A 48170-nucleotide genomic window follows, 5' to 3' on the forward strand; every position below is an offset into this window, starting at 1 on the left:
AGGCTGCCCTCGATGCGCGCGAGTTTGTCCAGGCACGCGACGCTCTGAAGCCTTTGCTGGCTGACCGTCCCACTGTTCGGACCTGCCTACTCATGGCGCGCATCGAGGAGGCTGAGCATGGCGCCGGTACCGGCCGCGCGCGCGAATGGCTCGCCCGTGCCGCCCATGCGCCCCGGGATCCGCTCTGGATTGCCGACGGCTTCGCCTCAGAAACCTGGGCGCCGATCTCACCTGTGAGTGGCCGTCTCGACGCCTTCGAGTGGCGCGAGCCGCCGAACATCCTCGCTGCTCCCTCGGAGGAGACGCAGACGAGCGCGACTGTCGCATCCGACCCTGTCGCGATCGAAGCGCCGGAGGTCCCGACCGCATCCGCGGTGCCGGCCTCAGCGATCCCGGCATCCGTGGGGGCTGCCAATCCGGTGGTTCTCCCGGTTCCCGGCACCGGACAGGAGCGACCGGCCGATCGAAAAGCCCGGCAGATTGCCTGAGCGCACGGGCTTCAATTCACGGCACACGCGGCGCTACAATGTGTGGATCATGACACAATGCACGATTGTGCGTGAGTTTCGGTGCTACAGGTATATGAGGGTCGAGGGCCTTATTTGCCTGTGGCTGACGAGCCAGCAATCGTGATTGACGCCGAACAGTCAGACAGCGCTGCTAGAACCGCTTCCGGTCGTTTCGCGATCGGGAGTGGTCCTGCCCCTCTCACTCGGTGCATCGTCATGTGCCGAGCCGGCGCTGCTTTCGTCGGAATGCGCTCAAGACCGGCCGCGCGGCCAGCGGCCTTATGCTGTCGGCTGAGCAAGGTTCAAGGCGTGTCCGGAGCGAACCACCGCATGTTTCGCGCGGTACCCCCGCGGGCCGCATGATGCCGTTGGAAGACGAAACGGAAGCGCGCCGGCAGATCGGTGCTTTGCCCTATCGACGCCTGCGTGGCGGTGACTACGCTGTGCTGCTCGTCACATCGCGCGAGAGCCGACGATGGGTCATTCCCAAGGGGTGGCCGATGAAAGGGCGAAAGCCCCACGAAGCGGCCGAGCGCGAGGCATACGAGGAGGCCGGACTCGTCGGCCATATCGGCAAGCGCCCTCTCGGCTTCTATCTCTACGAGAAGCGCCTGAAGAACCGCGACTCGGTGCTGTGCCAAGTCAAGGTCTTTCCGCTTGAGGTGCGCAAGCAGCTCGATCGCTGGCCCGAACAGCACGAGCGTGAATTCCGTTGGTTCGCCCCCCCGGAGGCCGCCGATGCGGTGTCCGAGCCGGGACTCGCCGCAATCATCCGAGCCTCGCTCAAGCGCGACGGCGAGCCTCGGCTCTGATCGTGCCCACGCCCGCGATTTGAGATCCGGTGGGCGGAAATCCGCGCCGGGGTGATTGCCAAGCCCGCCTCGATCCTTTAATGCCCCACTCGTCGACAGCGAGCGCCCCCAGGGCAAGCTCCTCGACCCTTTTGCTGCGGTAGCTCAGTGGTAGAGCACTTCATTGGTAATGAAGAGGTCGAGAGTTCAATCCTCTCTCGCAGCACCATTCTTCTCAAAATTCTAGCTTGCAAGATCTTGGACCGGCTCACTTTTAGTATGAGTCGACATTGATAGCTCAAGATTTGCGTGGCGCTGTTCGAGCATCAGTTTCCATCATGGCGATACGCGGGCCGGTCGGAGCGCGGCACCCCTGACCGGCGATCAGTTCTGCTGGCCCGGAGCCGACCTTATCCGCATTTGCCGTAGCCTCGCCGGGGGTCTCGCGGGTTCAGGAAGTGTCGCTTGATCCGCCGAATGTCGAAGCGCTCGGCTCCACGCTGCGGTTGCTCGGCCTGAGGGATTCCATGTTCGGAGTGGCCGCGAGCCGTCGGCATGAATGTGCGGTCGCAACCAGCAGGTAGTGCACAGAAAATTTGCAACGTTTTTGACCGATGCCGGGAATTGCGCAGGCTTGATGCCGTTCCATGCTTTCCTCGGCCCGACTGCGAGGCATCAGCCATTGAGTTCACCGCTCGCCAAGGCTGCGCTGCAGCCGGGAAGGAGGGGTGAGATGCTCCAATTGCTTCAATGGCTGCTGTTTGGTCACGTCCACAAATGGAAAACCGTCCGTGATGTTCCACTGACCGAGCTCGACGACCGAGGGCGCGAGGTGGTGACCGGGCGCCGTTACGTACAGCAATGCGAATATTGTGGCAAAGTCATCAAACGGGATTTCAATTAGCGTCGCTTATTCTGGTCGCTCGATTTGATTGGAATGTCGATTGGACGCGGCCGAGCACCGATCTGACCGAGATAGGCGCGTTTCACCTCCATGGACTGATACACGGGAGACGAGAATGAACGTTCATTGACATGAGAATGAATGTTTATTACGCTAGGGCATCGAGTGGAGTCAGGCGATGCATGCACCGGTCGGTTCGGGATTTCCGGCGTGGGCTACGAGCTTCGTTCGAGACCTCGGCGCCATGTGCACGCCGACGAACATCCTTCTGGGTTCGACCCTCGCGTACGGTTGGCTCGCTTTAGGTACTTGGACGGGTTCCGGTCCATGCGCCTGGCAGACCCATCATGCGAAGGAACATCGCTCCTTGACCGTGGCGGAGTCGTGAGCGCGGCTGGGGGGCATGGGGTGGAGGGGCGGCGCGAGCACATCCTGGATGCCGCGGAGGCCTGCTTCGTGCGCAATGGGTTCCACCGCAGCACGATGCAGGATCTCGCGCGGGAAGCCGGCATGAGTCCGGGCAACATCTACCGGTATTTCGAGTCGAAGGAGGCGGTGGTGCGGGGCCTCGCCGAGCGCGACCGCGCGCGCGGCAGGGTGCTCGTCGCCGAGCTGCAGGGCGCGCGCGATCCCCGCGGCGCCCTTCTGCGGATCCTCGCGCGCTACTTCACCGAGCTGTCGCGCGAGGCCGCGGTGCTGCGCATCGACCTGTGGTCCGAGGCGACGCGCAATCCCGACATCGCCGCGCTGGTCGAGCAGGGCGAGGCCGAGGCCCGGACCTGGCTGACCGAGACCTTCGCGGCGCTGGCGGACGCGCCGGATTGCGATGCCGCCGCGCTCTACGAGCGGGTCGGCCCGCTGATGAAGGGCATCCTGGTGAGCCGGGCGCTGCTGCCCGGCTACGAGCCCGCCACCGCCATCGCCCACCTTCTCGCGCAGATCGAGGCCGCCCTCGCCGGCAGCCGCCCGGTCGGCGCCATCCCGGAGACCGGCCGATGAGCCGCCACCCCCGAATCGTCCGACCGGTCCTCCTCGCCCTCGGCCTCGGCCTGACGGGCGCTGCGGCCGCCGAGGTCACGCCGGCGCCGGGCCCCCGGCCGCCGACGGTCAGCGTGATCGAGGCGGCGCGCCGCGAGATCGTGGAATCCGTGGTCGTCACCGGCACCCTGGTGCCGCGCGACGAGATCCTGGTCGGCCCCGAGATCGAGGGCTACCGGGTCACCGAGGTGCTGGCCGAGGAAGGCCTGCGCGTTGAGCGCGGCCAGGTGCTCGCCCGCCTCTCCCGCGACCTGATCGATCGCCAGATCGCGCAGCAGGATGCCGTCGTCGAGAAGGCGGCCGCGTCCGTCCCGCAGGCGCAGAGCAACATCGAGCAGGCCGAGGCCGCCGAGACGGAGACGCGGCTCGCCTATGAGCGGGCCCGCCAACTGCTGCAGACCGGCAACGCCACCGCCGCGGTCATGGAGACCCGGACGGCCGCGCTGCGGCAGGCCGAGGGCAAGCTGGCCTTCGCCCGCAACGGGCTGGCCATGACCAGGGCGGAGCTCGCCCAGGCCCGGGCCGTACGGGACGAGCTGTCCCTGCGCCTCGCGCGGACCGAGATCCGCGCCCCCGAGGCGGGCATCGTCAGCCGCCGCACCGCCCGCGTCGGCATCACCGCCTCGGCCTCGGCCGAGCCCCTGTTCCGCCTGATCGCCCGCGGCGAGATCGAGCTGGAGGGCGAGGTGGTCGAGACCAAGCTGCCTCTGCTGCGCGAGGGCGCCCCGGCCTGGATCGAGATCGCGCCGGGCGAGCGCGTCGCCGGCAGCGTTCGTGCGGTCTATCCGGAGGTCGACAAGGCGACCCGCCTCGGCAAGGTCCGGGTGCGCCTCGATCCCGATCCGCGCCTGCGCATCGGCACCTTCGCCCGCGGCGCGGTCGAGCTGGCGCGCAGCCGCGGCGTCACGGTGCCCCAGGCGGCGGTCTCCTATGGCGGCCCGAAGCGCGCGAGCGTCCTCGTCGTCGCGCAGGACGTGGTCGAGGCCCGCGCGGTCCGCACCGGCCTGAGCGACGAGGACGACATCGAGATCCGCGACGGCCTCGCCCCGGGCGAGCAGATCGTGGCGAAGGCCGGCAGCTTCCTGCGGGACGGCGACCGCGTCCGCCCCGTCGCCGCCGCCCCCGGCGCAGCCGCTCCCGCCGTGGCGGCGAGCCCCGCGCGCAACGACACAGCCGAAGCCGGGGTCCCCTGAGCCCCGGAACCTTCCCCGACCCGGCAGCGAGCCGGGGGAGCCCGCAAAACCATCGACCGAGGGCCGTGACTGAGGTCGCAGCGCGACCGGCCGCCGCCCCGATCCCACACGGGTCGTCCAATGCGCCTGAATGTCTCCGCCTGGGCGATCCGCAAGCCCATTCCGTCGCTCGTCCTCTTCCTCGTCCTGGTGGTGCTCGGCCTCGTCAGCTTCCGCGGGCTCGCCGTCACGCGGATGCCGAATGTCGACGTGCCGATCGTCTCGGTGACGATCACCCAGTCCGGCGCGGCGCCGGCCGAACTGCAGACCCAGGTCACGAAATGGGTCGAGGATTCGATCGCGGGCGTGCGCGGGGTGAAGCACATCACCTCGGCGATCACCGAGGGCTCGTCCGTCACCACCGTCGAGTTCCGGCTCGAGGTGAACACCGACCGCGCCGTCAACGACGTGAAGGACGCGGTCTCGAAGATCCGCATCAACCTGCCGCGCACCATCGACGAGCCGGTGATCCAGCGCGTCGAGATCGCCGGCCTGCCGATTCTCGTCTACGGCGTCACGGCCCCCGCGATGACGCCGGCCGACCTGTCCTGGTTCGTCGAGGACAACGTGGCGCGCACGCTCCAGGGGGTGAAGGGCGTCGGCGGCGTCGAGCGCCTGGGCGGCGTCGCCCGCGAGATCCGGGTGACGCTCCAGCCCGATCGCCTGCTGGCGCTCGGCATCACGGCGGCGGACGTGAACCGGCAATTGCGCCTCACCTCCGCCGACATGGCCGGCGGGCGCGGCGAGGTCGGCGGCCGCGAGCAGTCGATCCGCGCGCTGGCGGCCTCGCGCTCCGTGCGCGACCTCAAGGCGACCTCGATCGTGCTCCCGGGCGGCCGCAAGGTGCGCCTCGACGACCTCGCGCTGGTCGAGGACGGCGTCGAGGAGGCGCGCACCTTCGCCCGCTTCAACGGGGAGCCGGTGGTCGCCTTCGCGGTCTCGCGCGGCTCCGGCGCGAGCGATGCCGAGGTCGCGGCGGGCGTCGAGAAGAAGATCGCCGAGTTCCAGGCGAGCTACCCCGACATCCGCTTCGAGAAGATCGATTCCTCCGTCTCCGCGACGCTGGGCTCCTACGATTCGGCCATGCACACGCTGATCGAAGGCGCCCTTCTTGCCGTCGTGGTGGTGCTGCTGTTCCTGCGCGACTGGCGCGCCACGCTGATCGCCGCGGTGGCGCTGCCGCTCTCCGTCTTCCCGACCTTCTGGGCGATGGACGCGCTCGGATTCACCCTGAACGGCATCAGCCTGCTCGCGATCACCCTGGTGACGGGGATCCTGGTGGACGACGCGATCGTCGAGATCGAGAACATCGTCCGCCACATGCGGCTCGGCAAATCGCCCTACCGGGCGGCGCTCGAAGGCGCCGACGAGATCGGCCTCGCCGTCATCGCCATCACCGCGACCCTGATCGCGGTCTTCGCACCCGTCTCCTTCATGGGCGGCATCGCCGGCCGCTACTTCATCCAGTTCGGCCTGACCATCGCGGTGTCGGTCTTCATGTCGCTGCTGGTGGCGCGCCTGATCACGCCGCTCCTGGCCGCCTACTTCCTGCGCGATCATGGCCATCACGCGGAGCGCGAGGGCCCGGTGATGCGCGCCTATACCCGTCTCGTCGGCTGGTCGGTGCGGCACCGGTTCGGCACGCTGGCGGTCGGCCTCGCGCTGTTTGCCGGCTCCCTGGTCTCGACCGGCCTGCTGCCCTCGGGCTTCATCCCGAAGCAGGACAATGCCCGCACCCTGTTCATGGTGGAGCTGGCGCCCGGCGCGCGGCTCGACGACACGATCGCGGTGTCCGACCGGCTGGCGGAGAGGATCCGCGCTTTGCCGGAGGTGACCTCGGTCTTCGTGGATGGCGGCCGCCAGGTCGGCGGCAAGAAGGAGACGCGGCTCGCCACCTTCGTCATCAACCTCGTGCCCAAGAACCGGCGCGAGAAGCGGCAATGGACCCTCGAATCCGAGATCGCGCGGCTGCTCGCGGACGAGCCGGACATCCGCTCGTGGTCGCTGCGCGACAGCGGCCAGCGCGACCTCGCCCTGGTGGTGAGCGGGCCCGACGTCGATGTCGTCACCGAGATCGCCGCCCGGCTCCAGCGCGACATGGCCGCGATCCCGCACCTCGTCTCGGTGATGTCGACGGCCCCCCTCGACCGCACGGAGGTGCGCATCCGTCCGCGGGAGGGTGCGGCGGCCGATCTCGGGGTCTCCACCGACACCATCGCGGAGACGGTCCGGGTCGGCACGATCGGCGACATCGGCCTGAACCTCGCCAAGTTCAACGCGAAGGACCGGCAGGTGCCGATCCGGGTGATGCTGCCGACGAGCGCCCGCGGTGCGGGGGCACGGCTGGAAAACCTGAAGGTGCCGGCCAAGAACGGCGCGGCGGTGCCGCTCGCCGCGGTGGCCGAGATCGAGCTCGACAAGGGCCCCGGCGCCATCGACCGCTACGACCGGGCCGTGCGCGTAGCGATCGAGGCGAATATGGAGGGCTCGGACGCGCTGGGCTCGCTGATCGCCCAGGCGCTCGCGACCCCCACCGCGAAGAGCCTGCCTCCCGGCGTCACCATCAAGCAGACCGGCGATGCCGAGATCATGCAGGAGGTCTTCTCCGGCTTCCTGATGGCGATGGGGGCCGGCATCATGATGGTCTACGCGGTGCTGGTGCTGCTGTTCGGCTCGTTCCTGCAGCCGCTCACCATCCTGTTCTCGCTGCCGCTCTCGATCGGCGGGGCCATCCTCGGCCTGCTGATCTGCCAGATGCCGATCTCGATGCCCGTGGTCATCGGTATCCTCATGCTGATGGGTCTCGTCACGAAGAACGCGATCATGCTGGTCGATTTCGCCGTCGAGGAGATGCGCGCCGGGATCGATCCCGTCACGGCGATCGTCGATGCCGGCCGCAAGCGGGCGCGGCCGATCGTGATGACGACCATCGCCATGGCCGCCGGCATGGTGCCCTCCGCGCTCGCGCTCGGCGTCGGCGGCGAGTTCCGGGCGCCGATGGCGGTCGCGGTCATCGCCGGCCTCATCGTCTCCACCCTGCTCTCGCTCGTCTTCGTGCCGGCCGTCTTCCTGCTGATCGAGGCCCTGTCGCGCCGGCTCGGGCGTCTGCTCGGCCGCTTCGTCGGCCAGCGCGACGAGCCGGAGGCCCCCCTGCCCCACCGGACGGCCGGCCACGCCGCCTGACCCGGCACGCCCCGATCGCGGGCCCTCCCTAGGCCCGTGATACGCCGGCCGGCCCGCGAATCCCCCCTCTCGCGGGTCGGCCGGTCGTTCGACGTTCGACCGCCCGGGCGTGTGATACGGAGTCCGCTTCGATCAAGCGGGGCCGGTATCGGACGCCCAGAGATGCATCACCGCGTAGGCCCGCCACGGCCGCCAGAGGCCGGAGCGCGCCTCCAGAACGCGCGCGGTCGGACGGCCCGCCGCGTCCTCCAGCGCCCGGAGCAAGCCGATATCGCCGGTGGGCATCGCGTCGGGCTCGCGCAGAGCCCGCATGGCGATGTACTGCGCCGTCCAGTCGCCGATGCCGCGCAGGCGCTTCAGCCGGGACACCGAGGCTTCGAGCCCCGCCCCCGGGGCGAACAGGTCCGGCTCCGCGAGCGCCGCCGCGGCCAGAGCCCGAATCGCCGCGCCCCGGGCCCGCGGCATGTAGAGGGCCAGCGCCACATCGGCCTCGACCAGGACCTCCGGGCCCGGGAAGCTGTGGGTGAGGCCGGATTCCGGCGCGGCATCGGCGAGCGGCGTGCCGAAGGCGGCGACGAGGCGGCCCGCCAGCCGCGTCGCGGCGGCCACGGAGACCTGCTGGCCGAGGATCGCACGGACGCCGAGCTCGAACCCATCCCAGGCGCCGGGGACGCGCAGACCGGGCCGCGCGGCGACGAGGCCGGCCATGAAGGGATCGGCCGAGAGCGCGGCTTCGATCGCGGCCGGGTCGGCGGCGAGATCGAACAGGGCGGAGACCCGCGCGCCGAGATCGATCGCCGGGCTTGGCGGCCCGCCGACCGCGGGGGACGAGCACGCCTCCAGCCGAACCACGAGGGCAGCGCCGCTGCCCGGCTCCACCGAGAGGATTCCGACATCCCGGCCGGCGCGGATGGTGCGAGCGTAGCGGCCGCCTCTGACCGATTCGACGCCCGGTATCGCCCGGGCCGCGAGGTAGGCACAGAGCCAGGCCCAATCGAGAGGCGGCGTGTAGGCGAGGTGGAGCGTGGTCATCCGGTCCGGATGCATCCCGAATCCGGCCGCCGCATGGACGGCCTGCAAGACAGTCTGTGTGACAAGAGAGGCTAGGTTCTGCGCAGCGAAATCGCCAGCATCGCGCAGATCTCGGTGACCGAATGCTGTCTCCGGTCCGAAGCCTGCTCGGATTTCACCTTCGGCCGACCACGATCCTGCCCCATAAAAGCCGGACCGGACCGCAGATTGGCGACCCTACGCGGCGGGCCAGAAGGGCTTCGCGCCGGAATCCGGTTCGATCCAGCACCGGACCTCGCGCGCGACATCCTCGGATACCCGCCTCCGAGCAGGGATCCGGGCGCAGCTCATGGGACATCGTCCACCTCACTTGGCCTCCCGAGCCGAACGCGGCGGCCTCGGCCTGCGCTCCGCGAGCCTGCGCCACCTGCCCCTCACCGTCGCGCTCGCCGCGCTCCTCAGCCTCGCGCCGGCCGGCCGCGAGGCGCCGATCCTCGACGTGCCGCAGACGCTGGCCGAGGCGAGCCAGGCACCGAACGAGGCGGCGGCCGCCGCAGCGCCCGCGATCGCCGAGGCCACCGAGGCGGTGCCTGCGCCGGTCGAGGAGACGGCCGCCCTGGCGGAGCCCGAGAGCACGGAGTTCTGGGCGCCGCCCCGCCTCGGTTGGGAACCCCCCGCGCGGGTCGGTGCCGCCCCGGCGGGGTTCGGGCTGCTCTTCGCCTTCGCGATCGAGGACCCTCCGATCCTCGGCGCCGCCCCGCCGGACGAGGGCCCGCGCGTCGCTCAGGTCGTGCCGCTGCCCGTGCCGCGCCCGAGCGAGTTCCGCCGGCTCGACCCCGCCCTCAATCTGCGGCGGGCCGAGCGGCAGGCCCTGCGTCGGCAGGCCGCCGCGGCGCCGCCGAGCCCGGCCCAGGTCGAGGACACCCGCAACTTCTTCGAGAAGCTGTTCGGCGTCGAGAAGCCGGCGACGCCCGCCCTCGCCTACGCGGCGCTCGATACCTCCGCGGCGGACGCCGCCGCGCGGCGCCGCGTCGTGCCCCCGCCCGCGCCCGTCATCGATTCGGCCACCGCCGTCTACGACATCAGCGCCCGCAGCGTGGTTCTGCCGAACGGCGAGCGCCTGGAGGCGCATTCCGGCCTCGGCGAGCACATGGACGATCCGCGCTTCGTCCATGTCCGCATGCGCGGGGCGACGCCGCCCGGCACCTACGATCTGACCGAGCGCGAGGCGCTGTTCCACGGGGTGCGGGCGATCCGCCTGACGCCGGTCGGCGGCAGCGACGCGGTGCACGGCCGCGTCGGCCTGCTGGCCCATACCTACATGCTCGGCCCGAACGGTGCCTCGAACGGCTGCGTGTCGTTCCGCGACTACGAGCGCTTCCTGCAATCCTACCTGCGCGGCGAGATCCGCCGCCTCGTGGTCGTGGCGGGCGCCAAGCAGAGCGCCGCGCCGCTGCTCGCCCTGCGCTAGGGCGCGCGCCGACCGGATCCGGCTCTAGAGCATTTTCCATGATCCTTGGATCACGGAAAATGCTCTATCTGTTTGATTGTGCTGCATTTTCTTTCGCGGAACCGGCGACCACTTCCGCGGAAAATGCTCTAGGGCGCGACCCGAGCCAGGCGTCGCAGGATGGCCTCGCGGTGGCCGCGCGCCTGCATCAGGCGGTCCTCCAGCATCCGCAGCATGCCGACGGCGAGGCTGGTGTCCTGGCCGCAGGCGCTGGTGCGCGCCACGATCAGCGTCTGCGCCGCGATGCGCCGCTCCTCCTCGTCGACATGGCGGTCGGCGAGGGCGAGGTGAGCCCGTTCCTGCGTGAGATCCATCATGGCTGAAGACACCTTGACGCCAGTCCCGTGACTGTGTGTCCATTTCCCTTAGACAGCAACGGGCCTCTGTGCCGCGCAATCAGAATTGATAACAGCCGCGCCGACGGTTCCGTCCGGCGCGCCGTTTGCAGATCCTAGAGCAGCATCCGATCATGTTGGATCATATGCGTCGTAGCCTGCGGCGGCGAGATACCGGCGGCATTCGGCTGGCGTGAAGCGTCTGAAGGCTTGTCGGATCGTGTCCCAGAGGTCGCTGATCGTGCGAGCGGCTTCGGCTCGGAGGATGGCCTTGAGCTTGGCGAAGGCGAGCTCGATCGGGTTGAAGTCGGGGGAGTAGGCCGGCAGGTACAACAGCCTCGCTCCGGCCGCTCCGATGCGCTCGCGGATGCCGCTGACCTTGTGGGCGGGCAGATTGTCGAGCACGACCGTGTCGCCGGGCCTGAGGGCTGGGACGAGGGTTTCTTCGACATAGCCGCGGAAGCGAGCGCCGGTCATCGGTCCATCGAAGAGTGCGGTGGCTGTCAGGCCGCTGGTGCGCAGACCGGCGATGACCGTGATGGTTTTCCAGTGGCCGAACGGGACCGCGACCCGGCAACGTTCGCCTCGCGGAGCCCGCCCATATCGGCGGACCATCTTGGTGTTGGTGGCGGTTTCGTCGAGGAACACGAGCTTGTCCGGGTCGAGATCAAGCTGGCGCTCGAACCAGGACAGGCGAGCGGCCTTCACGTCCGCCCGGTCCTGCTCGGCGGCGTGGCCAGTGTTTTTTTGCGCGTGATGCCGTGGCGCTTGAAGAAGCGGGACAGGCTGCTGACCCCGACCCGCAGACCCTGTTCGGCCAAACGGTCGCGCAACTCACGCAGGAACAGCTCGGGCTGCGCTTCGTAGGTCTGTCGGATCAGGTCAGCCTGCGCCTCTATTGTATGCGAGCGTTGATCGCCACCCATCGGCTTGGCGTGTGTCCGACCCTCCTGCACGAAGGCCCCGTGCCAGCGCACGGCGCTGGCCGGGCTGACCTCGAAGCGCCGTGCCGCTTCCCGGCGCGAGGCTCCCGCCTCGATCGCAGCCACCACCCGCTCGCGCAGATCGACAGACAAGGCAGACGCCATCGGCTCTCCTCCTCGGAAAGCCGCGCATCGAATCACAACCCTGTCGCGGCGAAAACCCCAAACGATTCAACTCGGTCGGTGACCGCTCTAGCGGCCCTGCATGTCGGTTGGATAAAGCCCGGCCGCGTCCCCATGCAGCGTTTGCAGGAAGGCGAGCAGCCGCGCGGCGGCGGTCTCGCGGTCGCCCTCGTTGACGATGGTCAGGTCGGCCTCGATCGGCGCCTCGCGGGCGAGGCGGGCGGCGAGGTCGCCATCCGCGTCGCGCCCGCGGGCGGCGAGGCGCTCGGCGAGCACGGCGGGGGAGGCCGTCACCGCGACGACCCGGACCCGCTGCGCGAGACGGCGGCGCGCCTCGGCGACCGCCCGGCGCGAGACGTTGCAGACGACGCAGCGCCCGCGATCGGCCGCCCGCGCGGCCTCCAGCGGGATCGCGTAGCCGAGGCCGTGCGCGCGCCAGTGCAGCGCGAAGGCGGCCTTCGCCGCGCCCGCGGCGAAGGCCGCCTCGGCGATCTCGAGATTGTCCTCGTGCTCCGAGGGCGGCCGCGTCACCAGGCGCTGCGGGAAGAGGAAGCGCGCATCGCCGGCGAGCCGCGCCCGGGCGAGCCGGATCAGCGTGTCCTTGCCCGCCCCGCTCGGGCCCACCACCAGGACGAAGCCGCCCGCCATCACACCACCCGCTCGCCCGCCCGCCAGACCTGGCGCACGACGGGCACGCCCTGGGCCAGCCGCACGCGGACGAGGTCGGCCCGCAAGTCGGGCGCGATCCGGCCGCGGTCGGCGAGGCCGGTGGCGCGGGCCGGATTGTCGGTGACGGTGGCGATGGCCGCGGGTAGCGAGATCCCCGGCACGCGCTCCGCCAGCACGAAGGCCGCCATCATCAGGCTCGCCGGCACGTAGTCCGAGGACAGGATGCTGAGCAGGCCGGCCTCGGCCAGATCCTGCGCCGCGACGTTGCCGGAATGCGAGCCGCCGCGGATCAGGTTCGGTGCGCCCATCATCACGGTGATGCCGGCCGCGTGCGAGGCCTCGGCCGCGGCGCGGGTCGTCGGGAATTCGGCAAGCGCCACGCGCTCGTCCCGGGACAGCGCCACGTCGTCGAGGGTGGTGTCGTCGTGGCTCGCCAGCGGGATGCCGCGCGCCTGCGCGAGCGCCACCAGGGCCGGCCGGTTCACCGCGCTCTGGGCCCGCCCCTCGCGGATCTTGCGCTCGGTGCCGGCCTGGATCGCCTCGAGCGAGCGGCCGCCGCGTCCCGCGTACTGGTAGTACTTGGCGAGGTCGCGGAACTGCCGCTGGCCGGGCGTGTGATCCATCAGCGAGATCAGCCCGACCGGGTGGCGTTCGGCGAAGGCCGTGACGGTGTCGACCACGTCCGCGGTCGGCAGTTCGCAGCGCAGATGGGTCCGGTGCTCGACCCGGAACAGGCCCTCCGCGCGGGCCTGTGCCAGGGCGCCGGCCAGGGCGTCGAGCTCCGGCCCGAGGCCGCTGCCATCCGCCTCGCTGCCCGCGCGCAGCGAATCGAACACCGTGGTGATGCCGGAGGCGGCGATCTGAGCGTCGTAGGCGAGCACGGCGCCGAGCGGGTGCCAGCGCACCCCCGGCCGCGGCGCGTAATGGCTCTCCAGGTGATCGGTATGCAGCTCGACGAGGCCGGGCAGGAGCAGGTCGCCGTCGAGATCGAGGCCGCGCTCGGGCGCCCGGCCCGTCCCGGTCTCGACGATGCCCCCGTCCGCGATGGCGAGCCAGCCGGCCTCGACCCGGTCGGGCAGGACGAGCCGCGCATTCTCGAGGATCTCGGTCCGGCTCATGGTTCTGGACGTCCCGGTCATGCCGCCACCACAGCGCGAAAGGCCGCCACATCGACGATCCGCGTCGCCACCGCGTCGCGCACGTCCGCATCGTGGAAGATGCCGAGGATCGCCGCCCCGGCCGCGCGCCGCTCGCGGATCAGCTCGACCACCGCGGCGCGGTTGCGGGCGTCGAGGGAGGCGGTCGGCTCGTCGAGGAGAAGCAGCGGGCGCTCCGCGATCAGGCCCCGGGCGATGTTCACCCGCTGCTGCTCGCCGCCCGAGAAGGTCGCGGGCGGCAGGTCCCAGAGGCGCTCGGGCAGGTCGAGCCGTGCGAGCAGCTCGGCGGCGCGGGTGCGCGCGATCCCGGCATCCAGCCCGGCCTCGAGGCCGGCCGCCTCGACCACCGCGCGGGCGCCGACCCGCGGGATCACCCGCAGGAACTGCGAGACATAGGCGACGACGCGGCGGCGCAGGTCGAGGATCTCGCGCGGCTCGGCCCGGGCGACGTCCACGACGCGCCCGCCGTCGCGGATCCGGATGGCGCCCTGCTCGCAGCGGTAATTGCCGTAGGCCATCTTGAGCAGCGAGGATTTCCCCGTGCCCGAGGCGCCGCCGAGCACGACGCACTCGCCCGCGCGCACCGACAGGGTCGCCCCCGCGATGACGGGCAGCCGGGCGCCGTCGCGCAGGTGCAGGGTGAAGCTCTTGCCCACATCGGCGAAGCTGACGACGGCATCCATCATGCGGCGAGCACCGAGGCGACGAGGAGCTGGGTATAGGGCGCCTGCGGATCGTCGAGGACCTGATCGGTGAGGCCGGTCTCGATCACCCGGCCGCCGCGCATGACGAGGATGCGGTGCGAGAGCAGGCGCGCCACCGCGAGGTCGTGGGTGACGATGATCACGGCGAGGCCGAGCTCAGCCACCAGGCCGCGGATCGTGTCGAGGAGGCGGGCCTGGACGGAGACGTCGAGGCCCGAGGTCGGCTCGTCCATCAGGACGAGGCGGGGGGCGGTGACGAGGTTGCGCGCGATCTGCAGGCGCTGGCGCATGCCGCCGGAGAAGCGGGACGGCGGCTCGTCCACCCGGTCGGCGGCGATCTCGACCCGCGCCAACCAGTCGAGGGCGGTGGCGCGGATGCGGCCGTAATGGCGCTCGCCCACGCCCATCAGCCGCTCGCCGACATTGCCGCCCGCCGAGACCGCCATGCGCAGGCCCAGCGTCGCATCCTGGCGCACGAAGCCCCAATCCGTCCGCATCAGGGCGCGGCGCTCCGCCGGCCCGAGGGCGGCGAGGTCGCGGGCGACGCCGTCCCGCATCCGGTAGGTGACCGAGCCCGCATCGGCGGCGATCTCCCCGGCGATCAGGCCGAGCAGAGTCGACTTGCCCGAGCCCGATTCGCCCACCACCGCCAGCACCTCGCCGGGATGGAGCGCGAAGCCGACGCCGTCGCAGGCGAGGCGGGCGCCGTAGCGTTTCGCCAGGCCCCGCACCTGAAGGAGAGGCCCGCTCATTCCGCCATCTCCCCGGTGTGCCCCTCGGCACGGCGTCCCTCGCAATGGTCGGTGTCCGAGCAGACGAACATCCGCCCGCCCCGGTCGTCGAGCACCACCTCGTCGAGGTAGACCGCTTCCGCCCCGCAGAGGGCGCAGGGACGGTCGAAGCTCTGGATCCGGAAGGGATGGTCCTCGAAATCGAGGCTGCGGACCCGCGTATGGGGCGGCACCGCATAGATGCGCTTCTCGCGCCCCGCCCCGAAGAGCTGGAGCGCCGGGCAGCCGTCCATCTTCGGGTTGTCGAATTTCGGCGTCGGCGAGGGATCCATCACGTAGCGGCCGGCGACCTCGACCGGATAGGCGTAGGTGGTGGCGATGTGGCCGTGGCGCGCGATGTCCTCATAGAGCTTCACATGCATCAGGCCGTACTCGGCGAGCGCATGGAGCTGGCGCGTCTCGGTCTCGCGCGGTTCGAGGAAGCGCAGCGGCTCCGGGATCGGCACCTGGTAGACGAGGATCTGACCCTCGGAGAGCGGCGTCTCCGGAATGCGGTGACGGGTCTGGATCAGCGTCGCCTCGCTGGTGTGCGTGGTGGTGGCCACGCCCGCGGTACGGCCGAAGAAGCGGCGGATCGAGACAGCGTTGGTGGTGTCGTCGGCACCCTGGTCGATCACCTTGAGCACGTCGGAGCGGCCGAGCACCGCCGCCGTGACCTGCACGCCGCCCGTGCCCCAGCCATAGGGCATCGGCATCTCCCGCGATGCGAAGGGCACCTGATAGCCGGGGATGGCGATCGCTTTCAGGATCGCCCGGCGGATCATCCGCTTGGTGCCCTCGTCGAGATAGGCGAAGTTGTAGCCCGGCTCCGGCAGCGGCGCGGCGGCACTCATTCCGCGGCCTCCCGAACCGGCTCGCCGGCCGACGATATTGCCGCCTCGTGCGCGGCGCGCAGGCGCCGCACCAACTCCAGCTCGGCCTGGAAATCGACGTAGTGCGGCAGCTTCAGGTGCTCGACGAAGCCGGTGGCCTGCAGGCTGTCGCAATGGGCGAGCACGAATTCCTGGTCCTGGGCGGGCGCGGAGACGGCCTCGCCCAGCTCCGCCGCCCGCAGCGCGCGGTCGACCAGGGCCATCGCCATGGCCTTGCGCTCGCACTGGCCGAAGACGAGGCCGTAGCCGCGGGTGAATTGCGGCGGTGCCGCGCCGCTGCCGCGGAACTGGTTGAGCATCTGGCACTCGGTCATCGGCACCCGGCCGAGCGGCACGGGGAAGCCGAGCTCCTCCGGCACCATCTCGAGCTCGACCTCGCCGTAGCGGATCTCGCCCACGAAGGGGTGGGTCCGGCCGTATCCGCGCTGGGTCGAGTAGCCGAGCGCCAGCACGAAGCCTTCATCGCCGCGGGCGAGAGCCTGAAGCCGAACCGCGCGGTCGGCCGGGTAGTCCACCGGCTCGCGGGTCAGGTCTCCGACCGGCGCGCCCGCTTCCGGGGGCGAGGGTTCCAGAAGCCCCGCCTCGCCGAGGATGTCGGTGACGCGCGGACAGTGCCCGGCATCCGGGCCGGGCTCGGTCTCGGCCGCCGGTTCCGGCAGCTCGCCCGCGGCGAGCGCGAAATCGATCAGGCGGTGGGTGTAGTCGAAGGTGGGGCCGAGCACCTGGCCGCCCGGCAGATCCTTGAAGGTCGCCGAGACCCGACGGGAGACCGTCATCGCCCCGGTCTCCACCGGCTCGCTCGCTCCGAAGCGCGGCAGGGTGGTGCGGTAGGCGCGCACGAGAAAGACCGCCTCGACCACGTCGCCCCGAGCCTGTTTCAGGGCGAGCGCCGCCAGATCCGGGTCGTGCAGGGAGCCCTCGGTCATCACCCGGTCCACCAGCAGACGCATCTGCTCGCGGATCTGCGCCACCGAGAGGTCGGGCACTGCGGGATCGCCGCGGCGCATCTCGGCGAGCAGCCGGTGGGCGTTGTCGATGGCGGCCTCGCCGCCCTTCGCCGCCACGTACATGGCTCAGGCCTCCGCCGCTTCTCGGAGCCGCGCCGAGCGCGGCAGGCCCGCGATGCGACCGGGCGCGACGAGGAGGATGTCGAGCCCGCGCGGGAACAGGGCGTGGTTCGCCGCGAGGCGGGCCGACCAGTCGGCCGGCAGCGGCGCCGCCTCAAGGTAGGCCAGGTCGCGGATGCCCGGCCCCGAGAAGGCGAGGCCGCGCCGATCCGTGAGGTGGTCCACCGCCAGGATCAGCGTCGCCGAACCGTCCGGATAGTCCGGCGTGCCCTGCGCGAAGGCCACGAAATCCGGACAGGCGGCCGGATCGGCGATCAGAGCGAAAGCGGCCTCGCCGGCCGCCGCGACGAGGGGCGCACCGGTGTGGAAGCGCAGATAGGCCGCGACCTCCGGGACGGCCGCGAGCGGCGCGTCGAGCCAGATCGGGGTGTCGGCATCGCAGAGCGCCAGCGCGAGGCCGGCGAGTTCCGCGGTCAACGGCTCCGGTGGCGTCAGCGCCGGCGCCAGCGCCTGGATGCACGCCGGCCGGCTCAGCGCGTCCATCGCGGCGCGGAACACCGCCTGCGCCGCGTGGACCGGATCCCGGAAGCCGGCTCGGAGCGCCATCATGCGTCCCCCCGGGCCAGGGTGAAGAAGCTCACGCGGGTCGCGGCGACCCGCCGGGCGCGGGCCTCGTCCTCGCGCTGCCGCCGCTCGGCGAGTGCTGCCAAAGCCGCCTCGATCGCCGCCCGGCGCTCCGGATTCTGCCAATGGGCGTCGAGGATCGCGGCGAGCCGGGCGCGCGGCCGGTCGCGCCCGAGATGGTAGGCGAAGCCGGTCTCGCCGCCGGGAAGGCGCACGGCTGCGCGGGTCACCGTCGCCTCGCCGAGGTTGAAAGCGCGCCCGTCCCCGCCGATCCGGCCGCGGGCCATGACGAGACCGGTTTCCGGGGCGCGCAGATCCTCGGCCTCCGCCGGGAGGCCGGCGCGGCGGAGCGCATCCTCCAGCTCGGCGCGCGTGGCGCTGCCGGCGAGCGCCATGGCCGCGCGGCGGGCCGCGACCTCTGGCGCGAACGGCTCGGGTGGTGTTTCGCTGCTCGGCATCGTGCTGCGATCCTCACTTGTCTAGATGTATAGACAAATGTGCGACCGGCCGCAAGGACGACCGCGACCCGACATGGCCGAGACACACGACATCCCGGTGACGCCCTCCGACGCCCTCCTGCGGCGCGGCGAGGGCTTGGCCGCGTGGCGGCAGATCGCGGATACGCTCGCCGAGGAGATCGGCCGCGGCGCCCTGGCCGCCGGCAGCCAGATCCCGACCGAGGCGGCGCTCTCGGGACGATTCGGCGTGAACCGGCATACGGTGCGCCGCGCGCTCGCGGCGCTCGCCGAGCGGGGATTGGTGCGGGCCACGCAGGGCCGCGGCACCTTCGTGGAGCAGGCTCCCCTTCCCTACCCGATCGGCCCACGCACGCGGTTCTCCGAGACGGTGTCGCGGGCGGGCCGCGAGGCCTGGGGCGATCTCCTCGCGAGCCGGGTCCTGCCAGCCGATGCCGAGACGGCCGAGGCGCTCGGGCTCGCGCCGGGTGCGCCGGTGATCGAGATGCTGACCCGCCACCGCGCGGACGACACGCCGCTCTCGACGGCGCGCACCTGCCTGCCGCTGCCGCGCTTCGCGGGATTCGAGGCGGCCTATGGCCGGCTCGGCTCGATCACCCGCGCCTTCGCCGATTTCGGCGTGGACGACTACACCCGGCTGTCCACGCGGGTGGGGGCCCGCGCGGCGAGCGCCGAGGAGGCGATCCGGCTCGACGTCGCGCCCGGCCGCCCCCTCCTCACCGTGACCAGCGTGAATATCGATGGCCAGGGGATGCGCATCCAGGCGACCCAGAGCCTGTTCTCGGCCGATCGGGTCGAGCTGATCCTGGAGTGACCGGTCCGGGAGGAGGCCGGGGCTCCGCCCCGGCGCCCCGCCAAGGGGGCGACCCCTTTGGAATCCCGGAATTTCAGCGCGGCTCGCCGCCGATCAGGGCGCGGCGCAGGCGCCCCGACACCGCGTCGATCAGCGCGACCGTGACGAGGACCATCAGGACGAGGAAGGCGACCTGCTGCAGTTCGAGCACCCGGATCAGTTCGGTCAGGTACTGGCCGATGCCGCCCGCCCCGACGATGCCGATGATCGTCGCCGAGCGCGTGTTCGATTCGAAGAAGTAGAGCACCTGGCTGCCGAGCACCGGCAGCACCGCCGGCACCAGGCCGAAGCGGATCCGGTGGAGGGCGCCGCCTCCCGAGGCGGTCACGCCCTCCGCGGCCTTGCGATCGACGGTCTCCACCGCCTCCGAGAACAGCTTGCCGAGCGCCCCGAGATCGGCGCAGGCGATGGCGAGCGCCCCGGCGAAGGGGCCGAGCCCGACCACGTTGATCCAGATCAGCGCCCAGATCAGCACGTCGACGGAGCGCATCACGTCGAGGGCGCGCCGGACCGCGAAATGAAGGACGGGGTTCGGCACCACGTTGCGCGCGGCCAGGAACGCCACGGGCAGGGCGAGACAGGCCGCCGTGAGCGTGCCGAGGAAGGCGATGCCGAGGGTTTCGGCAAGCGCGCGCAGGAAATCCGCGAGATGCCCCTCGGGCGAGGGCGGCAGCATCAGAAGCGCGAACTCGCCGAGGCGCCCGAGCCCGTTCAGGATGCGGGCGGCCGAGAAGTCGAGGCGCACCATGGCGAAGGCGGCGAGCGCCAGCACGGCGCCGAGTCCACCGAGCCCGGTCAGGCGCGCGGCCCAGGCGACGCGGAAGGCCTGCGGGTAGCGCGCCTTCAGGGCCGCGAGGTCGGGCGCCTCCCTCATCGCGCCTGCTCCAGCCCGATCAGGTGGTGGCGCAGCCGCTCGGTGCCGAGGTCGATCAGCACCACCGTCGCGATGATCATCAGGAGGATCGCGCTCACATCCGTGTAGTAGAAGTTGCGGATGGCCACGAGCAGCTCCTGCCCGATCCCGCCGGCCCCGACGAAGCCCATCACGCCCGCGCCGCGCACGTTGATCTCGAAGCGCAGCAGACCGTAGGAGGCGAAGTTCGACAGGACCTGGGGCAGCACCGCGAAGCGGATCGCCTCGACCCGGCTGGCACCGGCGGCGGTCAGCCCCTCGACGGGCTTCATGTCGATGTTCTCGACCACCTCGGAGAACAGCTTGCCCAGCGCCCCGGCGGTGTGGATCGCCAGCGCCATCACGCCGACCATCGGCCCGAGCCCGAAGGCGATCACGAAGATCAGCGCGAACACCACCTCCGGCACGGTGCGGAAGATCTCGAGGGCGCGTCGCGTCAGGACGCAACCGAACCGGCTGCGGGCGAGGTTCGCGGCGGCACCGAAGCAGAGCAGGAAGGCCGCCAGCCCGCCGAGCAGCGTGCCGAGATAGGCCATCAGCAGGGTCTCGCCGAGCAGCGCGGCCCATTTCGGCAGGCCCCAGTACCATTCGGCGAGGTCGCCGCCGAGATTGGCGATGGTCAGAGGGGGCAGGATCCGGCCGAGATAGGCGGTGAATCCGCCGAGATTGGCGAGCAGCACCAGCGGCCGCACCTCGGCCGCGAAGCCCGCGGCCACCGCCAGGACGGCGATGGCCGCGAGCGTCAGGATCGTCCGCCGCCGCGTGGCCGCGACCGCGCGGGCGTAGGACGCCTCCAGCGCCGCGCCGCGCTCGGCCGCGAGCGGGACGATCCGCGTGTCCATGGTCCGGGCCAGGGCAGGCGGATCAGGACTTGCGGCGCTGGTCGTCGTTGAACTTCAGCATCTCGATGATCGGCTGGTAGTCCTTCAGCGTCACTGGGGTGAGGTCGAGGTCCTTGCCGTCCGAGAGCCGGTCGAAGGCGGCCTTGTCGGCCTTCGGCAGGGCGGTGAAGGCCGCGCGGATCCTGGCCTTCAGGTCGTCGGGCAGGCTCGCCAGCACGGCGAAGGGGCCCTCGGGCAGGAACTCGGACTTGAACACCACCCGGAAGTCGGACTGGCTGAGCGGCGTGCCGTCGGGCTTCTTCAGCATGCCCTTGGTGGCCATGCGGGTGACGACGCTGTCGGTCTCGGAGTTCCACAGGTTGGCCGCGGCGTCCGCGGTGCCCTGGACGAGGGCGAGGACGGCGTTCTCGTGGCTGCCGGCATAGACCGTCTTGCCGAAGTGCTTGTCGACCTCGTGGCCGGCCTTCTGGAGGAAGAAGCGCGGCGCCTGGTTGCCCGAGGTCGAGTTCGGGTCGACGAGGGCGAGGTTCTTGCCCTTCAGGTCCTCGATCGTCGTGTAGGGGCTGTCGGCGCGCACGTAGATCACCGAGTAATAGCCCGAGGCGCCGTTGTTGTGCTTCTGGTTGACCACCGGCTCGGCCTTCACGCCCGTCATCACCGCGCGGGCGAAGGAGGCGGGGCCGTAGAAGGCGATCTGGATGTTGCCGGCGCGCTGGCCCTCGATCACCGCCGCGTAGTCGTTGGCGACGCGCAGCTTCACCGGAACGCCGAGCGTCCGGGACAGGTAGGCGGTGAGCGGCGCGTAGCGGTCGGTGGTGCCGGTGGCGTTCTCGACCGGGATCACGCCGAGGGTCAGCTCCGGATAGGCCGCCTTCCAGTCCTGTGCAGTGGCGGGTGCGGTCAGGGCGAGCGCCGCGAGGGCGCCGGCGAGGGTGCGGCGGGTCAGCATCGTCAGTCTCCGGTGGAAAGGCCGCGTTCAGGCGACCAGGGCGGCGGCCGTGGCCAGGGGCCGGTCGGACGGGGTCTGCCGGTCCATCACCTCGCCGGCCTCGAGGCCGTAGAGGCGCTGGGCCACGTCCTCGGTGAGGTCGAAGGCACGGCCGTCGAACACCACGCGTCCGTCGGCGAGGCCGATCAGGCGGTCGCAATAGGCGCGGGCGAGGTCGAGCGAGTGGAGGTTGCACAGCACCGTGATGCCGAGGCGCTTGTTGGCGTCGGCCAGGGCGTCCATCACCAGCTTGGTGTTGCGCGGATCGAGGGAGGCGACCGGCTCGTCGGCCAGGATCAGGTCCGGCTCCTGCACCAGGGCGCGGGCGATGGCGACGCGCTGCTGCTGGCCGCCGGAGAGCTGGTCGGCCCGGTTGCCGGCGAAGGCGCCCATGTCGAAGCCCTCAAGGGCGGCCAGAGCCAGCGCCCGCTCCTGCGGCGACCAGAGCTTGAGAAGGGCGCGGTGGCTCGGCGTGCGGCTGAGCCGGCCCATGAGCACGTTGGTCAGCACGTCGAGCCGGCCGACGAGGTTGAACTGTTGAAAGATCATGGCGCATCGCGCGCGCCAGCGCCGCAGCGCCCGTCCGCGCAGGGCGGTGACGTCGGTGCCCTCGAACAGGATCCGGCCGTCGCTGGGCTCGGCCAGCCGGTTGAGCATGCGCAGAAAGGTCGATTTGCCGGCGCCCGAGCGGCCGATCACCCCGACGAAGCTTCCGCGCTCGATCCGCAGGGAGATGCGGTCGACCGCGTGGCGGTTGCCGTAGCGGCGTGTGAGATCCTCGACGACCAGCATGCCTTCATCCGTCGCGAACGGGCCCGTGATGCGCCGGAATCCGCGACGGTAGGATGACACCGACCGGGATCGACGGCCGGCGGCCTGCTCAGCCGGAGAACGGGACCCGCAGGATCTCCCGGAACGGTCCGCGTCCCGCCTGCCGCAGCAGGGTGAGGGCATCGATCACGAGATCGGAGCCCGCGAAGGCCCGCGACAGGCGGCCGTGCCAGCTCTCCTGCGCCTCTGGCGTGAGCGGCCCCAACAGGGTCATGTGGAAGCGGAAGGCCTCGAACACGTCCGGATAGCCCCAGCGTTCGAGCAGGGCGCGGCGGCGCGGATCGAGCCGCGCCGGGCGGCGCTTCGATCGCTCGGCCTCGCTCAAGGGCGCGCGGAACGGATCGAGCGCGGCGACGCACTCGGCTGCGAGCAGGGCGAGCGCCGGAGGTGCCGCCTCCGGGACCAGGGCGAGGTAGGCGCCGAGGCGCGCGACCCGGAGCGGGCCCGCCCGCAGCGGCGCCCGATGCGCGGCCAGCAACCGGCAGGATGCGGCGAGGTCGGCTTCGGTGACGCCCGGCGCGAGACGCATCGGCGCCTTGAGGGTGGCGTGGAACCCGTAGATCCGCGGCCCCGCGCTCAGCGCCGCGAGCGCGGCGGCCTCGTCCGGCGCCAGCCCCGGCAGCGTCCCGCCGAGGACGGAATCGCCGAACCGGGCGAGGTCCGATCCCGCGGGCGGCGTGAAATACAGCGCGTAGCGGATCGGGGCGTCGGTCTCGGTCATGGTCAGGATCCGCTCCTCCCTGCGCTGCGGGGCCGCGGACGATCCACTGATCCGGCGGTCCCGTCGAGCGTTTCCCGACAGCAACCCGACCGCATGACACCGTGACGACGGAGAGCCAGGAATGACGACCGAAGGTGCGACCGCGAGCGACAGCCCGCTGATCAAGGGGCGCAACGCCCGGCTCTACGGCAAGTCGCGAGAGAGCTGCCCCTATGCCGAGGGCACGCAGGACCGCGCGGGCTGGCTCGAGGGGTTCGACGGCGCGAGCACGCCCGAGGCCGAGCAGGACGCGGGCACCGTGGACGACGTCGCCAAAGGCTGACGCAGCCCTATCCGGCCAGGATCAGACGTGCCCCGGCACTCTCCAGCACCCGCCGCTGGCCTTCGGCCGCGGCGGTATCGGTGACGAGCGTCCAGGCGCTCGGCAGGGGGGCCCAGGCGGTCTGCTCGGCGCGGCCGAGCTTGGTCGAATCGGCGAGGACCACGACCTCCCGCGCCTGCTGCATCATCAGCGACTTCAGCACGACCTGATCGAGGCTCGCCTCGCAGAGGCCCCGTCCGGCGGCGACTCCGTCGGCGCTGAGCACGACGCGATCCGCCGTCATCCGCCGCATGGCCTCGACGGCGAGCGGGCCCACGGTGCTCATGCTGGTCGCCCGCAGGGCACCGCCGAGCACGACGAGGTCGAGTCCCGGCGCTTCCGCGAGGAAGGGCAGGAGCGCGAGGTTGTTGGTGACGATGCGCAGGCGCCGGCCCGGCAGCAGTTGTCCGAAGGCCGCGACCGTGGAGCCGGCATCGAGGATCAGGGTCTCGCCGTCCCGGATCAGGTCGAGAGCCGCGCGGGCGATCGCCCGCTTCTCGGGTCCGTTCACGGCCATCCGCTCGGCCAGCGTGCTCTCGGCCGGCCGGCTCGCCAGGATCGCGCCGCCATAAGTGCGGTGCACGGCGCTCGTGGCGGAGAGATGCTGCAGGTCGCGGCGCACCGTCGAGGCCGAGACCTCGAAGCGCCGCGCGAACTCGTCCACGTCGATCTCGCCGACGCGCAATGCCTCCAAGAGAAGCGCCCGGCGCTCCTTGCTGCGCGTCGACATCACTGGCCCCCCGAACGCCCGAAGACCGTCATGCCGCAGGGCGGAGCCGTTGGCCAGGAACTCTGTCCGGCCCCGGCCTCGCCGTCAGGCCGCCTGCTTCGGGGCGAGATCGACCGCCTGCCGCAGAGCCTCCACGAGGCTGCGCTCGTCCGCGACGCCGGTGCCGGCGATGTCGAAGGCGGTGCCGTGATCGACCGAGGTGCGGATCACCGGCAGGCCGACCGTGATGTTCACGCCCGCCTCGAGGCCGAGCACCTTGATCGGGCCGTGGCCCTGATCGTGGTACATCGCCACCACCATGTCGTAATCGCCCCGGCCGGCGAGGAAGAACAGGGTGTCGGCCGGCAGCGGGCCGCGCACGTCCCAGCCCCTGGCCCGGCAGGCCTCGACGGCGGGCGTGATCTTCTCCGCCTCCTCGCCATGCCCGAACAGGCCGTTCTCGCCCGCATGCGGGTTGATGGCGCAGACGCCGATCTTGGGATCGGCGATGCCGGCCCGCACCAGAACCGCGTGCCCGCGCGCGATCACCCGCTCGACCAGGCCCGGCTCGATCTTCGCGATGGCGTCGATCAGGCCGATATGAGTCGTCACATGGATCACCCGGAGCTTGGGCGAGACCAGCATCATCGAGACCTCGGGCGTGCCCGTCAGATGCGCGAGGAGCTCGGTGTGGCCGGGGAACTTGTGGCCGGCGGCGTGCAGCGCCTCCTTGGAGAGGGGCGCCGTGCAGATGCCCTGGGCGAGACCCGCCTGGACCACCTGCACCGCGGTCTCGATGAAGCGGTAGGCCGCCTCGCCGGCGACGGGCGAGACCTGTCCGAAGGGCAGGCCGTCGGGCACGCAAGCGAGATCGAGGCACTGGACGGCCCCCGACGTGAAGTCGGCGGCACCGGCCTCGGTCAGCGCGTCGACCGGGGTGTCGGCGCCGACGACCCGGCCGGCCTGGCGCAGGCGGCCGGCATCACCGATCACGAGGGGCCTGCACAAGGCGTGCACCTCCGGCTGCGCCAGCGCCTTCATGATGATCTCGGGGCCGATGCCGGCCGGATCGCCCATGGTGATCGCGATGGTCGGACGGGTCATGCGAAGCTTCCCTCGGTTCTGACGGCGCGCAGGCGCTCGCCGATGCGGATCAGGCTGTCCGCGTCGCCGAAGGCGCCGGCCTTGGTGGCGATGGGGATGGAGAGACGGCCGAGCGTCAGGCCGAGCGAGACGCCGGGCTCGATCTCGTCGACCAGGCGGATCCCGCTGACGCCGAAGCGCGCGAGGAGCGCCGCGGCGGTCTCGCCGCCCGTCGCCGCCAGGGCACCGATCCTCGGGCCGAGCGGCTCCAGCGCGTCGGCGAGGCCGCGAACGAGGCGGGGTCCGAGGGTCATGTCGAGCAGGGCCTCATCCACCGCGATCTCGACGAGCGCGTCGTCGCCTGCCTCCAGCACCGCGGCCGCGCGGGCGGCCAGGGCCGCCCGGCCCTCGGCATCGCCGAGCAGGGTCTCGGGCTGCACGGGGAGATGCACGACGCGCTCGCGCGCGGCAAACTTCCGCGCGGCCGAGCGGGAGGCCTTGGCCAGCGAACCGACCACGATCAGCGTGCCGTGCCCGCAGGGTGCGATCGTCGGCGGCGGGGCCTCGCCTGCGCCTTCGGCACCCGCGAGGGCGTGGGCGAGGCCCGCGCTTCCGATGAAGAAGGGGATCCGTGGGAGGGCGAGGCTCGCCTGCGCGATCCGCTCAAGATCCGCATCGCTTTCGGCATCGCAGATCGCGACCCCGCGTCCGCGCTCTGCGATCCTTGCGAGGGATGCGGCGAGGTCGGGACCGCGCACCGTCTCGAGCGCCACTGTCTCGGAGGCGATCCCGGCCGAGGCCAGGATCGCGGCGAGATCGGCACTCGGATAGGTATGATCGCGCTGCCAGACCTCCGCCTCTTCCAGCGGCGCGCCGTTCACGCGGATGCGGCCCGCGACCGTCGTGCGGCCGGTCGCCGGGAAGGCCGGAGCGAAGATTCCGAAGGCGGCTCCGTCGCGGGCCCGCAGGACGGCGATCGTCGCAGCCGTCTCGGCGGCGGGCTGGCCGCGCAGGGTCGAGTCGATCTTCTTGAACAGCGCCCGGTCCGGCTCGAGGAGCCGCCCGAGCGCCGCCGCGTGCGCCTCGGCGGCGGCGCCGGCCGCGAGGCCGCGGCTGTCGGCATCGTAGGACAGGACCGGCACGGGCTCGGCGGTGCCGCCCTCCCCCCAGATCACCGAGGCGGCACGGCCCCGCCGCCCGAAGGCGATGGCGCAATCGGCCGCGCCGGTGAGGTCGTCGGCCAGGATGAGCCAGCGCGCCGGCATCTCAGCGGCCGCCGACGGGCTGCCGGACGGGCGCGGCGGCGGCTTCCGCCGGTTGCTCCGCCGTTGCGTCCTCGGGGCGGCCGAAGGTCCGCGCAGTCCAGGCGGTCACGACGGGGACGAGGATCGCGGTCACCACCACGCAGGCCGCCACGAGGATGGTGGCCGGGCCGGCCGCGTCGGCATAGGCCGGATTCGCCGAGGCGACGATGGCCGGCACGGCCGCGGCGTTGCCCGCCGTCGAGGCTGCCGCCACCCCGGCCACGCCGGTCCCCCCGGTCAGGCGGTCGGCGAAGAACAGCGGAATGCCGGTGAACACGACGACGGCGACGCCCATGGCGAGGCCGAGAAGGCCGGCCTGCCACACCTTCGACAGGTCGAGCCCGGCGCCGAGCGCGAAGGCGAAGAACGGGATCATCACCGGGATCGCGCGGCTCAGGAAGTCGCGCATCTCGCGGTCGAGATTGCCGATGATCATGCCGACGAAGAGTGGCAGCACGGCGCCCACGAGGGTCTGCCACGGGAAGGCCGAGAGGCCCGCGATCCCGAGCGTGAGCATGGTCAGGAAGGGGCCGCTCTCCAGCGACATGATGGTGTAGGCGCCGACATCGCGCGGGCGCCCGTACTGGCCCATCAGCGCCATGTAGAGGCCGCCATTGGTGTCGTTCATGCTGGCGACCACCGCCAGCGTCGACAGGCCGGCGAACATGCCAGCCGTCACCGGGGCCTCGCCCAGTACCCGGCCGAAGACCAGGCCGAGGAGGACGGCGATGCCGACCTTCACGAAGAGCAGGGTGCCGCCCTTCTTCACGATGTAGGGGGTCGCGCGGAAATCGATGCTCGCGCCCATGCAGACGTAGAACACGGCGAGGATCGTCAGCGCGCCCGAGAACAGGGCGCCGGTGAACGACCCGAAGAATTTGGGGGTGCCGGGAAAGAAGGTCGCGATGAGCGCGCCTGCCAGAAGCGGCACGACCATCATGCCGCCGGGGACCGCTTCGATGGAGCGCTTGATCGGGATCTGCATCTGGCTTCCTCCCTGCGCAATCTGCGCAGCTTCTCGTCGCGGTTGTGCGGACTGCGCCCAGGCAGCCGTTCGTATCCGGACTCTTGCTGCTCAATCTGCGCGATTTGCGCGTTGTGTCAATCGATTTGCGCAAATCGCGCATTTCAGGCGACGTCGCGCGCAGGCCGCGCAGGACCGGCCGCTTCGCGAGGACGGCGGTCGCCTCGGCGTCGAGTCGAGAGGAGCAAGGGCCGCAGGACGGACCGAGTCGCAGGCCAGTCCGCGCGGGGCCGTCTCCGATCGGCGCGGGCGCGCTGCGATCGGGTGGTGTCGACGATGTCGGTGAGGGCGGCGGCGACCCGCGGAGCAAGCTCGACGCGGGGACCGGCAAAGGTTCTCTGCGATGACCGACCGGCCCGGCTCGGGCTTCCGCGGGACCGCCTCAGGCCTTCGGCGGGGCGCGGCGGCCCCGTCGCGCGCCCCGGACGCAAAGGGTCCGAGGCGGGAACACGCTCACGAGGATGCGGCGGAGCATCCCCGGGTTCCGGTCAGACGCTGCTCAGCAGGAACATCAGGGCCGTCGTGGCGACCGTGGTGCTGAGGAAGCCGCACAGGGCGGCGGCGAAGGACGGGCCGGTGGGAGCGGATTGGCGCTGAGCGGTCAGGTCGGTGGTGAGGGGCGCGGTCATGGCGGATCCTGTCGGCGACTCGCGGGTCGCATCTGTGGTTACGGTGCGGTGAAGCTGGGCCGGAGGCTGTGCGCAGCCGCACCTGGGCGGCGGCGCGCGCTGTCAGTCGCAGCGGTTGATGCGCTTGGCGATGCGCAGGTTGCGCAGCTCGCTGCGCAGGTCGATCGCGATCACGCCGGCCCCGCAATCGTCGAAGGCGTCGCGGGCGTCGTTATAGCGGTCACCGACCTCGTCGAGGGTATCGCAGACCCGGTCGTGGTTGCCGAGCCGGGCTTCCTGGCGTGCCTGGTAGCGCAGCGCCACGGCCTCATCGACCTTGCGGCGCGCCTCGATGCAGGCGGGTGCCGCGAACGCGGTCTGCGCGGTGAGAACAAGTCCCGGGATGATCAGGACGGCGCGGATCAAAGGGTTCATGGACAAACCGTTTCGGACAGACCGCTGCGGATCGACGGGCCGGAAAGGCCTGATGATCGTGATTCGGTGTGGTCGGCGCGGGGATCATTCGGAGGTTAGACTTGCGGGCTGACCAGCAGCCCGTCTGATTGTCCTTCAAACGGCAGAGCTAAGCCGATGGTTCCGTGGATATGGTCTTTCGACCGCGCTTGCGGGAGACGAGAATCTCTTCGAGGCTGACGGGCTGGAATGCCTGCGCATCGACGCCGACATCGTATTGTCTCGGAATCGGCTTGAGCTGCCCGTGCGAGTGGCCGTGCAGGTTGAGCACGCCGCGCCCGATGCCGTTCCAGGTCCGGAACGCGTAGTGGCAGAGGACGAGCGCCCGGCCCGACACCACCGTCTCGGCATAGTGGCCGGTCCAGGCCCAGCCCGGCGCGGCCAAGGTCGCCGCCCCGTCGTTGTTGCCGATGATGAGGCGTTTGACGCCGTTCAGCCCGGCGAGGATCGCCCGCATCTCGGCCTCGGGCGGGCCCAGCGCGAAATCGCCGAGATGCCAGACCTCGTCCTCCGGGCCGACGCGGGCATTCCAGGCGGCGATCAGGGCGGCATCGTGATCGGCGAGGCTCGCGAAGGGACGCCGGTCGAGCCGCAGGATGCGCGGATCCCCGAAATGGGTGTCGCTCGTGAAGAAGACCGCCATGCCCGATCCGGTACGCCTCGCCGAGCGCTGCGCCCGTGTCGCGGCAGCCGCCCTTTTTGGATGGACTCCCGACCGGCGAGCCGGTAACACAAGCACCGCGCGGGCGTAGTTCAGTGGTAGAACGTCAGCTTCCCAAGCTGAATGTCGTCGGTTCGATCCCGATCGCCCGCTCCAAAAATCTCCACGCCCCTCACGGACCGTCCGCGCTGCCAGTTCAGAGCGGAAGCTGGACGGAGAAGGTGGCCCCCGGCTGCCCGCTGCGACTGGGCACCGCGATCGAGCCGCCATGGGCGGCGAGGATCGTGCGGCAGATGCTGAGGCCGAGACCCAGTCCGTCTGCGCGCGTGGTGAAGAAGCCGTCGAACAGCTGGCCGACATGGTCGGGATCGATACCGGGCCCATTGTCGGCGACATCGATCCGGATCGCGCCGTCCTCCCGGACGATCTCGACCCGGATCATCGGTTCCGGCGTGCCGGCCTGGCGATGGATCTGGATCGCGTTCATCAGGAGGTTCACGAAGACCTGCTGCAACTGGATCCTGTCGGCCCGGATGATCAGATCCGCGCCCGACCCGACGACCTGCAGACCGATCGCGTTTCGGCTCAGTTCGTGCTGCACGAACTGAACGGATTCGGCGAGCACATCGGCGATCGCGACCGGGCTGTGCGTGCCGCCGCGCTTGGCTGCCATGCGGCGGGTGCGGTCGATGATGTCGCCAGCGCGCGCGACCTGATCGACGATGCGCTGGCACTGGCGCCGGAGCGTGTCGCGGTCGATGTCCTCCCCGTCGAGACGGCGCAGCATGGCGCTGGCGGTCATCCCGATCGAGGACAGGGGCTGGCCGATCTCGTGCGCGATCGAGGCGGAGAGCTCGCCCAGCGTCGAGATCCGGGAGACATGGGCCAGCTCGTCGCGCAGCGCGTCGAGGGAGGTCTGTCGCTGCACGTGCTCGGTGATGTCGACGAAGGAGGCGAGCCAGAAGCCAGAGGTCGTCCCGTCTGCCTTGGGCACGACGCAGAACAGGGTGTCGAAGCGCGATCCATCGATCCGGACGCTGCGGGCCTGCTGCTGGAACGACGTCGCCCCCCCCGCGAAGGCGCGCGCGGAATTGATCTGCGCGGTGCAGGATGGGTCGAAGAAGCGCTGGGTCCGCTGTCCGATCATGTCGGCGCGGCCGGCGGCACCGAACATCCGCACGGCCGCCTCGTTCACGTCGAGGATGATCATGCCGCGGCGCAGGCGGTCCGCGACGGCGGGATTGGCGTCGAGATGGCGCGACAGGTCCGCGACACCTGTGTTCCGAAGAGCGTCGAGCGCGGCGACCCGCTCGCGCGCATCGACCACGACGAACCCGATCGTCGAGACCTTCATGCAGACGAGGTACCAGGCGTCGTTCCAGTCGGTTTCGGTCGGGACGATCGACCCGCCCGCCGCTGCAGGACCGCTGCTCATGCCTCAGCTTCTCTCGAACGGATGCCGGTGCGACGCCGATCCGGCGGTATCAGGATCGGACGAGCCCAGGCAAATCCCGGTCCGGTCCCGCCCGCCGGAATCCGGAGCGGGACAGGCCGGGATGCCGGGCGCCGCATCCGGGCGCCTCATGCCCTGATGAAGGCCAGGAGGTCGGCGTTGATGATCTCGGGATGCGTCGTGCACATGCCGTGCGGCAGGCCTTCGTAGGTCTTCAGCGTGCCCTGCTTCAGGAGCGGGTGCGAGAGCAGCGCGGAATCGGCGATCGGCACGATCTGGTCGTCGGTGCCGTGCATCACGAGGACCGGCACGGTGATCGCTTTCAGATCCTCGGTGAAATCGGTCTCCGAGAAGGCCTTGATACAGTCGTACTGCGCCTTTGCGCCGCCGATCATGCCCTGGCGCCACCAGTTGCCGATCACGCCCTCCGAGGCTTGCGCGCCGGCGCGGTTGTAGCCGTAGAAGGGACCGGCGGGTACATCGCGGTAGAACTGCGCGCGGTTGGCCGCGAGCGCGGCGCGGAACCCGTCGAAGACCTCGATGGGCAGGCCGCCGGGATTGCGCTCGGACTTCACCATCACCGGCGGCACCGCCCCGATCAGCACGGCCTTCGCGACGCGGCCGGGCTCGGCACGGGCGACGTAGCGCGCGACCTCGCCCCCACCGGTCGAATGCCCGACATGGGTCGCGCCCCTGAGGTCGAGGGCGGCGGCGAGCGCAACGACGTCGGCCGCGTAGGTATCCATCTCGTTGCCGATGTCGGTCTGGGTCGAGCGGCCGTGGCCCCGCCGGTCATGCGCGATGACCCGGAAGCCCCGGCCGAGGAAGAACAGCATCTGGTTGTCCCAGTCGTCCGCGCTGAGCGGCCAGCCATGATGGAAGACGATCGCCTGCGCGTCCTTCGGACCCCAATCCTTGTAGAAGATCTGCGTGCCGTCCGCGATCGATACGAAACCCATGGCCGTCTCCACCAGTGCTCAGGAACGCGTTGCAGGTCTCGTCGGAGCGCCTGTCAGGCGCCCGACAGGCGGGCCTTGCTGAGGGGGAGGCTGCGCAGCCTCTGGCCGGTGAGCGCAGCCACCGCGTTGACGACCGCTGGCGGAACGCCCGGCAGGCCCGGCTCGCCGATGCCGCCCATCGGCGCTCCGCTCTCCACGATCGCCACATGCACACGCGGCATCCGCTCCCGGTCCAGGATCGGGTAGGCGTCGAAGTTCTTCGCCTGGCGCTGTCCGCCCTCATAGACGACCTGTTCCAGGAGCGTGGAGGAGAGGCCGAGAGCCGCCGCGCTCTCCACCTGCCGCTTCACGATAGCCGGGTTCACCACGCTGCCCGGATCGATCGCGATCCAGAGATCGTGCACCCGCGCCTCGCCATCCTTGAGCGAGACCTCGGCGATCGTCGCCGTCTCGGAACCGAAGGGCGAGGCCATCGACACGCCCCGCGCCCGCTTCGTGCCGTCCTCCGCCGTGAACGGCCCGCGTCTCCAGCCGCCCGCAAGATCGGCCACCGTCTTGAGGAGTGTCCGATGGCGCGCGCTGTCCTTCAGGAGTGCCATGCGCAGATCGTACGGATCTCTGCCCCCGGCCTGCGCGACCTCGTCGAGGAAGCTCTCATAGAAGTAGTCGTTCATCGAGTGTCCGACCGAGCGCCAGAACGCGATGGTGACGGGATGAGGCACCTTCACGTAGTCCAGCCGGCGGTTCGGGATCGCGTAGGGCTTCTTGTCGAGGCCCTCGACCACCGACGAATCCACCGGGGACTTGAACAGCGCTCCGAACCAGCGCCCGATCGGACCTTCGCCGACCGCCGTGGTCTGCAGCGCCATCGGCAGTCCGTCTGCCCCGAGCGCGGCCTTGAACCGGGCGAAGCTCAAGGGGCGGACGGCGTCCATGCCGAACTCCTCCTCGCGCGACCACAGCACACGCACCGGGCGGCCGGTGGCCTTGGCGAGCAGGATCGCCTGCGGGAAGGGGTTGGCCGGTCCGTAAAAGAAGTGTCGTCCGAAGAAGCCGCCGAGCATCGGCGAGTGGATGCGTACGCTGTCGGGCTGAACGCCCGCGACCTTGGCGGCGACCTGCTGGAACAGCTCCGGCATCTGGTTGGGGAGCCAGAGGTCGAGACTGCCGTCGGCGGCAAAGTGCGCGACCGCAGAGGGGGGTTCGAGCTGCGCGTGGGCGAGATAGGGCGCGTCGTACTCCGCCTCGACGATCCGGGGGGCCTTGGCGAAGGCGGCGGCCGTGTCGCCCTCCTGCTCGGCCGGTATGCCGGGCGCGGTCGAGCCCTTGAGCGCGGCCAGCATCGCGGCCGACGAGAAGCCGGCCGAGACCGTGTCGACGCCCTCCGGCGCGGGCTTGCTCCACGTGACGGCCAGCGCCTCTGCGCCCTTGCGGGCCCGCCACCACGTGTCGGCCACGACAGCCACCGCGCCCGGCAACCGGTGGACCCCGTGGACGCCCGGCATGGCCCGGATTTCGGCCTCGTTGGTGATCGCTTCGGGCTCCGTGCCGAGATGGGGGGCGTGCTGCACGGCGGCCTGCAGCATACCGTCGAGGCGGATATCGATGCTGTAGACGGCCCGGCCGGTGGACTTGTCGCGCATGTCGAGGCGCTGGACCGGCTTGCCGATCCAGCGGAAGCGCGCTGGATCCTTCAGCGGCACGTCGTCCCGCGGCTGCAGGGCGAGCGCGGCCGCCGCGAGTTCGCCGTAGCCCAGCGCGCGGCCAGAGGCGGCGTGGATCACGCGCCCGTCCTCGGTGGTCAGCGAGGCCTGGGGCACGGAGAGCTTGGCGGCGGCCGCCCGCAGCAGCATCTCGCGGGCCGTGGCGCCGAGTCGCCGCATCGCCTCGAAGCTCGAGCGGGTGGAGAACGAGCCGCCCGTCATGCGTAGCCCGTTGACGACCGCGTAGTCCGGGCCGGGCGGGGCGCACTCCACGGCGAAGCGCCCGGGGTCGAGGTCGAGTTCCTCGCCGATGGTCTGAGCGAGACCCGTGTTGATGCCCTGTCCACCCTCCACGAAAGGGCTCAGCAGGCGGACGGAGTTGTCGGGGCGGATCTCGAGAAAGGCGGCCACGCGCGTCCCGGGCTTGGGCGCGACGGCGGCCGGTCCCTCGGCGCGGGTCTGGGCAACGGCGGGCGAGAGCCGCATGCCGACGCCGAGAAGGAGCGCACCGGAGGCCGCGCCGAGAAAGGTGCGGCGCGAGAGGTTGCGGACGGGCTCGCGATCGGAGCGGGACAGGGGGGAGAGCGCGTTCACCGGATCCTCCCTCAGGCCGCAGCCTGCCGCACAGCGGCGGCGATGGCGTTGTAGGTGCCGCACCGGCAGAGATTGGTCATCGCGCCCGCGATGTCGTCCTCGGTGGGCTTGGGCGTCTGCTTGAGGAGGCCCGTCGCGGCCATGACCTGGCCCGATTGGCAGTAGCCGCATTGCGGCACCTCGATCCCCACCCAGGCGGCGACCACGCGGGCGCCGACCGGATCCTGCTCGATCGCCTCGATCGTGGTGATCGTCTGATCACCAACGCTCTCCACCGGCACTTGGCAGGAGCGGGCGGCCTGACCGTCGAGGAGAATCGTGCAGGCCCCGCACTGCCCGATGCCGCAGCCATACTTGGTGCCGGTCATCCCGAGGCTGTCGCGCAGGACGAAGAGCAGCGGCGTGTCGGGCTCTGCCTCGACCGTGAAGGGCTGTGCGTTGATCGTCAGAGTGATCATCGGTCGACCTCATGGAAACAGGGCGGCCGCGTCCCGCAGGTGGGGCGCAACGGCTGCGGCTGGAGCCGTGCCCGATCGCACTGCAATCGGGAGCGGCTCTGAGTCCTTGTTTTGGCGCGCTCCCTTTCGCCGAACCGGTATCCACTTCGGCGGAGAGCGCTCTCGGTCCTGTGCAACGAGGGGTACTGCCGTCGCTGTCCGCGCGAAATCATACGAAGGTTAGGGGTGCTCACACGAAGAGGTGCCCGACCGAGCACCCTTTCCCAGGATCGCACCGGACGACGACAATGCAGCGGGCTCGCATCGCGCCTATGAAACCTTCGTATGATGGCGATTGCGGAAAGTGTGATCCTGGTCAAACCAGTCAGCGATAGAGCCGGATCTCTCTAAATCCCAGTCTATACCTGATGTCGAGCTGCAGATCGTAGTCTGCACACGGCAGTAGGATCGACTTGGCAGGGAGACAGAGAATGAAACTCACCGGCAACACGATGCTCATCACCGGCGGCACCTCCGGAATCGGCCGCGGCTTCGCCGAAGCCTTTTACCGGCTCGGCAACCAGGTGATCATCGCGGGCCGCCGCCGCGCGCTCCTCGACGCGGTGACCGAGGCCAATCCCGGCATGCGATCGGTCGAGCTCGACATCGCCGATCCCGGGGCGATCGAGGCGGTTGCGGCCGGAATCATCGCCGAGTTCCCGACGCTCAACGTGCTGTTCAACAATGCCGGCATCATGCCCTTCGACGACGCGTCCGGTCCGATGGATGACGCGGTCGTTCAGGCGGTCCTGACGACGAACCTGCTCGGCCCGATCCGGATGACCTCGGCCCTGATCGAGCACCTGAAGGCGCAGCCGCGGGCGACGATCATCAACAACACGTCGGTCCTGGCCTTCATGCCGCTCGCCAGCACGGCGGTGTACTCGGCCAGCAAGGCCGCGCTCCACGCCTACACGCTGTCGCAGCGCTTCATGCTGCGCGAGACCTGCGTCACGGTGCAGGAGATCGCGCCGCCCTGGGTCGATACCGGCTTGGTCGGGAAGAGCGGCGATCCCCGCGCCATGCCGCTCGACACCTTCATCGCCGAGACCATGGCGGGACTTGCCACCGAGGCCGAGGAAGTCGTGGTCGAGGCGGCGCGTCCGGTGCGGGCCAATCCCGGCGCGCACGAGCACGCGATGATCAACGCCTTCAACGCCTCGCTGATCGCCAATCCGATCGCGGTCTGAGGCAGGCGTTCCGCCATCCACAACTCAACCGCTTGATCAGACGCGAATGCAACCTGTAAGCACAGCCTCGGCAGGACAGCCTGGCAGGGACTCGCAGGGGCTCGTCGATGACGATGGCAGGCAACATCCGGGGTGCCACGGCCAAGCCGATGACCGACACGGTCACCCCGCTGGTGGTCATCGTCGAGGACGACGAGGGTGTCCGGGACGGCTTGCAGGACCTCCTGCGCTCCGTCGGCCTGGACTCCCTCGCTTACGGATCGACCGGCGATCTCCTCGCAGCAGCCCTGCCGGACCGGCCCGGCTGCCTGATCCTCGACGTGCGGCTGCCGGGTTCGAGCGGCCTCGACCTCCAGGCGAAGCTCGCCGCGCGGGGCAACCGCATGCCGATCATCTTCATGACAGGACACGGCGACATCCCGATGAGCGTCCAGGCCATGAAGGCCGGCGCCCTGGACTTTCTGACCAAGCCTTTCCGTGATCAGGACATGCTCGACGCGATCGCCGTGGCGATCGAGCGGGATCGAGCCCGGCGCGCGTCGAGCGCCGGCGTCGCCGAACTCGAAGCCCTGGCGGCAACTCTGACGGCGCGCGAGGCCGAGGTCATGCAGCACGTCGTCAGGGGATTGCTCAACAAGCAGATCGCCCATGCGCTGGGCATCAGCGAGATCACGGTCAAGATCCACCGCGGCAACGTCATGCGGAAGATGGGGGCTGGATCCGTGGCTGATCTCGTACGCAAGACGGAATTGCTGAAGGCGCCTGCGAGCGCGTAGCGCCGTTGCTCCGAGGCGCCCTCATTCGCTGAACCGGGAACCACGTCGGTGGCTAAAGCTCTCGCTCGGCCGCTCCTGCGATCCTGCCCACGCTGAAGCGCTCCAGCGCCATGGTCGGCGTGCTGCCAGCCGCATAGCTCCGTAGGCTTACAGCCGCCTCAGGAAATCAATTCTGCGCGACTGGACGCGGAAGAATTGAGTTTTTCCCCCTAAAAACCGAACTGAAGACTGCCCAACGCCCCTGTCTGGCGACTCTCGACTCGCTGAAATGCGTGTCAGTCGGCGCATCAGACCAACGTATAATATCGTTGGATCGACGGCGGGTTCACTGAAGTTGGAACGATGTCGCTTCGAGAGGCGCCGAAGGGGAAAGCCGTGTCGATCGGGAAGAAGGCGGTTGCGGTCGTGGACGACGACGAGGCGGTTCTGGACGCGACGTCCAGCTTCCTCGAGGCGTTGGGCTACAACGCGCTCGCGTTCCGTTCGGGCGAAGCATTCCTGGCCTCGGATGCGGGTGGCGATGTCTCCTGCCTCCTGACCGACGTGAACATGCCGGGGATCAGCGGTCTCGAACTGCAGGACCGCGTCCGGCAACTGCGACCCACGCTCCCGATCATCCTGATGACCGCGCTGACCGACGACGCGCTCCGGCGGCGCGCCTGTGCCGGCGGTGCCCGAGATCTGCTTCGTAAGCCGCTCGCGGCCGACGATCTGATCCGTTGTCTCGAAGCCACGCTCGGATCCTGAGACCCGGCTGCCGAAGCGTCGTCGCGAAGACAAGCGGCCGTTTCGTTGGCGTGGGCCGGAAGTCTATCGATGGTGCGTATCGGCGGATCTGCGTCTGCTCGCTGAAAAGCGGCGATCCACCTCGTCCGAATCTGGGCTTGCGGTGGTTTGAGCGCCCCCTCGCTTCCACAGGCCTCGAACGATGCCGCGTGGACTCACGCAATAGGCCGCCGAAGGTGGGCCGCGCGTACTCGGAATCTCAAATGTAGGTCGAGGCGAGGGCCGGAGAGCCTTCGAGTGCGTGGGCGAGCGCTTCCAGGCCATGCGTGATCTGCTGCCGGGTCGAGGGGCCGCCGAGGCAGAGGCGCACCGCTTCCGGGGGTGTGCCGGCCACGCAGAAGGGATCGCTACCGACGACGCCGAGCCCCGCCGCCCTCCCCTGGCTCGCGAAGGCCGAACGCGTCCAGCCCTCCGGTAGGGTGATCCAGACGTGGAAGCCATGGGGATCGGCGGTGTAGGTCTCGGCAGGAAGCAGCGCGGCCGCGATGCGCTGGCGCGCCGCCGATTCCTCGCGGACGAATTGCACGATCGCATCCGCCGTGCCGTCCATGATCCAGCGCGTCGCCAGGGCCGTGGAGATCGGCGATGCCATGACGGTCGCGGCCCGTAGCGCGCCCGCCAGCGGCAGGGCGGACCGGGCGCTCGGGGGCACTAGGAAGGCGAGGCGAAGCCCGGCGCCCAGGCATTTGGCCAGCCCGGCCACATAATAGGTGATCTCGGGTGCGAGTTCGGCGAAGCTCGGCGGCGGTGCCGGGCAGATGCGCGCGTAGGCATCGTCCTCGATGATGCTGACGGCATAGCGCCGTGCCACCGCGATGATCGCCTCCCGCCGCGCGCGGGACAGGGTCGCAGTGGTCGGATTCTGCAACAGCGGGTTCAGGTAGATGGCCTTCGGTGCGACCCGGGTGCAGGCCGCCGCGAAGGCGTCGGGGTCGACTCCGTGCCGGTCCATAGGAAGGTCGACGAGACTCAACCTCAGATGTGCCGCGAGCGCGCGGATGCCCGGGTAGGTGATCCGCTCGGCGCAGATGGTGTCACCCGGCGCGGCGACCTGACCGAGCACGCTGGACAGGGCGCTGTGGGCGCCAGGGCAGATCAGCAGGCGCTCCCGCGTCGTCTCGACTCCGCGGCCCTTGAGCCATCGCAGCGCAGCCTCCTTGTCGTCGTCGGTCCCGCCGAAGCCCTGGTAGCGCAGGAGGTTGATGAGGTCTCCGGAGAGTTCGGCGAGCGAGGCCTGCATCCGTCCCCGCAGGCCGGGGGCATCGGGCTCCGGCGGAAGGTTCATGGTGAAATCGACCGGCCCGATCCGTGGCGCGCCGGCGGCACTCGCCGAACGGGCAGAGAGGGCCGGATCGACGACGAAGGTTCCCTGGCCGACACGTCCCTCGATCAGGCCGCGCTTATGAGCCTCGACATAGCCGCGGGACACCGTCGTGAAGTTCAGGCCGAGCACCTCGGCGAGGGCGCGCTGGGTCGGCAGGCGCGTGCCCGGATTCAAGCGCCCCGTTCTGATGTCATCCGCCAGGGACTCGGTGATCGCCAGGTAGTGCGGCTTGCCCCAGCGCTTCAGGTCCGGCGTCCAGATCACGGTCATGCCGTCCCGGGGGTTCATCGACCCTCCTATGCCTGTCGCCGCCATCCGCTCCGTGCCTGCGCCATGAATATGCGATCAATGTTCGATTGTATGGCTAGCAAGTGCCGTACCGCGCCGAGGTCTCGAGGGGGAACTCAGGCCATCCATACAATGCCAACAATTGCCGGGCGTCGAATGCGCAGATGTTGACTACGCGATGCGCAGATTTTGCTTCCAAAACGAGCGTGATTCGATTGGCAAGTGAAAGCCGAGGCTTGGGTCATTGATTGCATAATTGTATGCATACGACTTCGGAGCATTGACTGACTCATTGATCGGCGTGGGCATGGCACACCGCTTGCCATGAAGGTGCTGTCGCCGCTGGCAGCCCTGCCTGCCGCGGTTCCATCCTTCAAGGAGAGAGCAATGCCTGCCGTGAACCGCGAGCCTCATAAGAAGGGCGATGTCCTGGTCGACTACGAGGAGAAGGTCTTCGAGGACGTGAAGGCAGAGCCGGGACAGAAGGCGCTCGTCACCTTCCACACCGTCGCCTTCGAGGGCTCGATCGGCCTGGTGAACCTGCTCCAGGCCACCCGGCTGCAGCGCAAGGGCTTCGACACCTCGATCCTGCTCTACGGCCCCGGCATCACGCTCGGCGTCCAGCGCGGCTTCCCGCGGCTCGGCGACGAAGCCTTCCCCGGCCACCTCAACTTCAACAACCAGCTCGAGAAGTTCATGGCCGAGGGCGGCAAGGTCTATGCCTGCCGGTTCTCGACACAGGCCCTGTACGGGCATGGCGAAGCGGCCTTCATCGAGGGCATCCGCATGATCAACCCCCTCGACGTCCTCGACTGCATCCTCCTGCACAAGCGCGACAACGCGGTGATCATCGACACCTGGACCGTCTGAGCGGGCCTTCGGGTCCGTCGACCGGGGATGTCGCATCCGGCGGCCGTGCGACGCGGCCGCCGCCTCAACCGGAGGATCAGCTATGTCAGAGAACCGGATCGTGCGGGCCGCCGCCGTCCAGATCGCGCCGGACCTCGACCGGCCGGACGGCACCCTGGAGCGCGTGCTGAACGCCATCGACGAGGCTGCCGCCAAGGGCGCGCGCTTCCTGGTCTTTCCGGAGACCTTCGTTCCCTACTACCCCTACTTCTCCTTCGTCCTGCCGCCCGCGCTGCAGGGGGCCGAGCACCTCAAGCTCTATGAGCGGGCGCCGACCGTCCCGGGCCCGGTGACCCAGGCGGTCGCCGCTGCGGCGCGGCGGCACGGTGCCGTGGTGGTGCTCGGTGTGAACGAGCGTGACCACGGCTCGCTCTACAACACGCAGCTGATCTTCGACGCCGATGGCAGTCTGAAGCTCAAGCGCCGCAAGATCACGCCGACCTACCACGAGCGCATGATCTGGGGTCAGGGCGACGGTGCCGGTCTCGACGTGGTCGAGACCGCGGTGGGCCGTGTCGGCGCGCTCGCTTGCTGGGAGCACTACAACCCGCTCGCCCGCTACGCGCTCATGGCGCGCCACGAGGAGATCCACGCCGCGCAGTTCCCGGGCTCGCTCGTCGGCCAGATCTTCGCCGACCAGATGGAGGTGACGATCCGCCACCACGCCCTGGAGGCGGCCTGCTTCGTGGTCAACGCCACCGGCTGGCTCAGCGACGAGCAGGTGGCTCAGGTCTGTCCGGACGAGCGCCTGCGCGGCGCCTGCCGGGGCGGCAACTGCACCGCGATCGTCTCGCCCGAGGGCAAGCATCTCGCGGATCCGCTGGGGCCCGGTGAGGGCATCCTGATCGCCGACATGGACCTCGCGCTGGTGACCAAGCGCAAGCGGATGATGGACTCGGTCGGCCACTACGCCCGGCCCGAGCTCCTCAGCCTCGTCCACGACGACCGTCCGGCCCCGTTCGTGCACCAGCCGATCCGTTCCCAGACCGTTTCCCGGAGCCTCGACCATGAGCAGCAGCCCGCTTCCGACGAGCCTTCCCGCGTTTCCGCCGGTCGTGGCGGGGCTGGTCGGGATGCCGACGGAGCGCCTGATCAACGCGTTGCAGTCCTACGGCGTTAGGCTCGCCGATAGCCGCGCCGGGGCGCCGAGCCGCCGTGGCGGCGCCGGCCCATCCGACCACAAGGCGATGACCATCGCGGGCCGTACCGTGATGGTGCCGGTCCACACCGAGGCCGCCTTCGACTCGCCCTTCCTCGTGCGCCGCCCGGACGCCGACGGGGTCTCGGTGATCGAGCACGAGGGCGTGGTCATCGGACGGGCGACCTTCCCCGGTAAGCCCCGCTTCTACGCCCTGTCGACCTTCGACGGCGTGCCTTACTCGAAGATCGCGGTGCTGCACGGACGCGACGTGCTCGCCACCACCGTGCTGCAGACCTGCATCCGCTACCAGAGCCGCACCAAGACCTGCCAGTTCTGCTCGATCGGACAGTCGCTCGCCGCCGGCCGCACCGTCGCGCACAAGACGCCCGAGCAACTCGCCGAGGTCGCCCGCGCCGCCGTCCTGCTCGACGGCGTCAAGCACATGGTGATGACGACGGGCACCCCGAACGCGACCGACCGGGGCGCGGCCGTGCTCTGCGAGAGTGCCTTCGCGGTGAAGGCGGCGGTCGACCTGCCGATCCAGGCCCAGTGCGAACCACCGGACGACGACCGCTGGTTCGAGCGAATGAAGGCCTCGGGCATCGACGCCCTCGGGATGCACCTGGAAGCCGTGACTCCGGAGGTCCGCGCCCGGATCATGCCGGGCAAGGCGGGCGTGCCGCTGGAACGGTACGACGAGGCTTTCGCGGCCGCCGTGCCGGTCTTCGGGCGGGGCCAAGTCTCGACCTATATCCTCGCCGGGCTCGGCGACACGCCGGAGGACATCCTGACGATGGCCGAGCGCCTGATCGGGATGGGCGTCTACCCCTTCGTGGTGCCGTTCGTGCCGATTTCCGGCACCCCGCTGGAGAGCCACCCGGCCCCCGGCCCCGACTTTATGCACGCCATCCTGAAGCCTCTGGCGGACATGCTGGCCGGCGCGAATCTGCGCTCGACCGATATCAAGGCCGGATGCGGGCGCTGCGGGGCCTGCTCGGCGCTCTCCACCTACGAGCGCGCGGCGGTGACGGCATGATCCTCGAACCCGTCCAGCCGTTCCGTCCGAGCCACTTCCGGGTGAAGTTCGCGGTCGCGCCTTGGGAGCGGCGCGCCTGCGCGGCGCTTCGCCGCCAGGTCTTCTGCACGGAGCAGGGTCTCTTCGTGGAGGACGACCGCGATGCCATCGATGCGCAGGCCATCCCGATCTGCGCCCTCTCGACGCTTGCCGGCGACGCCGACGCCGTCGTCGGGACCGTGCGCATCCACGAGGTGGCCGAGCGTCGCGGCGAATGGTGGGGCTCGCGGCTTGCCGTCGCCAGAGCCTTTCGCGGCACGGCCGCGCTCGGCGCCGGCCTGATCCAGGTCGCCGTCTCGTCGGCCCATGCCCGCGGCTGCACCCGTTTCCTCGCCCATGTGCAGGAGCGGAACGTGCCGCTGTTTCAGGCCCTGCATTGGGCAAGCCTCGACACGCTCGTACTCCACGGGCACCCGCATCACCTGATGCAGGCGGACCTCGCGGCCTACCCGCCGATGGACGATCCGGAGCACGGACTCGTCACCTTCCGCAGGGCCGCATGATGGGGGCGCCGTTCGACCTCATGGCCCTGGCCCGGCAGATCCGGGACGCGCGCGGCGTCGCGCATAAGCGCGACATCGACGCCGTGGTCGCGCGGCTCGGGCTCGGCAGTCGGCACGCCGCCGTGCCGGTCGGCGACGATTGCGCCGCCATCCCCGACGGCGACGGCCACCTGCTCTTCGCCATCGAGGGCTTCCTCGACAGCTTCGTCGCCGCTGACCCTTACTTTGCGGGCTATTGCGGGATCATGGTCAACCTGAGCGACGTGGCCGCCATGGGCGGGCGTCCGCTCGCGGTCGTCGACGCCCTCTGGAGCCGGGACGCCGCGGCCGCTGACCCGATCCTGGTCGGATTGTCCGACGCGGCCGCGCTCTACGGCGTGCCCGTGGTCGGCGGACATACCAATACGCGGGCGGAGGCCGGCAATCTGGCGGTCGCCGTGCTCGGCCGAGCCGGCCCGCGCCTCCTGACGAGCTTCGACGCGGCGCCGGGCGACGACCTCGTCGCCGCGATCGACCTGCGGGGACGCTTCCGTGAACCGCATCCCTACTGGGACGCCTCGACCGGCGCGCCGGGCGAACGCCTGCGTGGCGACCTGGCTGTCCTACCCGGGCTCGCCGAGGACGGCCTGTGTCGGGCTGCCAAGGACATCAGCATGGCCGGCGTCGTCGGCACGGCCCTGATGCTGCTCGAATGCTCGAAGGTCGGTGGCGTGATCGACCTCGACGCCATCCCGAGGCCGGACCACGTCCCCCTCGCGCGCTGGCTGACCGCCTTCCCGAGCTTCGGCTACCTGCTGAGCCTGCGTCCCGACCACACGCCGGCCGTGCTCGCGCGCTTCGCGGAGCGCGGGATCGCGAGCGCGCGGATCGGGCGCCTCGATACGAGCCGGGTTGCCCGGGTCCGTGACCCCGTGGGCGACGAGGCCGTGGTCTGGGATTTCGCGGCGAGCCCGCTCATCGGCTGCGGCCGGGACAGCCCTGGGGCCGCACCATGACGCCCCTGCGCATCGCCATCCTGACCCACTCGACGAACCCACGCGGCGGCGTCGCCCATTGTCTCGCGCTGGCCGAGGCGCTCTGCGCCCACGGCCACGAGGCGGCGGTCCATGCGCCCGACCCCGCCGGTCGCGGCTTCTTCCGGGACGCCGCCTGCCCCACGGTGCCGGTCGCCGCTCAGCCGGTCAACGGCACGACGGTCGACCTCGTTCGGGCCCGCATCAACGACTACCTGCGCCACTTCTCGACGCCGGCCGCCTGCGACTTCGACCTCTTCCACGCTCATGACGGCATCGGCGGCAATGCGCTCGCGACCCTGAAGCACCGGCGCCTGATCCCGGGCTTCGTGCGCACGGTCCATCACGTCGACAGCTTCTCCGATCCCGTGCTCGCGGAGTGGCAGGACCGCTCGATCCGTGAGGCCACGCGCCTGCTCTGCGTCAGCCGGACCTGGGCCGACTGGATCAGGGACGACCTCGGTGCCGAGGCCGACATCGTGGGGAACGGGGTGGACCTTTCGGTCTATCGCACCGAGCCGACCGGGGCTGACACGGCCTTGCGCCAGCGCTGGGGCCTCGGCCCGGGGCCGGTGATCCTCAGCGTCGGCGGCTTCGAGCAGCGCAAGAACACCCTCGGCATCATCGCGGCCTTCGCCCGTCTGCGAGGGCGTCACCCGAGGGCGCAACTCGTCATCGCCGGCGGCGCCTCGCTCCTCGACCATGCCGCCTATCGTGCCCATTGCCGCGCGGCCCTGGCGTCCGCGGGCCTGGAGGTTGGCCGAGGCTCGGCCGTCATCGAGACGGGCCCCGTCCCGCAAGCCGACATGCCAGCCCTCTACCGGGTCGCCGATGTGCTGGCCTTCGCGTCCTGGACGGAGGGCTTCGGCCTCTGCGTGCTGGAGGCGATGGCCTGCGGCACACCCGCCATTGTGTCCCGGCGCGCGCCCTTCACCGAGTATCTGGGGGCGACCGATGCCCTCTTCGTCGACCCGGCCGATCCCGACGCCATCGCCGCCGCAATGGCGCAAGCCCTCGCGTCGGACGTCCGCTCGCGACTCCGGTCCGCAGGTCTGGTCCGGTCCGCCGCCAACAGCTGGCGCGCCTGCGCGGAACGCCACCTCGAGACCTACGCGGCCTGCGCCCGCGCCCGCCAGGAGCCGATCCATGCCTGAGATGCGCTTCCACGTCCGCTGGCCCGACGGTCGGCGCGAGGCCTGCTACTCGCCCTCCTTCGTCGTGAAGGACTACCTCAAACCGGGCGAGAGCTACCCCCTCGACGAGTTCGTCGAGAAGTCCCGTGTGGCCCTGAACATCGCGAGCGAGCGGGTGCGCGAGAAGTACGGCTTCGCCTGCTCGTCCGCCATGGATCAACTCGCCCGGATCGAGGCCGCCGCGAAGCGGCAGGTGCGCGGTGGCCACGTCACCGTCGAGTCCTTCGACCCTTGAGCCTGCGCCCTTTCCCCGACCCTCACGGAGCCAGAGCCATGACCTCCACCCCCCGTCATGTCCCGGTCGCTATCGTCGGCGGCGGCCAGGCCGGCCTCTCGGTCAGCCACCACCTCAAGCAGCGCGGCATCGAGCATCTCGTCTTCGAGAAGAAGACCGCCGCGCATACCTGGGAGACCCAGCGCTGGGATACGTTCTGCCTCGTCACGCCGAACTGGCAGTGCGATCTGCCGGGCCACGCCTACGACGGACCGGACCCGGACGGGTTCATGACGAAGGACGAGATCGTCGCCTACCTCAGGGCCTTCGTGGCCAAGGTGAAGCCGCCGATCCACGAAGGCGTCGCGGTCACGCGCGTTGCCCGACGCGAGGACGGCATCTTCGCGGTCCAGACCTCGGAGGGCGACTACACCGCGGACGGGGTCGTTGTCGCCTCCGGCGGCTATCACACCCCGATCATCCCACGCATGGCCGAGAAGCTGCCGGCCTCGATCACGCAGATCCACTCGAACCAGTACCGCAATCCGGCCCAATTGCCCGAGGGCGAGGTGCTCGTCGTCGGCTCCGGTCAGTCCGGTGCGCAGATCGCCGAGGACCTGCATCTCGCTGGCCGCAAGGTGCACCTCGCGGTCGGCGACGCACCGCGTTGCGCCCGGTTCTACCGCGGCCGCGACGTCGTCACCTGGCTCGCCGACATGGGCTACTACGAGATGACCGTCGACAACCATCCGCTCCGCGACGGCGTCCGCGACAACACCAACCACTACGTGACCGGGCGCGACGGGGGACGCGACATCGACCTGCGCCGCTTCGCCATCGAGGGCATGCGGCTCTACGGCCTGATGGAGGACTACCAGGACGGCAGCTTGCGCTTCCGCGACGACCTCAAGCGCTCGCTCGACCAGGCCGACCGGACCTATAACGGCATCAACGCGGCCATCGACAAGCACATCGCCGAGATGGGCATCGATGCGCCGGCGCAGGCGCATTACACGCCCGTCTGGGAGCCGGGCGAGCCGGTTCTGAGCCTCACCCTCGAAGGCTCCGGCATCACCAGCATCGTCTGGTGCATCGGCTTCACGCCCGACTTCCGCTGGCTCGACGCCTCGGTGTTCAACGGCGCGGGCAACCCGAAGCACAAGCGTGGCGTCACCAACGAGGACGGCGTCTACTTCATCGGGTTGCCGTGGCTGAACACCTGGGGCTCGGGGCGGTTCGGGGCGGTCGGACGCGACGCCGAATACCTCGTCCAGGTGATCCAGAAGCGCCTCGGCGCCGAGCGGGCCGATCTCAAGGTCGCGGTCTGACCCGACCGGGCCTTCGAGCGCGCTGTATGATCCGTGGACGCCGGTGCCGCCGGCGGAAGGACGTGCTCCATGGATCGCCGGAGCGCGGGGACCGGGACGCTGCGGCATGTCAGGATCGCGTGTCGGCCGGCGGGGCGGTCTCGTCGGAGAGGCCGACCTTGATCCAAACGAAGAAGGCGAGCAGTGCCACCGGCAGACCGATCAGGGAGGTTCCGACGAAGAACCACGTGAAGCCCGTCCGCTCGACGACGAAGCCCGATAGGCCGGCAAGTATGCTGCCCGGAAACGCACAGAGGGACGTCAGGAGCCCGAACTGGCTGGCGGCATGCTCGGTCGAGGCGAGCGTCGACATGTAGGTGATGAGCACGACGGAGGCGAACGCATAGGCGAACCCATCGATGCCGACGGTCACCGCGAAGGTCCAGAAGGCCGCCCCGCCATCGCCTCCATGGGCGGCGAGGTAGGCGAGGCTCAAGTGAGACGCCGAGCCTGCGACGGTGCCGATGAGCAGGCTCGGAAACATGCCGATCCGTGGGATCAGCGCGCCGGCCAGGAAGGTGCCGCCGAGCCCGATCCAGAAGCCGAACAGTTTGGTGACGGTGGCGATGTCGGTGTTCGAGAAGCCCTGGTGCTTGAACAGCGGGATTGCCATGGCGCTCGCGACATAGCCCGGCATGCGGAAGCCGGCGATCAGGAGAAGGATGGCGGGTGCCATCGGGCCGAGCCGGCCGAGGAGTTCGCGGATGGGAGCCCAGACGGTGTCCACGAAGCCGGCCCGGGGCGGGTGCGGACGCTTGTCCGATGATGGCTCGGGCGCGAGCACGGCGGCGACCATGCCGACGGACATCAGTGCGCCCATGGCGAGATAGGCGCCGCGCCATCCGAGTCTGTCAGCGAGCAACAGCGCTCCGGCCCCGGCCGCGAGATTGCCGAGACGCCAGCCGATCTCCGTCCAGGAGGAGAGAACCGCCTGCTTCTCGGGAGGCCGCACGCTCGTGATGCGCCAGCCATCAATGACGAGGTCGAGCGTTGCGCCCGCGAAGCCGAGAGCCAGCGAGAAACCGATCGTCCAGGCGAGCCACTGGGCCGGATCGCCGAACGCGATCCCGACGAGCATTGCCATGACGCCCGATTGCGCCACGACGATCCAGCCGCGCCGTCGGCCGAGGACTCGCCCCAACAGAGGCGGATCGTAGCGGTCCAGGAACGGTGCCCACACGAACTTGAACTTGTAGGCGAGGGTCAACTCGCTGAGCAGTCCGATCGCGGCGATCGAGACGCCCGCGTCGGACAGCCACGCGGATTGGGTGGCGTAGACGAGCAGGAACGGAATTCCGGAGGTGAAGCCGAGCCCGAGGGCCGGAGCGATCCGCCGGTCGGTGAACAAGGCCGACCAGAACGGCGTCCTCTCGGGGCGGGCGTAGGAGGTTGGCGTCATCCTCGATCCATCCTGCGGCCGATCTGCGTCGAGGAGCGAGCGCGGCTCCGCGCCATGAACAGCTCGGCGCATAGGGCCGTTCCCAAGGCGTCGGCCGTGGGCCCCGCAAGTGGGGCACCCCTCCCCTCCCCTCTTCTGCCCCTCGCAAACGGGACGGCGAGCAGGAGCGAGAAATGCGATTGACAGGGGGGAGGCCGTGCCCTAGTACGGCGCTCCCGACGCGGCGCCGAAGCAACGGTGTCCGCCGGGACAGACTTTCATAGATGAGATCGAGCAGCGTCTGGCGTTAGCCAAGGTCATGTTTGGTCTATTTATGTAGGCACCTTCTCTGGTGCAGCTCTTTGACAAGTGAATGACGAGAAAGAGAAGCGTGGGCGGCGTGTGTCCTTGCGGATCTGGATGTGGGGTTTCGGCCCTGGGTTCGGATCGTGAGAT

The 48170-nt window shown here is 70.3% G+C and carries 49 protein-coding genes and 2 tRNA genes (1 of these 51 only partly in view); 22 read left to right on the top strand and 29 right to left on the bottom strand.

Annotation, left to right across the window (positions count from 1 at the left end):
* The 7 genes from MET9862_RS04815 to MET9862_RS04845 form a co-directional block, all read left to right on the top strand.
* On the top strand, nt 1-488 hold the 3' portion of the coding sequence (locus MET9862_RS04815; protein WP_142581968.1) for a heme biosynthesis protein HemY. 1003 nt of this gene lie to the left of the window's left edge; 488 of the gene's 1491 nt are visible here — the last part of the coding sequence; the start codon falls outside the window, past its left edge; its stop codon occupies nt 486-488.
* Nucleotides 489-868: 380 nt separating this feature from the next.
* Nucleotides 869-1321 (top strand): NUDIX hydrolase, encoded by a 453-nt coding sequence (locus MET9862_RS04820; RefSeq protein ID WP_142581969.1) that lies wholly within the window; start codon nt 869-871, stop codon nt 1319-1321.
* 133 nt (nt 1322-1454) lie between these two features.
* Nucleotides 1455-1529 (top strand) — tRNA-Thr (locus MET9862_RS04825).
* 330 nt (nt 1530-1859) lie between these two features.
* On the top strand, nt 1860-2204 hold the full coding sequence (locus MET9862_RS04830) for a hypothetical protein (RefSeq protein ID WP_142581970.1): 345 nt from the start codon (nt 1860-1862) through the stop codon (nt 2202-2204).
* 327 nt (nt 2205-2531) lie between these two features.
* The gene (locus MET9862_RS04835) at nt 2532-3203 is read left to right on the top strand and encodes a TetR/AcrR family transcriptional regulator (RefSeq protein ID WP_142581971.1); all 672 of its coding nucleotides are present in this window, start codon (nt 2532-2534) and stop codon (nt 3201-3203) included.
* Nucleotides 3200-4435, top strand: coding sequence for an efflux RND transporter periplasmic adaptor subunit (locus MET9862_RS04840; protein WP_142581972.1), 1236 nt, complete (start codon nt 3200-3202; stop codon nt 4433-4435). Before MET9862_RS04835 ends, MET9862_RS04840 begins: the two co-directional genes overlap by 4 nt.
* Nucleotides 4436-4555: 120 nt before the next feature.
* Nucleotides 4556-7657 carry an efflux RND transporter permease subunit gene (locus tag MET9862_RS04845; protein ID WP_142581973.1) on the top strand — a complete coding sequence of 1034 codons (3102 nt, stop codon included), beginning with the start codon at nt 4556-4558 and terminating at the stop codon, nt 7655-7657.
* A 132-nt stretch (nt 7658-7789) separates the two neighbouring features.
* Here MET9862_RS04845 and MET9862_RS04850 read toward each other — a convergent pair whose 3' ends face one another.
* Nucleotides 7790-8689: a DNA-3-methyladenine glycosylase family protein gene (locus tag MET9862_RS04850; protein WP_142581974.1), complete on the bottom strand. Its 900-nt coding sequence runs from the start codon at nt 8687-8689 to the stop codon at nt 7790-7792.
* A gap of 382 nt (nt 8690-9071) precedes the next feature.
* Here MET9862_RS04850 and MET9862_RS04855 point away from each other — a divergent pair, with 382 nt between their 5' ends.
* The gene (locus MET9862_RS04855) at nt 9072-10139 is read left to right on the top strand and encodes a DUF2778 domain-containing protein (protein ID WP_244612574.1); all 1068 of its coding nucleotides are present in this window, start codon (nt 9072-9074) and stop codon (nt 10137-10139) included.
* A 128-nt stretch (nt 10140-10267) separates the two neighbouring features.
* On the opposite strand, the gene MET9862_RS04860 is transcribed toward MET9862_RS04855, so the two are convergent.
* The 10 genes from MET9862_RS04860 to phnG all read right to left on the bottom strand — a co-directional run bounded on the left by MET9862_RS04860 (nt 10268) and on the right by phnG (nt 17961).
* Nucleotides 10268-10495, bottom strand: a complete 228-nt coding sequence (locus MET9862_RS04860; protein WP_142581976.1) for a hypothetical protein — start codon at nt 10493-10495, stop codon at nt 10268-10270.
* A gap of 150 nt (nt 10496-10645) precedes the next feature.
* A protein-coding gene (locus MET9862_RS04865) for an IS630 family transposase (protein ID WP_142581977.1) occupies nt 10646-11601 on the bottom strand; the annotation gives its coding sequence in 2 pieces (ribosomal slippage) (nt 10646-11262 and nt 11262-11601; 957 coding nt in all).
* Between the two features lie 87 nt (nt 11602-11688).
* Entirely contained in the window at nt 11689-12267 is a 579-nt protein-coding gene (phnN, locus tag MET9862_RS04870; RefSeq protein ID WP_185156748.1) for a phosphonate metabolism protein/1,5-bisphosphokinase (PRPP-forming) PhnN, read from the bottom strand.
* Nucleotides 12267-13406, bottom strand: coding sequence for an alpha-D-ribose 1-methylphosphonate 5-triphosphate diphosphatase (locus MET9862_RS04875; protein ID WP_142581979.1), 1140 nt, complete (start codon nt 13404-13406; stop codon nt 12267-12269). Before MET9862_RS04875 ends, phnN begins: the two co-directional genes overlap by 1 nt.
* 17 nt (nt 13407-13423) lie before the next feature.
* Nucleotides 13424-14128, bottom strand: coding sequence for a phosphonate C-P lyase system protein PhnL (phnL, locus tag MET9862_RS04880; protein ID WP_142582013.1), 705 nt, complete (start codon nt 14126-14128; stop codon nt 13424-13426).
* The gene (phnK, locus tag MET9862_RS04885) at nt 14128-14901 is read right to left on the bottom strand and encodes a phosphonate C-P lyase system protein PhnK (protein WP_142581980.1); all 774 of its coding nucleotides are present in this window, start codon (nt 14899-14901) and stop codon (nt 14128-14130) included. The genes phnL and phnK overlap by 1 nt, the downstream gene beginning before the upstream one ends.
* Nucleotides 14898-15773 (bottom strand): alpha-D-ribose 1-methylphosphonate 5-phosphate C-P-lyase PhnJ, encoded by an 876-nt coding sequence (locus tag MET9862_RS04890; protein WP_142581981.1) that lies wholly within the window; start codon nt 15771-15773, stop codon nt 14898-14900. Before MET9862_RS04890 ends, phnK begins: the two co-directional genes overlap by 4 nt.
* The gene (locus MET9862_RS04895; protein WP_142581982.1) at nt 15770-16882 is read right to left on the bottom strand and encodes a carbon-phosphorus lyase complex subunit; all 1113 of its coding nucleotides are present in this window, start codon (nt 16880-16882) and stop codon (nt 15770-15772) included. The genes MET9862_RS04890 and MET9862_RS04895 overlap by 4 nt, the downstream gene beginning before the upstream one ends.
* Before the next feature lie 3 nt (nt 16883-16885).
* Entirely contained in the window at nt 16886-17485 is a 600-nt protein-coding gene (phnH, locus tag MET9862_RS04900; RefSeq protein WP_142581983.1) for a phosphonate C-P lyase system protein PhnH, read from the bottom strand.
* Nucleotides 17485-17961 (bottom strand): phosphonate C-P lyase system protein PhnG, encoded by a 477-nt coding sequence (phnG, locus tag MET9862_RS04905; RefSeq protein ID WP_142581984.1) that lies wholly within the window; start codon nt 17959-17961, stop codon nt 17485-17487. Before phnG ends, phnH begins: the two co-directional genes overlap by 1 nt.
* A 73-nt stretch (nt 17962-18034) precedes the next feature.
* On the opposite strand from phnG, the gene phnF reads away from it, so the two are divergent.
* Complete coding sequence (phnF, locus tag MET9862_RS04910; protein WP_142581985.1) at nt 18035-18793, top strand: phosphonate metabolism transcriptional regulator PhnF; 759 nt, start codon at nt 18035-18037, stop codon at nt 18791-18793.
* 73 nt (nt 18794-18866) lie between these two features.
* Here phnF and phnE (MET9862_RS04915) read toward each other — a convergent pair whose 3' ends face one another.
* From phnE (MET9862_RS04915) to MET9862_RS04935, 5 genes are all read right to left on the bottom strand, one after another.
* On the bottom strand, nt 18867-19706 hold the full coding sequence (phnE, locus tag MET9862_RS04915) for a phosphonate ABC transporter, permease protein PhnE (protein ID WP_142581986.1): 840 nt from the start codon (nt 19704-19706) through the stop codon (nt 18867-18869).
* Entirely contained in the window at nt 19703-20587 is an 885-nt protein-coding gene (gene phnE / locus MET9862_RS04920; protein ID WP_142581987.1) for a phosphonate ABC transporter, permease protein PhnE, read from the bottom strand. The genes phnE (MET9862_RS04915) and phnE (MET9862_RS04920) overlap by 4 nt, the downstream gene beginning before the upstream one ends.
* Nucleotides 20588-20609: 22 nt before the next feature.
* Nucleotides 20610-21536, bottom strand: a complete 927-nt coding sequence (gene phnD / locus MET9862_RS04925) for a phosphonate ABC transporter substrate-binding protein (RefSeq protein WP_142581988.1) — start codon at nt 21534-21536, stop codon at nt 20610-20612.
* A 27-nt stretch (nt 21537-21563) separates the two neighbouring features.
* Nucleotides 21564-22367 (bottom strand): phosphonate ABC transporter ATP-binding protein, encoded by an 804-nt coding sequence (gene phnC, locus MET9862_RS04930; protein WP_142581989.1) that lies wholly within the window; start codon nt 22365-22367, stop codon nt 21564-21566.
* 88 nt (nt 22368-22455) lie between these two features.
* Nucleotides 22456-23127 carry a DUF1045 domain-containing protein gene (locus tag MET9862_RS04935; RefSeq protein ID WP_185156749.1) on the bottom strand — a complete coding sequence of 224 codons (672 nt, stop codon included), beginning with the start codon at nt 23125-23127 and terminating at the stop codon, nt 22456-22458.
* 121 nt (nt 23128-23248) lie between these two features.
* On the opposite strand from MET9862_RS04935, the gene MET9862_RS04940 reads away from it, so the two are divergent.
* Nucleotides 23249-23449, top strand: a complete 201-nt coding sequence (locus tag MET9862_RS04940; RefSeq protein WP_142581990.1) for a ribosome modulation factor — start codon at nt 23249-23251, stop codon at nt 23447-23449.
* Between the two features lie 7 nt (nt 23450-23456).
* Here MET9862_RS04940 and MET9862_RS04945 read toward each other — a convergent pair whose 3' ends face one another.
* The 7 genes from MET9862_RS04945 to MET9862_RS04970 all read right to left on the bottom strand — a co-directional run bounded on the left by MET9862_RS04945 (nt 23457) and on the right by MET9862_RS04970 (nt 29333).
* The gene (locus tag MET9862_RS04945) at nt 23457-24218 is read right to left on the bottom strand and encodes a DeoR/GlpR family DNA-binding transcription regulator (protein ID WP_142581991.1); all 762 of its coding nucleotides are present in this window, start codon (nt 24216-24218) and stop codon (nt 23457-23459) included.
* A gap of 84 nt (nt 24219-24302) precedes the next feature.
* Complete coding sequence (pdxA, locus tag MET9862_RS04950; protein ID WP_142581992.1) at nt 24303-25301, bottom strand: 4-hydroxythreonine-4-phosphate dehydrogenase PdxA; 999 nt, start codon at nt 25299-25301, stop codon at nt 24303-24305.
* Nucleotides 25298-26545, bottom strand: a complete 1248-nt coding sequence (locus MET9862_RS04955) for a four-carbon acid sugar kinase family protein (protein WP_142581993.1) — start codon at nt 26543-26545, stop codon at nt 25298-25300. The genes pdxA and MET9862_RS04955 overlap by 4 nt, the downstream gene beginning before the upstream one ends.
* A 1-nt stretch (nt 26546) precedes the next feature.
* Nucleotides 26547-27569: a 2-keto-3-deoxygluconate permease gene (locus MET9862_RS04960; protein WP_280178951.1), complete on the bottom strand. Its 1023-nt coding sequence runs from the start codon at nt 27567-27569 to the stop codon at nt 26547-26549.
* A gap of 527 nt (nt 27570-28096) precedes the next feature.
* Entirely contained in the window at nt 28097-28237 is a 141-nt protein-coding gene (locus tag MET9862_RS29165; RefSeq protein ID WP_185156750.1) for a hypothetical protein, read from the bottom strand.
* A 102-nt stretch (nt 28238-28339) separates the two neighbouring features.
* A complete protein-coding gene (locus MET9862_RS04965; RefSeq protein ID WP_142581994.1) occupies nt 28340-28651 on the bottom strand; it encodes a hypothetical protein in 312 nt (103 codons plus the stop codon).
* A 148-nt stretch (nt 28652-28799) separates the two neighbouring features.
* Nucleotides 28800-29333, bottom strand: coding sequence for a metallophosphoesterase (locus MET9862_RS04970; protein ID WP_142581995.1), 534 nt, complete (start codon nt 29331-29333; stop codon nt 28800-28802).
* A gap of 99 nt (nt 29334-29432) precedes the next feature.
* Here MET9862_RS04970 and MET9862_RS04975 point away from each other — a divergent pair.
* Nucleotides 29433-29507 (top strand) — tRNA-Gly (locus tag MET9862_RS04975).
* 40 nt (nt 29508-29547) lie between these two features.
* Here MET9862_RS04975 and MET9862_RS04980 read toward each other — a convergent pair.
* The 4 genes from MET9862_RS04980 to MET9862_RS04995 all read right to left on the bottom strand — a co-directional run bounded on the left by MET9862_RS04980 (nt 29548) and on the right by MET9862_RS04995 (nt 34518).
* Nucleotides 29548-30786: a sensor histidine kinase gene (locus tag MET9862_RS04980; RefSeq protein ID WP_142581996.1), complete on the bottom strand. Its 1239-nt coding sequence runs from the start codon at nt 30784-30786 to the stop codon at nt 29548-29550.
* Nucleotides 30787-30932: 146 nt separating this feature from the next.
* Complete coding sequence (locus MET9862_RS04985) at nt 30933-31763, bottom strand: alpha/beta fold hydrolase (protein ID WP_142581997.1); 831 nt, start codon at nt 31761-31763, stop codon at nt 30933-30935.
* A gap of 53 nt (nt 31764-31816) precedes the next feature.
* A complete protein-coding gene (locus MET9862_RS04990) occupies nt 31817-34060 on the bottom strand; it encodes a xanthine dehydrogenase family protein molybdopterin-binding subunit (RefSeq protein ID WP_142581998.1) in 2244 nt (747 codons plus the stop codon).
* Nucleotides 34061-34071: 11 nt separating this feature from the next.
* Nucleotides 34072-34518: a (2Fe-2S)-binding protein gene (locus MET9862_RS04995; RefSeq protein WP_142581999.1), complete on the bottom strand. Its 447-nt coding sequence runs from the start codon at nt 34516-34518 to the stop codon at nt 34072-34074.
* A 470-nt stretch (nt 34519-34988) separates the two neighbouring features.
* On the opposite strand from MET9862_RS04995, the gene MET9862_RS05000 reads away from it, so the two are divergent.
* The 3 genes from MET9862_RS05000 to MET9862_RS05010 all read left to right on the top strand — a co-directional run bounded on the left by MET9862_RS05000 (nt 34989) and on the right by MET9862_RS05010 (nt 37270).
* Nucleotides 34989-35747, top strand: a complete 759-nt coding sequence (locus MET9862_RS05000; protein ID WP_142582000.1) for an SDR family oxidoreductase — start codon at nt 34989-34991, stop codon at nt 35745-35747.
* Nucleotides 35748-35860: 113 nt separating this feature from the next.
* A complete protein-coding gene (locus tag MET9862_RS05005) occupies nt 35861-36523 on the top strand; it encodes a response regulator transcription factor (protein ID WP_142582015.1) in 663 nt (220 codons plus the stop codon).
* A gap of 375 nt (nt 36524-36898) precedes the next feature.
* The gene (locus MET9862_RS05010; RefSeq protein ID WP_142582001.1) at nt 36899-37270 is read left to right on the top strand and encodes a response regulator transcription factor; all 372 of its coding nucleotides are present in this window, start codon (nt 36899-36901) and stop codon (nt 37268-37270) included.
* Between the two features lie 238 nt (nt 37271-37508).
* Here the strand turns inward: MET9862_RS05010 and MET9862_RS05015 are convergent, their stop codons facing one another.
* Nucleotides 37509-38948 (bottom strand): aminotransferase-like domain-containing protein, encoded by a 1440-nt coding sequence (locus tag MET9862_RS05015; protein ID WP_438616594.1) that lies wholly within the window; start codon nt 38946-38948, stop codon nt 37509-37511.
* A gap of 360 nt (nt 38949-39308) precedes the next feature.
* On the opposite strand from MET9862_RS05015, the gene MET9862_RS05020 reads away from it, so the two are divergent.
* From MET9862_RS05020 to MET9862_RS05055, 8 genes are all read left to right on the top strand, one after another.
* Nucleotides 39309-39791 (top strand): MSMEG_0572/Sll0783 family nitrogen starvation response protein, encoded by a 483-nt coding sequence (locus tag MET9862_RS05020; protein WP_142582002.1) that lies wholly within the window; start codon nt 39309-39311, stop codon nt 39789-39791.
* An 82-nt stretch (nt 39792-39873) separates the two neighbouring features.
* Complete coding sequence (locus tag MET9862_RS05025; protein WP_142582003.1) at nt 39874-40950, top strand: Nit6803 family nitrilase; 1077 nt, start codon at nt 39874-39876, stop codon at nt 40948-40950.
* Nucleotides 40904-42007, top strand: a complete 1104-nt coding sequence (locus MET9862_RS05030) for an MSMEG_0568 family radical SAM protein (protein WP_142582017.1) — start codon at nt 40904-40906, stop codon at nt 42005-42007. Before MET9862_RS05025 ends, MET9862_RS05030 begins: the two co-directional genes overlap by 47 nt.
* Entirely contained in the window at nt 42004-42549 is a 546-nt protein-coding gene (locus MET9862_RS05035; protein WP_142582004.1) for an MSMEG_0567/Sll0786 family nitrogen starvation N-acetyltransferase, read from the top strand. Before MET9862_RS05030 ends, MET9862_RS05035 begins: the two co-directional genes overlap by 4 nt.
* The gene (locus tag MET9862_RS05040; protein ID WP_142582018.1) at nt 42549-43544 is read left to right on the top strand and encodes a sll0787 family AIR synthase-like protein; all 996 of its coding nucleotides are present in this window, start codon (nt 42549-42551) and stop codon (nt 43542-43544) included. Before MET9862_RS05035 ends, MET9862_RS05040 begins: the two co-directional genes overlap by 1 nt.
* A complete protein-coding gene (locus MET9862_RS05045) occupies nt 43541-44716 on the top strand; it encodes an MSMEG_0565 family glycosyltransferase (protein ID WP_142582005.1) in 1176 nt (391 codons plus the stop codon). Before MET9862_RS05040 ends, MET9862_RS05045 begins: the two co-directional genes overlap by 4 nt.
* Nucleotides 44709-44990 (top strand): MSMEG_0570 family nitrogen starvation response protein, encoded by a 282-nt coding sequence (locus MET9862_RS05050; RefSeq protein ID WP_142582006.1) that lies wholly within the window; start codon nt 44709-44711, stop codon nt 44988-44990. Before MET9862_RS05045 ends, MET9862_RS05050 begins: the two co-directional genes overlap by 8 nt.
* 38 nt (nt 44991-45028) lie before the next feature.
* Nucleotides 45029-46297 (top strand): MSMEG_0569 family flavin-dependent oxidoreductase, encoded by a 1269-nt coding sequence (locus MET9862_RS05055; protein ID WP_142582007.1) that lies wholly within the window; start codon nt 45029-45031, stop codon nt 46295-46297.
* A 109-nt stretch (nt 46298-46406) separates the two neighbouring features.
* Here MET9862_RS05055 and MET9862_RS05060 read toward each other — a convergent pair whose 3' ends face one another.
* Complete coding sequence (locus tag MET9862_RS05060; RefSeq protein WP_142582008.1) at nt 46407-47735, bottom strand: AmpG family muropeptide MFS transporter; 1329 nt, start codon at nt 47733-47735, stop codon at nt 46407-46409.
* Between the last annotated feature and the right edge of the window lie 435 nt (nt 47736-48170).

The sequence above is a fragment of the Methylobacterium symbioticum genome (assembly GCF_902141845.1).
GTDB lineage: Bacteria > Pseudomonadota > Alphaproteobacteria > Rhizobiales > Beijerinckiaceae > Methylobacterium > Methylobacterium symbioticum.

Bases quoted from the DNA above. Each gene is read 5' to 3' on its own strand.
- MET9862_RS04835 (WP_142581971.1), top strand. From the start codon at position 2,532: ATGCGCCTGGCAGACCCATCATGCGAAGGAACATCGCTCCTTGACCGT.
- MET9862_RS04995 (WP_142581999.1), bottom strand. From the start codon at position 34,518: ATGATCACTCTGACGATCAACGCACAGCCCTTCACGGTCGAGGCAGAG.
- MET9862_RS29165 (WP_185156750.1), bottom strand. From the start codon at position 28,237: ATGACCGCGCCCCTCACCACCGACCTGACCGCTCAGCGCCAATCCGCT.
- phnD (WP_142581988.1), bottom strand. From the start codon at position 21,536: ATGCTGACCCGCCGCACCCTCGCCGGCGCCCTCGCGGCGCTCGCCCTG.
- MET9862_RS05040 (WP_142582018.1), top strand. From the start codon at position 42,549: ATGGGGGCGCCGTTCGACCTCATGGCCCTGGCCCGGCAGATCCGGGAC.
- MET9862_RS05025 (WP_142582003.1), top strand. From the start codon at position 39,874: ATGTCAGAGAACCGGATCGTGCGGGCCGCCGCCGTCCAGATCGCGCCG.
- MET9862_RS04985 (WP_142581997.1), bottom strand. From the start codon at position 31,763: ATGGGTTTCGTATCGATCGCGGACGGCACGCAGATCTTCTACAAGGAT.
- phnC (WP_142581989.1), bottom strand. From the start codon at position 22,367: ATGCTGGTCGTCGAGGATCTCACACGCCGCTACGGCAACCGCCACGCG.
- MET9862_RS05035 (WP_142582004.1), top strand. From the start codon at position 42,004: ATGATCCTCGAACCCGTCCAGCCGTTCCGTCCGAGCCACTTCCGGGTG.
- MET9862_RS04840 (WP_142581972.1), top strand. From the start codon at position 3,200: ATGAGCCGCCACCCCCGAATCGTCCGACCGGTCCTCCTCGCCCTCGGC.
- MET9862_RS05000 (WP_142582000.1), top strand. From the start codon at position 34,989: ATGAAACTCACCGGCAACACGATGCTCATCACCGGCGGCACCTCCGGA.
- MET9862_RS04875 (WP_142581979.1), bottom strand. From the start codon at position 13,406: ATGAGCCGGACCGAGATCCTCGAGAATGCGCGGCTCGTCCTGCCCGAC.
- MET9862_RS04935 (WP_185156749.1), bottom strand. From the start codon at position 23,127: ATGACCGAGACCGACGCCCCGATCCGCTACGCGCTGTATTTCACGCCG.
- MET9862_RS04945 (WP_142581991.1), bottom strand. From the start codon at position 24,218: ATGTCGACGCGCAGCAAGGAGCGCCGGGCGCTTCTCTTGGAGGCATTG.
- MET9862_RS04980 (WP_142581996.1), bottom strand. From the start codon at position 30,786: ATGAGCAGCGGTCCTGCAGCGGCGGGCGGGTCGATCGTCCCGACCGAA.
- MET9862_RS04965 (WP_142581994.1), bottom strand. From the start codon at position 28,651: ATGAACCCTTTGATCCGCGCCGTCCTGATCATCCCGGGACTTGTTCTC.
- MET9862_RS04890 (WP_142581981.1), bottom strand. From the start codon at position 15,773: ATGAGTGCCGCCGCGCCGCTGCCGGAGCCGGGCTACAACTTCGCCTAT.
- MET9862_RS05005 (WP_142582015.1), top strand. From the start codon at position 35,861: ATGGCAGGCAACATCCGGGGTGCCACGGCCAAGCCGATGACCGACACG.
- MET9862_RS05050 (WP_142582006.1), top strand. From the start codon at position 44,709: ATGCCTGAGATGCGCTTCCACGTCCGCTGGCCCGACGGTCGGCGCGAG.
- MET9862_RS04820 (WP_142581969.1), top strand. From the start codon at position 869: ATGATGCCGTTGGAAGACGAAACGGAAGCGCGCCGGCAGATCGGTGCT.
- MET9862_RS04970 (WP_142581995.1), bottom strand. From the start codon at position 29,333: ATGGCGGTCTTCTTCACGAGCGACACCCATTTCGGGGATCCGCGCATC.
- pdxA (WP_142581992.1), bottom strand. From the start codon at position 25,301: ATGACCCGTCCGACCATCGCGATCACCATGGGCGATCCGGCCGGCATC.
- MET9862_RS04895 (WP_142581982.1), bottom strand. From the start codon at position 16,882: ATGTACGTGGCGGCGAAGGGCGGCGAGGCCGCCATCGACAACGCCCAC.
- phnN (WP_185156748.1), bottom strand. From the start codon at position 12,267: ATGGCGGGCGGCTTCGTCCTGGTGGTGGGCCCGAGCGGGGCGGGCAAG.
- MET9862_RS04955 (WP_142581993.1), bottom strand. From the start codon at position 26,545: ATGCCGGCGCGCTGGCTCATCCTGGCCGACGACCTCACCGGCGCGGCC.
- phnL (WP_142582013.1), bottom strand. From the start codon at position 14,128: ATGGATGCCGTCGTCAGCTTCGCCGATGTGGGCAAGAGCTTCACCCTG.
- MET9862_RS05015 (WP_438616594.1), bottom strand. From the start codon at position 38,948: ATGGCGGCGACAGGCATAGGAGGGTCGATGAACCCCCGGGACGGCATG.
- MET9862_RS05055 (WP_142582007.1), top strand. From the start codon at position 45,029: ATGACCTCCACCCCCCGTCATGTCCCGGTCGCTATCGTCGGCGGCGGC.
- MET9862_RS05060 (WP_142582008.1), bottom strand. From the start codon at position 47,735: ATGACGCCAACCTCCTACGCCCGCCCCGAGAGGACGCCGTTCTGGTCG.
- MET9862_RS05045 (WP_142582005.1), top strand. From the start codon at position 43,541: ATGACGCCCCTGCGCATCGCCATCCTGACCCACTCGACGAACCCACGC.
- MET9862_RS04845 (WP_142581973.1), top strand. From the start codon at position 4,556: ATGCGCCTGAATGTCTCCGCCTGGGCGATCCGCAAGCCCATTCCGTCG.
- MET9862_RS04830 (WP_142581970.1), top strand. From the start codon at position 1,860: ATGTGCGGTCGCAACCAGCAGGTAGTGCACAGAAAATTTGCAACGTTT.
- MET9862_RS04960 (WP_280178951.1), bottom strand. From the start codon at position 27,569: ATGCAGATCCCGATCAAGCGCTCCATCGAAGCGGTCCCCGGCGGCATG.
- phnK (WP_142581980.1), bottom strand. From the start codon at position 14,901: ATGAGCGGGCCTCTCCTTCAGGTGCGGGGCCTGGCGAAACGCTACGGC.
- phnE (WP_142581987.1), bottom strand. From the start codon at position 20,587: ATGGACACGCGGATCGTCCCGCTCGCGGCCGAGCGCGGCGCGGCGCTG.
- MET9862_RS05020 (WP_142582002.1), top strand. From the start codon at position 39,309: ATGCCTGCCGTGAACCGCGAGCCTCATAAGAAGGGCGATGTCCTGGTC.
- phnH (WP_142581983.1), bottom strand. From the start codon at position 17,485: ATGGCGCTCCGAGCCGGCTTCCGGGATCCGGTCCACGCGGCGCAGGCG.
- MET9862_RS05030 (WP_142582017.1), top strand. From the start codon at position 40,904: ATGCCGACGGAGCGCCTGATCAACGCGTTGCAGTCCTACGGCGTTAGG.
- phnG (WP_142581984.1), bottom strand. From the start codon at position 17,961: ATGCCGAGCAGCGAAACACCACCCGAGCCGTTCGCGCCAGAGGTCGCG.
- MET9862_RS04850 (WP_142581974.1), bottom strand. From the start codon at position 8,689: ATGACCACGCTCCACCTCGCCTACACGCCGCCTCTCGATTGGGCCTGG.
- phnE (WP_142581986.1), bottom strand. From the start codon at position 19,706: ATGAGGGAGGCGCCCGACCTCGCGGCCCTGAAGGCGCGCTACCCGCAG.
- MET9862_RS04940 (WP_142581990.1), top strand. From the start codon at position 23,249: ATGACGACCGAAGGTGCGACCGCGAGCGACAGCCCGCTGATCAAGGGG.
- phnF (WP_142581985.1), top strand. From the start codon at position 18,035: ATGGCCGAGACACACGACATCCCGGTGACGCCCTCCGACGCCCTCCTG.
- MET9862_RS04860 (WP_142581976.1), bottom strand. From the start codon at position 10,495: ATGATGGATCTCACGCAGGAACGGGCTCACCTCGCCCTCGCCGACCGC.